The organism is Priestia sp. FW507-14D1A (assembly GCF_058781295.1).
This window is the reverse complement of sequence record NZ_JBYSWQ010000003.1, coordinates 115,344-172,338: the sequence shown is the minus strand read 5'-3', so window position 1 is coordinate 172,338 and position 56,995 is coordinate 115,344. Positions and strand designations below refer to the sequence as shown.

Here is a 56,995-nt window from a genome sequence, read left to right as displayed (position 1 = left end):
TAAAGGATTTATTGGAGCGATTATTACTCTAGCAACCGCAACGTTGTTTACACTATTTGTAACAGCTGGACTTGGCGGAGGAAGCGGGAAGCTAGCCGATTATCCACTTCCACAGGCGCTGTCTTCTGTATACGGAAACGGCATTTCAACCGTTGTTGCTATTATCGGGCTATTCGGCTTGATTGCTAGCTTAAATGGAATCATCATGGGATTTTCAAGACAAACCTATGCGCTTGCACGAGATGGTTACTTTCCTAAATTTCTCGCTAAAACGAATAAAAAAGGAGTTCCTGTCGGCGGTTTATTGATTCCGGGAGCAATCGGCGTGATTTGTGCAGGATCTGCAACGTTTGCCAATGCACTTATTATCTTATCCGTGTTCGGAGCAATGATGATGTACTGCATCAGTTTAGTTTCTCTCTTTATTTTACGCAAAAAAGAACCTAACCTGTCCCGTCCTTTTAAAGTGAACTACCCGGTCGTGCCAAGCATTGCCTTAGTATTAGGGATTCTGTGCTTGTACAGCATCATAAAATACAGTGTTCTTACAACAAATTTAATGCTGTTTGGCGTTTCTCTACCTCTAATTTATGTGATTCTTGGAATTTTCCTTCTTTCAATTATTTACTATGTCTTTTATGGCTCTAGACAGCTCAAAAAAGAAGCAGCCAATTCATATCAAGAAGCATCCATTAAATAGGAAGAAAAACGGCTCGCTGTAAAGGCAAGCCGTTTTTCTTGTGAAATTAAAGGGTTGAGCGTTTTTTTGTAGAATGATATACTAGGTCTGTTTGTTGGAAGAATATACATACATTTATATTAGATAAAGAAGGGGCAATTATGATGAACAAACGTAATACAATCATTATCACGGTTGTTTCATCTATTCTGTTATCAGCCTGTCAGCAAGAAGAAACATTAAAAGACGGAAATACAATGATAGTAGAAAAAGATGCAAAAAAAGTACTAAACGAACCAAAAACACAGGTAGAAAGCATTCAATCGATTGATTTAAATAAAGAAGCAATGAGCGGGAAATTTATTACAGCCTGGATGACTGATTACTTTTCAGCGTTTGGAAAAGCAGTGGATCAAAACTCTTTTGATGATTTAAAAGCTTTTTTGAAAGCGGACAGTTCTTTTTATAAAGAGCAAAGTCTTCTTGTTGAAAATTTCACACGCCAAGGCATCGAGCAGAAGAAGCAAACGTTTCATATTGTCAATTGGTATGAAGAACCTAAACATGTGTTCAAAATACAAACCCACGAAGAAAGCTTATTAAAGCAGCCGGGTAAAGATCCTTATACTAAAATTTGTGACCGCCTTTATACAGCCGTTTATCAAAACGATACGTTAAAGTTATCGAGTGTAGAACCATTTGACTTTTCATCTAAACCAAATGCAAGCACTGAAACTCCCACTACACAAACAACAGATTTACACGACTACGATGGAAAATGGACCACTGGCAATGATAACGGATCTCCTATCATTCAATTTCTTGCTACATCCAACTCGGAAGCAACGATTAAAATAAATTCGTACCAGCCACCTAGCAAAATCCGCGTGTCAACCGTTGAACAAAAAAATATTCGCTTTGAAAATAACCAAGCAGCCATTGAATATGAAAATGATGGACAAGGAAATAAAGGAACCATTGTTATTACGCTCAAAGAAAATTCCATTTCATTACTTGCTAAAACAGATCAAAATAAAAAGGCAAAGTGGGGAATTCCAAGCGGTGATTACGTGCTCGATACGTTTGAGAATTAAAGATCATTTTAAAAACAGACTAAATTCGGCATTGAGGAGGACACCTTATGCATAAAAAATGGACGATTGCATTCGTTCTACTGCTGCTAATGGTTTTGACGGCCTGTGAAGAAAAAGAAACAGTTAAGTTATCCAAACCAACCGAACCTTCCTCAGATGAAGTGATTCCAAAAGATCAAGCTAAGTCATCTCTTCCGCCTGATCTTGTATCAGAAAAAAAAGCAGAAAAAACTGCGGTTGAGACGATGAACAAAATTTCAAGTACCTATAAAGAATTAGGCGAAGAGTACGAATGGGAAAATGAATCTAACCCTGCTGATTATGAAACGCTAAAAAAAGCGTTAACACCATACGCAACTTCATCTTTAATTGCAACAAAGCTAAAAAGTATTTCTACTAATTATTACTGCAAAGAATGCAATATGAGCTTTTTTCCTGATGTAACTCATCTGATTCGATTTGAACTTATTAACAATCATGCTGGGCAATTTTCGATCTCGGCTATTGAGCCAATTAGTAAAGAAGGAAGCGGCGGACTGACCATTTACATGAATTTTAAATACGTTAATAAGAACTGGAAGTTAAATGAGTGGGATGAAGTTACCTATCATCAAAAATACCTCAACATTACGGCCGATGAATATATCGAATACGTAAAGTCAATTAATCCTTCTAGTGATATTTCATACCAAGGTAAAACGACCCGCACAAATGAAAAAGGTGAAAAGGAAGAAATCTTGGTTTTCAAAGAGAATAATAAAACGTATGCCATCAGCAAAAACAGCTCTCAGCGAATCGACGATTTTAAAGAAGATGAAAAAGAAAAAGAAGAGAAGGAAGAAAAAGATTTTAATTTAAAAAACATCCAAAAAGTTGATCAAGAAACAGCGGATATTTTCATTGAACATTATTTACGAGATTTAACAAAGTCCATTAACACGAATAAATTTGAACACGTACAGCCTTATATCCAGCGGGATAGTGTTTTGTGGAATGATCAAAAGCAGCTTGTGAAAATGCTGTACGAAAGAGACATTCGAGAAGAACTCATTGATTATTCAGTATTGGACGTGGAATCTGCGAGTGAAGAAGAGGGCGAAGCGGTCTATACAATTCAAACGAAAGAAGTCATTTCAATTACAACGAACGGTCAAAGTCAGGAAAAAGAGTATTATCGAACCTATACCGTTTCCTACAGCAATAAACAGCTGCACCTGACTAAAATTGAATCACTTTAAAAAACATCACGCTCTGCGTGATGTTTTTTATTTACAGATAAGTTCGCAGGATATCAAGATAATTCTTTCCGATCATCTGCTCTTGGCAGTTTTTCGATCCATCCTTTTTTGATCATTATTCGGCCAAAAGAAGAGATGGTTTTTAAATCCCTTAAAATAGAAGCATCACAATGTCCGGCTACGTCTATTCTCATACTAGTTATCATAGCTGCAGCATAATATGTAGTAGCTAAATGAAACAAAAATCCCGCATGAAATACCATTAGTTTATCAGAAAAAGGGGCTACGTCAGAATTTGTAATTTCAGCATCCATCAAGCGTGGAGACTGCAGGTTTTCTTGTTGAAGCAAGGAAGAAAAAATGTTTATATTCTTACTGGCTGTGTGCAAACATTCTTCCATAAAGCTATGGATATCTTTATCTTTCGTTACCTGTTTGAAGCCAATCACAAGCGCTTTAGCTGCGATACTCTTTTTTAAGTTAAAATAAATATTTCCAGCTTTCATTGAGTTCAACTGTCTTTTGTCTCCGAATAGGTCCATGACATATCCCCATTCTGTAATCGAGTGACCTCTTTCTATTTTAGAAAAGTAGGGAGATCGTTGATAAATACCTTTCGATATAAGAATTTCAATAGATTTATTATAAAGGTCCATCGCATCAATATTGCATTGATAATAATGGTCACGTATATCTTTGCGTGCTGAAACACTAAAAGATATACTATATCCAGCCAACCCGTGCATGGTCATTTCGTGTATATATACTAACCAAAAGGTGTCCGTAAACAAAGGAGGAGCATCTAGATTTACATCTTTATCAGTAAAGCCGATCGGCAAATCTAATTTTTCAGCTTTAAAAATATTTCTAAGTACGTGCAAATGTTTTTCAGCCAGTTCTAAAGTAAATTCAAAAAGAGAATAAACCTCAGAATCTTTAACCTTTGCTAACACATATTTACTAATACAAACAGACATGGTGTCTTGGATGTATTGTGCCCATAAACTTGTAATTTCTGATGACGTCAATCTATTTTTCTGATTATCCAAATTCGGTACCTCCAATTATTACTTAAACTCCTACTAGTGTTCCCAAAACATTGCTGTCTAACACAATTAAAATCCTTTAGTTAACTAACGCAAGATAACTCTTCCTTATCAAGCGTTCGTATGATAAAGTAGATAAATAAGCAGAAAACAGAATTATTTTTACATATAATGGATGTCTTCATTAAAATCTTTTAAAAACGGCTTTTTAAATTGAGTTTTGAGAGGTTTTTAAAAACTTTTAATGGTATTTGTTGCGAATTGATGAAAATTCGTTATATCAAATCCTAGATCATTTTAAAGGGATATCTTTGTTTTTAATCATTAGGAGGGGTAAAATGGAAGAATTTGAATTGTCTCCTGCGAAAAATTCGTTTCGCCAGCTAAAAGAGCAGTGGGAAGAGGCAGAGCTGTTAGATGAAGATAACAACTTAAATTTAAAGCACGTTTCAGATGAAGAATTTATTCAGCTCTTTTTTTCAATGCGTATTATCAAAAAATCACTTTCTCCTCATACAATCAGATCTTACAATCAAGACATGAAAACGATTCTGTCTTTTTTCTATGAACGAGAGATTACATTAAAATCGATTGGATTTATGGAAGTCAAATTATTTAATGAAGAAATGATGAATCAATATGCCAATCGCACCGCTGCAAGAAAACTAGAATTTTTTAGAAGAATGCTAGAGTTTGGACACGCTACTCATTTTTATCCTTCGCTGTATACGACGTGGATTGAAAAACCATCTATTGCAAAAGGACATTACAGCGACAAGGAAAAACAAAATCGCACCGAGTACCGAGAGCTAACCGACCGGGAAGCCCAGGTGATTGTAAATGCGTTAGAATCAGTCGTGCGCATTCGTCAGTATGAAAAGGAATTCAAAGCGCGCAATCGCTTAATGGGAATGCTTTTATATATGAGCGGAATGCGTTCAAGTGAACTGCTGAGTTTAAATTGGGGAAGCTTCCGCGAAGACTGCCGCGGAAATTTGGTTGTAGATGTGATTGGTAAAGGAAAAAAGGAACGAACGATTCCCATGTTTGATGATGTGAAAGAAACGCTTTTCACTTACCGGCAAGCGTTAAATGAAAGCACTGAATTAAGTCCTTTTGACACCGAACCGCTTTTTTATTCCATTAAAGAGTACTATCGTACCGGGGAAAAGAAGCGACTGTCCTATACAACGTTGTATCGAACGATTAAATCAGCTGTTTATAAAGTAAAAGGAAACGCGTCTATTTCTCCTCATTGGTTTCGTCACACCTTTATTACAAACAGTTTAGCTAATGACGTTCCGCTTGCGGTTGTGAAGCAAGTAGTAGGGCATTCTTCTATTGCTACAACGAACGTTTATCTTGAAAAACTTCAAGAAGATACGGTATACGACGCGTTTCGAAAATCGGGTTATCGCTAATTACTTATAATATTTTTATGTAAACTAAAAAACATAGATTTTCATTTTTCCTGCTTATGCGTATGAAATAAGTTGTATAAATGAATAAGTTACTTTTCCTACAATATAATGGTAGAAAGTCGATAAAGGAGGGAGCTACCTATGACGGCTAAACATCCGCTTCACTACCATTTCGGAGAAGTAACGGAGCTTTTTCATTACATATACAAAGTTTGTGAAACAGCAGGTATTTATATTGACTGGAGCGGAACAGCCCAAACCGTTCAGCTATATCGAAGCAAAGAATCTTTTTTGTCCGGAGAGCGCTACATTGGAGCGATTCAGTATGAGGGAAGCAATCAGTTTCAAAAAAGATGGCCTTCTACCGTCAGTTTGAGATTTCGACGTGCGAACTTGTCGTTTATTTTAAAATATTGTTTAGAACAAATTGAAGACTACCGCAAAGACACGAACAAAGAACCCTTCATTAATCCAAATGCAGAATCCATCGCGTTTAAATTCACCTCTTTAACAGATGAAACCAAACAAGTGATTTCAAAAATCAAAGAAGTGCTATGCATCGCCAACTACGTGTAAAACCCCGCAGAATGTTAGCTGTGGGGTTTTGGGTATTTAACGCAGGTCTTCTGCGTCTTGAAGCAATTGTTCGGCGCGGTGTTCAAGTTTTTGTAAGGTTTCGGTATAAATTTTCACCTGCTGCTCGTTTAATTCGGACGTTAATTCGAAAAATACCTGCTCCACAGCAGGCGTTACTTCTGTTTTTAACCGCAGGCCGTCTTCTGTTATTTGAATAAAAAACGAGCGGCGATCTTCTGGATTTCTGATACGCTGAATCCAATTTTGTTTTTCTAGTAAATCTAAAATTTTAGTCAGCGTCGCTTGATCTTTATCCGCTCGTTCAGCTAATTGTTTCTGCGTACTATATTCAGCTTCTGATACGCGTTTTAAAACGGTCCACTGTTCTGGTGTAATCCCAAAAGGGCGCAAGCGTGCGGCAACTACTCTGCTTAAGCGCTTACTTGTACGAACGGTGGGAATGCCGAACATTTCTTCTAACGATTCCATATAAAACCTCCTGCATACATACATGCTGTGATTATATCAGCTGTTTTTATTTCTGTAAATTTGTTTGTAAAGAGGATGCTTAATAAAAATAAATTCACAGAATAAATTTACAGAATAAATCGCAAATACACTAGACTTATTGTGTGTATCCTTGTAATCTAGTGTAAGAATAGTTAAACTTTTTCAAAAACAGTAGGGGGTACACACATCCATGATTAAAGCGGTATTTTTCGACTTAGACGACACGCTACTTTGGGACCAAAAAAGCGTAAAAGAAGCATTCGTTGCAACCTGTACATATGCAAGTGAGAAATATAATTTAAAACCTGAAGAACTAGAAGAAGCGGTGCGTAAGGAAGCAAGAGAATTATATGCTTCGTATGAAACCTATGAGTTTACGCAAATGATTGGCATTAATCCATTTGAAGGATTATGGGGGAATTTTTTAGACGATCATGATGAATTCCTCAAAATGAAAGATATTGTTCCTACTTATCGCAAAGAAGCTTGGACTCGAGGCCTTCGTGCCCTAGGAATTCACGATGATGCTTTTGGAGCAGAGCTAGCTGAGCGTTTTCCGTTAGAGCGCCGCAAAACACCGTTTGTATACGAAGAAACATTTGAAGTGCTTGATCAATTAAAAGGAAAGTACAAGCTGCTGCTGTTAACAAACGGTTCACCTGACTTACAAAATACCAAATTGGATATTACATCAGAACTAGTTCCATATTTTGATGAGATTGTGATTTCAGGTGCATTTGGCCGCGGTAAACCTGATCCATCTATTTTCGACCATGCTTTATCACTTATTGATTTAAAGAAAGATGAAGCGATTATGGTTGGAGATAATTTAATGACAGATATACTGGGTTCTTCTCGCGTAGGAATGAAATCTGTATGGATTAATCGTCACGATAAAGAGCGAAATGAAGTCATTCCTACTTATGAAATTACCCATTTAAGTGAACTGCATTCAATTTTAGATGAACTAAATTCATAATACGAACAAACAAAAAAAGAGGCGGAAATCGTCTCTTTTTTGTTGTGAAAATAAGCACAGCAGTCTTTGCAGGTCCTATATCCGTTCCAAATCTCACTGATCTCATTCACGTTGTACCAATCTTATCCTTGATTACCAGGTAAATACCACGTAGCATAGTATATAGACTAGTCATTGGAGGAATAACATGAAGAAAATAGTTACCAGAAGCCTTGTAGCGGCTGTTTTGTTCACAAGTCTCGCCGCTTGTGAAGACAAACAAGGCGATACTCACGTCACTTACAAAACCCCTCAACCTAAACATGCCCCGGGAGCAGACACCATTTCAGCAACAGATGAAACGATGGCCCCTGTAAGTCGGGTAGCTCAAGAAGATGAAACCGATGATCGATTAGCATTTGGAGAACGATCAAAACACGGTCAATATTATGTGTCCACAACGGATGCGCAATTTCATCCTGTTAAAGGAGCTAAACAAGTAAACACCCAGTACATTGTCGTATCCGTTCAGTTTCAGCGAACACCTAATGAACATTCGGCTGTAGTATTAAACGACACAACGTTTACATTACAAGACACAGCAACTTATCAAACCTACGAACCGTCTGATGGAGGAAATTTATCGACAAAAACCCCGCACACCCTGTGGACAGCTTTTTCATCACCGTCACTATCTGACGATGAACCACTTAACCTCGATGTTGCATTTAAAATTCCAAAAAAGGCCAACCATACGTATAGCCTGTTAATTACACAGCAATCAGAACGAGCAGATGTGTTTAAGTTTGAAGAAGCCAAACAAGATTATTAATTACATACAGAAAAAAACGCCTATCTTTTGTTGTATAGAAAAAGAAGGCGTTTTTTTGTAAAACTATCTTGTTTCTCATAGAAAGAGCAAACGATAGACATAAAACGCGTTAGTGTAGTCAAGTTCAAAAAGAACGTGTATCATTGTAACTGCTGGTACCAAAAGATAGACATAAAATATAAATAAAAAAGTTATGAGAAAGGAAAAGGTGCGTACATCACGTTAAAGACATATGAATCATAAACATACAAAAACAACTACTGAATTTAGTAATAAAAAAATAAACATGCATTTAAATAGAAAGCTATCAGCCGCCATTATAGCTGCGTTTCTTTTTACTTTACTTTTTTGTTTTATGCCAGGTATAAAAGAATCAATTCCTAATTTTTCTATTAAAAAAACCAGTCCGAATTTCATTGATTTATTTCCTTTATACCTTTTATTTTTTACACCCTTCTTTTTAATAATGGGGACGTTAGGCACGGTTATCGTTGATTTATTAGTCAGTGCTTTTGTAAAAGACCGTAGTAAAAAAATTGATTTTATCATGTCATTCATATTTCACGCCATTTTTGGGTTATTAATGTTTGAATTCGGAATGCTGGGCGTCATTCTTATTTTTATTGTGGATCGCCTTCTTTCAATCCGTAAAGAAAACTATTCTTATTTATATCCACTGGGTTGCTTAGTACTGTCGGCCATTATTGGAACTCTCGTCTACTTCATTTTTACTATCGTTTAATAAAAAAATAATAAAAAAGAGACCCAATTGTTAGACTATATCTAACTTTTCAGGGTCTCTTTTTTGTTTTTTCTTGAAAGTTTGATTTATTTACTATGCGAACGTTTGGTAAATCAAAAAGATATTTAAACAAATAACTAATGCTGCTATCACCCAAGCTACAGCTGTTGTAGCTTTATGATTAACCAATCCGCCCATGATTTTTTTGTTGCTTGTAAACATGATAAGAGGAACGAGCGCAAATGCAATTCCGAACGATAAAATAACTTGACTGACAACTAGTGCACTTGTTGGATTTACGCCAAACCCAATAATCAAAAGCGGTGGAATAATTGTAATGAACCGGCGAAGATATAAAGGAATTCTGCGTTTAATAAATCCTTGCATGATGACATCTCCAGACATTGTTCCGACCGAAGAACTTGAAAGTCCTGAAGATAATAATCCAACTCCGAAAGCAATAGCTGCAAAGGGACCAATTAAATGTTCAAATTGTGTAAAAGCCACGTCCAAATCTTGCACGTTTAGTCCGTTTTTAAAGAATAGAGCGGCTGCGACAATCAGCATGCTTGCATTAATTGCACCAGCGATAATCATGGCAATCACAATATCAATAAATTCAAAGCGGAAAATCGCTTTTTTCTCCGATTCTGTAGTTCCTACCACGCGGCGCTGCGTAAGAGCTGAGTGCAAATAAATTGCGTGTGGCATAACTGTAGCACCTAAAATCCCAGAAGCTAACAGCACGCTGTCTGTCCCGTGAAACTGAGGGACAAATAAGCCGTGGACAACACTTGCACCGTCTGGATGCGCAAGAAACATTTGAGTCCCAAAAGCTAATACCACAATAAAAACCATCGCCGCAATCGCTGCTTCTAGCAGTCGAACACCTCGTCTTTGTAACTCTAAAATAGCAAAAGAGCCTACCGCTGCGATAAGTGCAGCTGGGAACAAAGGAATATGAAATAATAAATAAATTCCAAGAGCAGCCCCGATAAATTCTGCTAAATCCGTCGCCATAATGACCAATTCCCCTTGTATCCAAAGCCCAAAAGAAACGAAGGACGGGAAGTGTTCCTGTGCTATCTCGGGTAAATTCAAGCCCGTTGCAATCCCTAATTTAGCTGATAACGATTGAATTAAGACAGCCATTAAGTTAGAAATTAATACAACCCAAAGCAGCATGTATCCGTATTGAGAGCCTGCTGCAATGTTAGTAGCAAAATTACCTGGATCAATATAAGCAACCGCTGCGATAAAAGCAGGCCCTAAGAAAGGTAATAATCGCTTAATTCCTTTTGTTTTACCCGACAATACGTCTTGAGCACTTAGCTGCATAGCTGATAATGCTTTACTGCCGTTTTGATCTTTCATGTCTAGTGCTCCTTTCTTTGATGAACAATAAATAGCCCAAGCTAATTTTTTTATATGAAGTATAAAATGTTTCCTTAATGCAAATTATATGCTAGCAAAGGTTCTTTTGACAATAAAAAAGTTTAGCAAAAAATATAGATCATCTTCAGCTGTTTTTTATCCCGTTTGGCACAATTCTTTAAATGAACAGCCGTGACAGGAGGCAGGCGTATCTGTTTGAGGGAAATGCTCAAGCGGAAGCGGCTGATTTACCTCTGAGTCTTCCAAAAACGTTTTCATATAATCAATGCTTGCATCAACTTGCTGAAGAACAGCTTCAATTTCGTGAAGAGTAAGCTGATACGTACGCGCACTGCCTGAAAGCAAGTATTCGTTCCGGACTTTTATCTGATCCACGGAAATATTATATTCGGCTAGCACATAGAGGGCGTATATCGCCAGTTGAAACAAATCATCTTTTGTTTGTTTACTTGTTTTCCAATCAACAATCGTAAATTCGTCTGTGACTGGATTTTTAAAAAGAGAATGAAAAGGCGCATATACTTTATGATCATACACATTTATAGAACGAAACGACTGATGGGGCTCCACTTCTAAAAAAGGTGAAGATACGATGTCGCCAAACGATTTACTTTGTAAAAAGTGATGTACACAAATGTGTACCCGTTTTTGCATGTCTTTAAGATCTTTTTTAGAAATATAGCCGTTTTCGTAGAATTCTAAAAGCATCTTATACTGAGCGGGCTTATGATACCAAAGCTCTCCATAGTCAGTAGAATCACGCAGTGCGTTATTTAGTAGCTGCTGCGCTTTCTCCGTTAAGCTCTGTTCATCCGGAACAATCTGTGTAGAGGTATAGTCAGAAATGGCCTCTGTAATCACTTGACGAACGGCTTGTCCGGCGTACATAGATAAAGTGGAAACCTTTTTTAGACGATAAGCGCTCTGAGACTGAGCAGAAGCGCTGTCAAGCCATCCGTTATGTGAGACATAATAATGATAGGCATACTTTCGTTTGCACGCTGCGACCATTTTATGTCTGGAGTACGACCATGAAAATTCAGGGAAATCAGTGATTTGAAACAAGCTATTCACATCCTTTTTCAAAAACTGCGCATAGGTTGGTCTATTAGTATATTCGTACATGAGTTAAAATAGACTGAAAATGTAGAGAGTGAATAGCTACGCATGCATATTATTTTGTGGATTCTCGTGAAATATGTATAAATAGAAAAAACTATTTAAAAATTGATTGCTTTTTTCTGTGGCGGATGTTATATTAATAAAGCGATGAGCTAATTTGTGTAAGTCGAAGGACATGCTTTCAAGCTAAACGTGTGAATGTGGTCACACGGTCCCCGCCACAAACGCATCAAAGACGTCCTGCGTGGACGTCTTTTTCATTTTATAAAAAAGAGAGCGCTAGCGCTCTCTTTTTTTTGTGGGATTATTTTCTGAAAGAGTTAAGGACTTTTATTTGAATGCTTTCACTATGTTTTTAATACTTCTTTTTTATTCCACACATCGTTTCCTGCTTGCAACAAGAGTTTTCTTATCCGATTTTCTCGACCAAACGTAAATATATATAAAACTTACTGTATTTGCACATTTGCCGCATATTGCATTGTTCCTCTTGTAGAGTTAATCGCAATATCAACAACGTACAAACCTTGATTTTTAGGAACCTTAAATTCATTATTTTTGACAAACAGCTTGGTTTTTTCACCGTTATCTCTCCATATATGCACACTCACACTACGAATATAAGCACCGTCTAAGTTCGAAAAATGGAGCTTAACTGATTGTTGCTGCTGCAATGGGATACTTTTTTGCTGCGATATGTATGTATATAAATCATATACATTTATTTCTTTTTTTGTTGTTGAACGGCCGTTTGACCAGTTAATAGAACCTTTGTGAAGGTGATAGGTATGTTCGTTGACCGCAAGCGCAGCTTCAGGTTTGTTTTGATCGTATTCTTCCTCTAGAAAGAAAGCACTATTCTTAAGTAAAAGTAAGAAGAACACTATAACAGCTCCTAGACCGCTTAAGACATATACACCACATTTTGCGGGTTGTACTTTCATAATAATTTCCTTTCACAGACCAATAATTAAGGAGGATAGGCACATAAAATTTCCACTTTTTCTATTCTAAACGATTACAAGTGAAATTACATTTATTGCTTTCTTTCTTCACAAAAAACAGGATAATAGTCATGCGTTTTCTATAAAAGGTCTCCTTAGATCAAAATCAAACCTATAGAAAAGGAAGATAAATGGAAATTAAAAGAGGAAATCTAAAGAATTTACAGAAGTTGATAAGTGATTTAAAATTATACAAAGGAAAAAAGCATTTCAAAAAAAGGAGATTAGTAGGTTTTTTGTTCTACCTCCACTTCTTAAAAAGTCGTATTTTTCGTAAGAAACTGTAAAGCTATATTTTATAAAGGTGAACCAATACATATACAAACAAAAGGGACACAGGAAAAGGGGGATCAGCATGGAAATTAGAGAACTAGAATTACATGATGCTGCAAACTTTGTAGATTTGCTTAAACAGATTGAAGAAGAAAGTAAGTTTATGCTGTTTGAAAGCGGAGAGCGAAAGCTGAGTACAGATCAACAGGAGAAAAACATCGAAATCTTTAAGCAGCAGCCAAACTCTACGATTATTGTCGCAGAAGAAAGCGAGATGCTTGTGGGATATATAGCTGCAACAGGGGGTGAAGCTAACCGAAACGCTCACATCGCTTCTTTGACATTAGGCATTCGAAAGACGTTTCAAAATAAAGGGATTGGGACGGCTTTAATCGGTGCACTTGAAGAATGGGCGAGAGAACACCATATTCATCGTCTTGAACTTACAGTCGCTATACAGCATGAAAAGGCTCTTTCTTTATATGACAAAGTAGGATTCGAAATTGAAGGAACAAAAAAACATTCACTGCGAATTGGCGGTTTGTTCATTGATGAGTACTATATGTCTAAATTGCTGAACTAAAAAAGAAACGACGTTTAAAGACGCCGTTTCTTTTTTTTAACTTCCTCTATAAATTTGGTATCCCCACGGTGACACAAGCAAAGGGACGTGATAATGTTCTTGTTCAGAAGACAATCCGACTCGAACAGAAACTTGATTTAAAAAGGGCGGATTTGTTGTTTGGACCTCTTGTTTTTTATAATATTCCCCAATATGAAACAGAAGTTCGTAATCTCCTGATTCAAACTCTTCAGAAGAGAAGAGCGGAGTTACTAACCTCCCGTCTTCATTTGTAGTACCGTGTGAAATTTTTATTCGTTTACTTTCCGACTGAATATGATAAAAATCAACTTTGACAAAAGCAGCCGGACATCCGTGGGTAAGATCTAAAATATGCGTTGTGATTTTAGTCATGCTCGTTTCTTTGCCTCCTTATCTTCGGTGATTTTATCAGTTAAGCGAAAGAAAGCAATTTTATATACTTCTTCTAATGCTGTATCAAACTCCGTTTGCTCGGTATTTAGTAAACGACTTTGCATTGCCTCGTAGATATCTTCTTTTTGTTTACCTCGTACTGCTAAAATAAAAGGAAACGGAAACTTCTCCATATACGTTCCATTAAGAGAAGAAAACTGTTCATACTCATCTTGCGTTAAGTTTTGTAAGCCTGCTTTGGTTTGTTCTTCAGTAGAAGCAGATGTCATGGCAATATTTTCACCTAGATTTGGGTGAGCTTGCAGCAGCTTCAGCTGTTTTTCTACAGACGCTTGCGCTACAATTTCTTTCATCATGGCATGAAGTTGTTCAACGGAAGAGAAAGGGCCTTTAGAATAAGCCTCTTCCGCAACCCAAGGTGAATGTTCAAATATATCACCAACTAGTGAGACAAAATACTGCTTGCTAAGCTGATTTACATACTGCACAGATACGTTATTCATACTACACCACCTTTATTTTATTTCTGAATAATCTGTCTTCTCTAAAGAGACAGAAGGTACTTTTCGTTCAATTGATGCGTTAAAAAAGAGATTTAATAAAATGGCAGCTAAACTTCCCGTAATAACCCCATCACTTACAATCACGCGCAAAGCACTTGGGAGCTGAGTGAATAAATCAGGCACTACCGTTACGCCAAGGCCGAGTGAAACAGAGCATGCGATAATCAGCAAATTTTCTTGTTTGGACAAATCAACAGCACTTAGCATTTTGATGCCTGATGAAATAACTAAACCAAACAACACAACCATTGCTGCTCCTAAAACAGGGGTGGGAATAATGGTGATAAAAGCAGCTATTTTCGGAACAATCCCCAGTAATACGAGAATGAAGCCGGCTACTACCACTACATTTTTTGTTTTTACTTTCGATAATTGAACCAGTCCTACATTCTGAGCGAATGTATTGTAAGGGAAAGCGTTAAATAGCCCTCCAAGGACAATGGCAATTCCTTCTGCACGGTAGCCTTTTGTAAAATCCTTTTCCGTTAATTCCCGATCACACAGCTTTCCTAACGCTAAAAATACGCCTGTAGACTCAATAATAATGACCAAGCATACGAGAATCATTGTTAAAATAGGGCCGATTTCAAAAGTGGGCATCCCAAAATAAAAAGGAGCGGGAACGTGCAGCCAAGAAGCTTCATTAAAATTAGTAAAATCAACTTTTCCCATCAATACAGCGGCTATTGTTCCGGCTACAATTCCAATCAACACAGAAAGAGAACGAAGAAAACCGCTGAAAAATCGATTTAAAATTAAAATAAGCGCTACAACACCAAAAGAAAGAAGAAGATTAGAAAGAGAACCAAAATCTTTGCTTCCCACTCCTCCTGCCATATTTCGGACAGCGGATGGTACAAGCGATAAACCAATCATCGTCACAACTGTTCCGGTGACAACGGGAGGGAAAAATTTAATAATTTTGCCTAAAAAACTTGCTGCCAGGACGATGAAAATACCACCGGCAATAATCGCTCCGTAAACAGCGCTAATTCCATACTGAGTTCCAATTGCAATCATAGGAGTCACCGCTACAAATGAGCTTCCGAGTACAACAGGAAGACCAATCCCAAACCACCTGTTCGTCCATGCCTGCAGCAGCGTAGCTAGTCCGCATGTTAGTAAATCAATAGCTACGAGATAGGCTAAGTCATGTGCATTCAGGTTTAAGGCGCGTCCCACCATCAGCGGAACGAGAATGGCACCCGCATACATAGCAAGTACGTGCTGTAATCCCGATGAAGCTAGTCGAAACGGTCGATTTTGGTTATCCACCTAAAAACCTCCTTTAATTATATCACATGTAATGTTAATAAATATTACATTTTAAATGATACATTAATAGTAAAATGTTTTTTAAGGGATGTCATTAGTTAAATTGACTAAAAACAGAATGGATAATATCTAATTTTATACAATATAGAGAGCAACAGTGAAGATATTGTGTAAAAAGATGTTACATTAGTTTTAGTACCAACTCTTAATAGTAAGTGATATAATTTTGTATATATTTTCAAATAATAGAGAGAAGAGGAAATGTGTATGTATAATCTTGCGGCTCACGTATGTAAATTTTTATTAAAAAGAAGAGGTAAGCTTTACATAAGGAATAAAGAGCATTTACCAACAGACACGGGTTTTGTGATCGCTTGTTCGCATAAGGGATGGGTAGACGTTGTAGCGCTTGGTGCGGCTGTTTTGCCTCACCAAATTCATTTTATGGCAAAAAAGGAGCTTTTTAATCATATACTCACTAGTAATGTATTAAAAAAACTCAACGCATTCCCAGTAGATCGTAACAACCCGGGACCCAGCAGCATTAAAATACCTATTAAATTAGCAAAAGAAGGACATATCGTCGGGATTTTCCCTAGCGGCACGCGAACAGAGGAAGACGTTCCTCTGAAAAGAGGGGCAGTCACTATAGCGAGCATGGCAAAGGTTCCTATTGTACCCGCAGTGTACAAAGGACCTGCAAATGTAAAAGAACTATTTTCGAAGGTTCCTATTGTTATCTCCTTTGGAAAACCTATCTACCTTGGGGAAGATAAACTGACAAAGGATCGCCTTGAGGACGTGTCAAACCATTTAACAGCTTCAATTCGTGCGTTAGAGGAAACAGCAAGATAACTTCATAGCGGAGGTGCACCATGAAGGATTGGGTACAGAGAAAGCTAAACGATGTAATTAGTGATGATGTGCAGGCAAAAATGAAAGAAAAGATGGCTGAAAGTGGGGTAACCGTTCCTATATCCGCTTCTATGCTCATGCGAATTTTTCAAAAGCAAATGACAAAGCAAGATCAAATTCAGCAATTTTCTATTTCATTTCAAGACTCCTATATTCACGTGAATGGAATTATTAAAAAATTTCTGGTGAGAATTCCATTTTCCATTGTGCTAGAACCTCTTGAGGCAAAAGAACGTACGCTTTCATTCAAAATCCATGAAATGAAACCTCTTAATCAAAATTGGATCAACTATCGAATTTTTCATAAGCCGCCTGTTACTACGTATGAAGAAAAACAAATTCATATCAATCTCAATGAAATTGACAAAATAAAGGTCATTCCAGTAGGGAAAATTAAACAATTTTCAATACAAGATGAAAAGCTTCGAGTGAAAATTGGTTTATAAATAATTGTAAATAAAATGTAGAAATAGTTTTTTTAGAAAGAAAACCTTTTCAATTCAGCACTTAATTCGATTAGGTGCTATTTCTTTATAATTTTTATAAAATTTTTAGAATTTTTCGTCTCTAACTATTGTGACACGCTTCCCTAAAGTTGTACAATGTAACTTATATAGAGGTTTAAGCGAAAAACCCGTAAATATAAAGAGCAAGGAGAAACAACTATGACAACTTATTCAATCGATGTAACACTAAGTCAAACAAAAAAAGAAAAGCCGCAATCTGATCAATTGCAATTCGGGAAAATCTTCACGGACCATATGTTCATTATGGATTATACAGAAGGCCAAGGATGGCACGATGCTCGTATTGTACCTTATCAACCTATCACATTAGATCCGGCATCCATGATCTTTCATTACGGGCAGTCTGTTTTTGAAGGACTAAAAGCATATGTAACAAAAAAAGAGCAAGTATTATTATTTAGACCAGATGAGAACTTCAAACGTTTAAATAAATCAAACGATCGTCTTTGTATTCCTCATGTTGATGAAGACTTAGCGCTAGAAGCGTTAAAGCAGCTGATTAAAATTGACCGCGAATGGATTCCTACTGCTGAAGGGACATCACTATACATTCGCCCGTTTGTCATCGCAACAGAGCCTTACTTAGGAGTAGCGCCATCTGACCGCTATCAATTTATCATTATTCTTTCTCCAGTTGGTTCATATTACAAAGAAGGGATTGCTCCTGTAAAAATTGCGGTTGAAAGTGAATTTGTTCGTGCTGTAGCCGGAGGGACAGGAACGGCTAAAACAGGCGGAAACTATGCTTCAAGCTTAAAAGCTCAGCAGCTTTCTGACTCAAAAGGCTATTCACAAGTACTGTGGTTAGACGGAGTTGAACGCAAGTACATTGAAGAAGTAGGAAGCATGAATATTTTCTTCAAAATCGATGGAGAAGTAGTAACGCCATCTGTGAACGGAAGCATTTTGGAAGGAATTACGCGTAAATCTATCATTGAGCTGCTAAAACACTGGGATATGCCTGTAACTGAGCGCCGTATTTCTATGGAAGAAATTAAGCAAGCTTATTCCGAAGGCAAACTAGAAGAGGCATTTGGAACAGGTACAGCTGCAGTTATTTCTCCAATTGGCGAACTATTTTGGAATAACGAGAAAATGGTCATTAACGATGGAAACACGGGAGAAGTATCACAAAAACTGTATGACACTCTAACAGGTATTCAAAATGGTACAGTGGAAGATCCATTCGGCTGGGCAGTGGAAGTAGAATAAATTTCGGTAATCGAATATCTTTTTACGTAAAAGAAGCGGGACAGCTCCCGCTTCTTTTTTTGTTTGTTGCCGAATAGTTCAAAAGAAACAAGTTATTTTTTGAATATTTAGAACTATTTATATACTTTTATTGTAAAATAAAATATAATTATCCTTATATAAGCAATACTTTGTCTTTATTGAAATTCATAGCATTACTTATTCGTTATAAGGGGGAGAACAAAATGCTTTTTTTATCACACGATGAAAAAATTAAACAGCTGGCTTCACACTTAGCTGAACGACTCGAAAGAGAATTAAACCAAGAAACCTCAGATGAACAAATGCACGTGCTCATCGGTTATTTATTTACTTCTCATTTAATCGAGCACCGTCCTACGGGTTATTACGTAAGGTCTCAATACCCTGAGCAGCTAAAAGATTTATATGAAACTTTACACGTCCACCAATAAATTATCTCTTCCTCTTTTGTCCTATATCGTGTAGAATTTTAGAAAATATATGATTTATATGATTTTCTAGTTGATGGCAGAGCTAGGACATAGCGTGGTGTGGCATTTACCTTTAAATGATTAAGTAATGGCTTTAGAGGTGAATAATGTTAGCGCAGATCAAAAAAATGAGTTTAGATAAAAATCGTCGTAATCCACATTACCGCGTATTGTTGCAGTGTCCAGACGGGAGTGAACTATTCATTCACTTTAATTATACATACCGATCAAAAACATATTGGTCAAGAGATGTATATTACAACAATGTTCATAAAAAATCTCAGCTTGCTTGGTATACTCAAAGCGTAGAGGAAATGACTGCTCAGCAGTTTCTTGAAGAGCTAGGAGCTAAAGTAAATGAACATTTCAACTTTACACTGCGACGATAACCTAAAAAAGCGCCCTTTAACAAGGGGGCTTTTTTAGGTTATCTTATATAAACAAGGACAAAATAATACATTTTCTCTTTAATAATAGTCACTGCTTCCTTACTTTTTCTTTATCAAAAGTGGCAAGATACTGCGTTTAAGTTAGCTATCAAGTGATGAAGAGACGGGTTGTGTTTTATCGCTAACTTTTATATAATGAGCGTATAAAACCCTCTATTTATATCGGAAATAGAGGTGTTTTTACTATGAAAAAGATACAAAATGGCAAAATATCTGCGGATGAACATCATTTTTCGCAAAAAAATTAAAATAATGTAAAAGTTTATGTTAAAATGGCAATGTTGCGTGAACGAATTAACTAACTTTACGCAAGAATGCTATTTACATACGTAAGAAGGAGAGAGATTTAAGATGGCAAAGACGTTAATTTTTGGGCATAAAAATCCTGACACAGATACAATCTGTTCTGCAATTGCATACGCTGATTTAAAGAATAAATTAGGTGTAGACGCTGAACCAATTCGATTAGGCGATATTAACGGTGAAACGCAATTTGCTCTTGAAAAGTTCAACGCTGAACTACCACGTTTCGTTGATGAAGTATCTAAAGAAACAAATGAAGTTATTTTGGTGGACCACAACGAACGTCAGCAAAGTGCAAACGATATTGATCAAGTTCGTGTGCTTGAAGTAATTGATCATCACCGTATTGCTAACTTTGAAACAGCAGATCCTTTATACTATCGTGCAGAGCCAGTTGGATGTACGGCAACGATCTTAAACAAGATGTATAAAGAAAACGGCATAGAAATTGAACCTAACATCGCAGGTCTTATGCTATCAGCTATCATTTCTGATTCTTTATTATTCAAATCACCAACTTGCACAGACCAAGACGTTGCAGCTGCTAAAGAATTAGCGGAAATTGCAGGTGTAGATGCAGAAGAGTACGGATTAGCAATGCTGAAAGCTGGAGCTGACTTAGGCGATAAAACAGCTTCACAATTAATTTCATTAGATGCTAAAGAATTCAGCATGGGTACAAGTAAAGTAGAAATTGCACAAGTGAATGCAATTGATGTAAACGATGTTTTAGTGCGCAAAGTTGAATTGGAAGAAGCTATTACTAAAACAATCGAAGAAAAAGGATTACAATTATTCCTTTTAGTTGTTACAGATATTTTAAACAGCAACTCTACTGCATTAGCACTAGGTTCTGCTGCTTCAAAAGTAGAAGAAGCATACAACGTAACGCTTGAAAACAATACAGCTGTCTTAGAAGGCGTTGTATCACGTAAAAAGCAGGTAGTTCCTGTATTAACATCTGTATTTGCTTAATAAAAAAACGGTTCGTGTTTAGACACGAACCGTTTTTTTGTCCATATGCACGTCAAGCCAATTTAGTATATCTTCTATCACTTCATCTTTAATTAATTCATTAAGCAACTCATGACGGCACTGTGTAAAAAAGCGGTAGCTTACGTCCTGCAATCCGGCTTTTTTAAAGTCGTTATACACTTTGAGTACCCCTTTTGTATAGCTGCCTACTGGATCATGTTCTCCAGATATTAAATAAACAGGCAGGTTTGATGGTACTAGCTTTATATTAGCTAAGTTAGAGATTTGTTTGATTCCTGTTAATAAGTCATAGAAAAATCCCGCTGTGAAAACTCCTCCGCAGTAAGGGTCATTTACATATAAATCTACAGCCTCATTATCTTGACTTAACCAATCAAAAGGTGTTCGAGCAGGATGAAAGGATTTGTTATACTGTCCAAAAGAAAGTTTATCAAGCAATGGACTAGCAGATCGTAATCCTTTTCTTTTTTTCTCTATTATCGCAGCTAATATGCCGCCCTTCAGTGAAAGGGAAGGAATGCTGCCAGTACCTGAGAGCATCACACCATGAATGTGCTCTGTATTCAATTGAATATATCTTCTCGTTAGAAAAGAGCCCATGCTGTGACCGAAAAGAAAGATTGGTAAGCCGGAGTGTTCCGTTGAAATGTGCTTAGTCAGAGCAATCATGTCGTAAACTACGGTGTCAAAACCATTTTCTTCAGCAAAAAAACGCTTTTCTTCATCTTTTAAAGCTGTTTGACCGTGACCGCGGTGGTCATTCCCATATACGATGTAGCCATGTTGAGTTAATACATTAGCAAAGTATTCGTAGCGCCCAATATGTTCGGCCATCCCATGGGCTATTTGGACAACGCCTTTTGCAGAATTGTTTTCAAGATCCCATTTTTGTGCAAATATTTCTTTTTCCTGATGACCTCTGTAGTAAAAGGATTGTTTCATGCTCAGCATCCACCTTCTGCTTTCCTGTAAAATAAGGGATATATGTATATATTATACTAATTTATACAGGTGATTTTACTATTTTGAAATAAAAAATGATTATTTTGTCATAAACCTTTACAAACCTTTGTGTGATTTGTTAAATTAGTATTTATATTAAAAATTATTAAACAATTTAAAGAGATTCAATTTTTAATAGGTTAGATGAATACGGAGGGAATTATTGTGGCAGAATTAAGAAGTAACATGATCAAAAAAGGATTCGACAGAGCACCGCACCGCAGCCTACTGCGTGCAGCTGGTGTAAAAGAAGAGGATTTCGGCAAACCGTTTATTGCGGTTGTCAATTCATATATTGATATTGTACCAGGTCATGTTCACTTACAAGAGTTTGGTAAAATCGTAAAAGATGCGATTCGCGAAGCTGGTGGCGTACCTTTTGAAATGAACACTATCGGGGTAGATGACGGTATTGCGATGGGACATATCGGTATGCGCTATTCATTACCAAGTCGTGAAATCATTGCTGACTCAGTTGAAACGGTAGTATCTGCTCACTGGTTTGATGGAATGGTATGTATTCCAAACTGTGATAAAATCACGCCTGGGATGTTAATGGCTTCATTACGTCTGAATATTCCGACAGTTTTTGTTAGCGGCGGACCAATGAAGGCTGGCGTAACGAGCGACGGTCGTAAGATTTCTCTTTCTTCAGTATTTGAAGGCGTAGGAGCTCATCAAGCTGGTAAACTTGATGATAAAGGATTACTTGAATTAGAACAATTCGGCTGTCCGACATGCGGATCTTGTTCAGGGATGTTTACAGCGAACTCAATGAACTGCTTAGCTGAAGCGTTAGGACTTGCTTTACCTGGAAATGGTACAATCTTAGCAGTTGCTCCTGAACGTAGAGAATTCGTTAAGAAATCAGCTAAACAGCTTATGGAATTAATTAAATTAGATTTAAAACCACGTGATATCGTAACAGAAAAAGCAATCGACAACGCGTTTGCTTTGGACATGGCGTTAGGCGGTTCTACAAATACAGTTCTTCATACGCTAGCTCTTGCGAATGAAGCTGAAATTGAGTACCCATTAGAGCGTATTAATGAAGTAGCAGAACGCGTGCCTCACTTGGCAAAACTGGCTCCGGCTTCTGATGTATTTATTGAAGACTTACACGAAGCAGGAGGCGTATCAGCCGCTTTAAACGAGCTATCTAAAAAAGAAGGGGCTCTTCATTTAGATACGATGACAGTTACTGGAAAAACGCTAGGTGAAAACATTGCCGGATGCGATGTAAAAGACTATAACGTTATCCATCCAATCGATAAGCCGTTCACTGAAAAAGGCGGACTTGCTGTATTGTTTGGTAACTTAGCTCCAGACGGCGCAATCATTAAAACAGGCGGTGTTCAAGACGGCATTACTCGCCACGAAGGACCAGCAATTGTATTTGAGTCTCAAGATGAGGCGCTGCACGGTATTGCGAACGGAAAAGTAAAAGAAGGACATGTCGTAGTCATTCGTTATGAAGGACCAAAAGGCGGACCGGGAATGCCTGAAATGCTAGCTCCAACTTCTCAAATTATGGGAATGGGACTAGGTGCAAAAGTAGCACTATTAACAGACGGACGCTTCTCTGGCGCTTCACGTGGATTATCAATCGGCCACGCGTCTCCAGAAGCTGCTGAAGGCGGACCGCTAGCATTTGTCGAAGACGGCGATCACATCGTGATTGACATTGAAGATCGTTCGATGAATGTTCAAGTTTCTCCAGATGTTTGGGCAGAACGAAAAGCAAACTGGAAAGGCTTTGAGCCAAAAGTGAAAAAAGGCTATCTTGCAAGATATTCTAAACTTGTAACTTCTGCAAGCACGGGCGGAATTATGAAAATCTAATAGCAAAAAAAGGCTCTCAGCAGAGAGCCTTTTTCTTTACTAAAGTAACTGTGCAAAGAAGCATTTTTAACACGAAAATTCTTTTTTCATGATAACGTGTGGGATACCGTCTTCCATAAAGACATCTGAAACAGTCTTATATCCTAATTTATGGTAAAAAGGTTCAGCCTGAACTTGACCGTGAAGCTTAGCTTGAGTTAATCCTTCTTTTTTCGCTGCTTCTTCTAAGCTGGCCACCACTTCTTTTCCGAGCCCGTATTTTCTAAATTCCTTTAATACGCATATCCGCTCTATTTTGGCGTAATCGTCTACTATGCGGAATCTACCAGAAGCTGCCGGTTCATTGTTATAGTAAATCAACATATGTTTTGCCGTTTGCTCATGTTCATCAAATTCATCTTTTAATGGCACGCCTTGTTCTTCAACAAAGACTGTTTTACGTATATGAAATACTTCTTCAAGCTGCTCTTTTGTTGTGACTTGCTTAATTTTCATCGAAAATCCTTCCTTTGCTGCGAATTTATGATTCTTTTTTGTATAATAAAGATATCTGATATAAAAGAGTATAAAGGAAAAACAAAATGTTGTAAATGCAACAAAAAAACAACTAATGAACATATTACACAAATTTGTAGTCATTGCTCACTGTTTAAACAACCTGAGCAATAGTAAAATCAACTGAAACATGTTAAAAAAGCAAAGAAAAGGGATTATGAAGCGCCATGGCTCTACATAACTTGTAAAAAGAGAAATATTCACAATAGTAGTAGGATGAAAAAGGGGAATGTATCATGCAAATAACCTTAGTGTATAAAGATGAGCAATCGAATAAATTTTGGAAAGTTGAAAGAAGAGACAGCAAGTTAATCATTCACTTTGGAAAAGTTGATACAGCCGGTCGCATGCAAGTGAAAGAGTTTGCTTCCGCAGAAGCTTGTGAAGCGGAATCTGAAAAGCTGATTCGTGCAAAATTGAAGAAAGGATATAAGCCTTTAACTTGTTCAATGCAAGTAATGAAAAACAGTACGATGTCAGAGGCTCTCTTTTGGGAACTGATAAAAAAGGCGAAGACAAAATTAGATGTCGACGAGCAAATGGAATGGCTCCGCTCAACGCTAGCAAAGCGTTCTGAAAAAGACATTTTCCGCTTTGATCAGCTATTAAATCAGCATTTTGATCAATCCTATAATTCTTCCTTGTGGGCAGCAGCTTATATTGTAATGGGCGGTTGTTCAGATGATTGTTTTGATTATTTTAGAGCCTGGCTTTTATATCAAGGAAAAGACATATATTATAAAGCAATTGAATCTCCTGAGACGATGATTTCTGTTCTTCAACCACTAGAAGCAGAAGGCTATGCTCCTCAATTAGAAGAATTACTTGCTGTAGCGTGCGAAGCTTACGAAGAAAAGACAGGTTTAGATAACGACTATTATTATGATAAATATGACCAGTTTGACCCAATGTGGTACGATGAGCAAGATTTGGATCTTGATTGGGATGAAGATGATGAGGACAGTTTACAGATGCGATTCCCTATGCTTTGGAGTCGCTATTGGAACAATCACCTCGAATACTAAAAAGAAGAGATGAAAATCTGTTTACAGACTTTCATCTCTTCTTTTCTTATTTTGATAGAGTGGGTGACGACGCGGTCTGAGATAGTTTTGTTTTTTTGTTTAACATACTATTTATGATCATTCCGATTACAATTATCGTCATACCAGCTAACGCGATCCCTGTTGGCATACGGCCATTTAATAAAAACACTTCGCCAAGAACGGTAAAAATCATGCTGCCCGATTGAGTTGCTTCGACCGCTCCAAGCAAACCTAAATTTTCTTTTGCCAAGTCTGTTGCGTAAAAGAACGTCATCGTAGCAATTACACCTGAACTCATTGCCAAGATGAAGGCTTGAGAAAATTGAGGAGCACTCGGAATACCTGTAGCAAAGAAGCCGTATATTGCATAAATAATGCTTAGCGGAATGCTTCCTAACGCCATTCCCAATACACGTTGGAACGTATCGAGCTTTCCGCTGCATATTTCCATCATTTTTCGGTTTCCAAGCGGATATAAAAATGCAGCGACAACAACAGGTAGAAACCCTAGAATAAACTGCATAGCCGTAATATTTTCTGCTTCTTTTACCTGCATAAGAATCACGCCTACTAAAATAAACGCTGAAACACTAAGCGTTTTTAGCGGAATTTTCCCTCTTACTTTTTTATATCCTTCTGCAATTTGAACTTTTATAAAAAACAACGGAGAAAGAAGAGCTCCTGCTAGAATGGTCACTTGCCACGTTCCCGCCACTAGCCATGATGGTCCGAAAAGTGAGGAAAAACTTAAGAGAGAATAAAAGCCTACTCCTGCAAGTGTACCCCAGCCAAGCCAAGCCCACGGATGTTTTTTCATTTCCTTCCACAGAGGCGTAAATTTCTTTTGCATCAGCACTAAAATGAGTAAAATAGGAATAGCGAATAAAAAGCGGAGGGATGCCGTCCATGCCCAACTCGTTCCAGATACATTCATTGCTCGGTTGACAATAAACGTAGCGGAAAAGAACATGGAAGATAATAGTCCCCATATTATTGCTTTCATTGTTTACCCTCCTTATTAAATATATTATAATATGTTAATCACCTAAAAAAGTTTATCATAATATACATAAGAAAGGAAGGAAGAAATGCATACAGAAGAGATGATTAAAAAAGTAGGCAGTGAATTACGAAAAATCAGGGTGCAAAATCATTTGACGCTGGATGAACTGGCTGAAAAGACAGGAGTCAGCAAACTCACATTAGGAAAAATTGAAAGAGGAGAGACCAATCCTACTTTAGGGGTGATGTGGAAAATAACCACAGGTTTAAATATTCCTTTAACCAAATTAGTGTCAGTAGAATCCTCAGTATCTCTATCTAAGTGCGGAGAGGGGTTTTCTCTCAAAGGACCAGATGAAGCTTGGAAAATTGAGTTTATGTTTCAAAATCAAATGGATTCGACGATTGAAATGTACCGAGCATTTCTTTCACCTCTTGCTACATACTGTCCTGAACCTCATCATAAAGGATTAATTGAAGTAGCAACGGTAATGGAAGGCAGAATTGAAATGAAAATAGAAGAAGAGCTATACGAACTAAAACAATTTGACTCTATAAAATTTGAAGGAAGTCATGTACACTCATACAAAAATCTTGAAGATCGTCCCGCTGTTCTGTATTTACTGCTAAAATATGAGGAATAAAACGGCAGAGCCGCAGTAAAACGAACCATAAAAAATGATTCGTTTTACTGCGGCTCTAATAGCTGTTTATTCATCAGCTTGTTTTGGTAGCTAATATATTTTTTTACTTTAATGATACTTAATGAATATTCTTCAATTAAACGGTGGATAGATTGAACCATACACTCTGGATAATGATGTTTTTTCTGTAAATATACTTTATACTTTCGAATTTGTCTTTCGAAATATAAAATAACTTGTTCAGGCGTTTTCACCAGTAAAGATTGCATGTATTCATTTACTTGCGTTTCAAGAAACGAATAGCGATTCGTGATAAAAAATGTCTTCATCTTATTTTCCTCCCTATATGTTAGTGGTACAAAAAAGAAACCCTTGTGCTAGGATTTCTTTTTTGCTTTTTATTTGAATCAGCTGTGCGCAACTTTTAGGCACTGATACTTGAAATCGAAGACTCTCTATATTTTTTTATTTTGCATTTTATATATGTAGGCGTTTCGCTGAAAAGATTTGCTACATGTGTAATAGCTCCATAATACGTTTTAGCATCCATCATTTCTTTATTCACAATATAGTCATACAGGGATGATTCAATATCATCAACAAAAGCTAAAATGTGACGCTTTTCGAATAGGAGTTGATAAAGTTCATTAATTAAGTATGGGCTTTGATCAAATTTGTCTTGCAGCTGCTCTACTCGGTACTTTGTCATAGGCACTTCACACAAGATAATGTATCGTAACTCTTCTAAAAATAATTTATTCATCTTTCTCACATCCCTATTCTGTTAATAATTATATAATAGCACTATGCCTTCATATTTGGAAGCGTTTTCAATGTATTAATTTTAATATTTTTTTCTTCTCATTTCCTTCCGTTTTTTCTTTTCTTACGTGAATTATCTGTAGTATAGTTCGTTTTACGTAAAGACTCTAGCTAATTGTTAAACTACCTGACATACTTTTTGAAATTTTTATTATTGATGTCAAAAACTCTTACATACCTAAGCGGAAACACCCTAAAAATAACGTCCTATGAGCCGGAATCGTCTGTAATTGTGATAAAATAAAAAATGGAAAATACATCATATAGGAGAGAGGCTATGGAAAAAGATCATATTTCAGAGCTTAAGATTTTAAAAGACATTGCCGAGATTTTAAATGAAGGCACTAATTTACATACAATGCTTCACGATGCTCTTTTAAAATTGCTGCAAATAACAGATTTACAAACAGGCTGGATCTTTTTTATTGACGAAAATGGAAAACATGAGATGATTGCCGCTCAGCATTTGCCGCCGGCTTTATTAAATAAAACCGCTCAGCCTATGTGTAACGGAAGCTGCTGGTGTGTTGATCGGTATATGGATGGCCGGCTTCAAAAAGCGTCTAATATTATGGAGTGCAAGAGACTTGAAGATTCCGTCATTCATGAGTGGGGAGATACACACGACATTACTCATCACGCAACGGTTCCTTTACAAGCAGGGGATGAGCGCTTTGGATTATTAAATGTAGCTGCCCCTCATAAAATTCATTTTGAACAGCGAGAGCTTGATTTATTAGGATCTGTCGCTCTTCAAATTGGCACGGCTATCAAGCGGATTAAGCTGACTCAATCTCAGCAGGAAGTAAAACTTATTGAAGAAAGAAACAGACTGGCCAAAGATCTTCACGATTCTGTTAATCAGCTGTTATTTTCGATTAATGTCACAGCCAAAGCCGGAAGCAGCTTAGCAACAGATGTGCAGTTAAAAGAGACTTTTTCCTTAATCCAAGAAACCGCTCAGCATGCTCAAGTAGAAATGAAAGCATTAATTTGGCAGCTTCGTCCTCAAGGGTTAGAAAACGGCATTGTCAGTGCGTTAAAAAGCTATGGTCAAATGCTAGGGCTTAACGTAAAAGAACAAATTAAAGGAGTGTCTGTTTTGCCTGCTGTGATTGAAGAAACACTGTGGAGAGTCGGGCAAGAAGCTTTTAATAATTGCCGAAAGCATGCGGGTACGGCAGAGGTACATTTAAACGTAAATATAAGCAAAGAACAAGTAATCATGAAAATTCAAGATAGCGGCAATGGATTTATATATAGCGCTTCAGCAGAATTGCCGACGCTTGGGTTAAAAACCATGCAGGAGCGAATAAACAGATTAAATGGCAATCTATCTGTTACAAGCAGCATAGGAAACGGAACGGTTGTGGAAGTATCTATTCCTCTTTCATAACAGAAAGGAGCGCATATGAAAATAAAGATTCTAATCGCAGATGATCACCACGTTGTCCGAAAAGGACTTGTCTTTTTCTTACAGACACAGCCAGACTTAGAAATTGTAGGAGAAGCTTCTAACGGAGAGGAAGCTTTAAAGTTAGCGACATCCCTAGATCCCCATATTGTTTTAATGGATTTATCGATGCCGGTTCTCGACGGAATCGAAGCAACAAAAGAATTAAAAAAACAAGCACCGCATATACAAGTTATGATTTTAACAAGCTTTTCGGATCAAGACCATGTGATACCGGCACTAGAAGCTGGAGCTTCAGGCTATCAGCTAAAAGAAAGTGACCCAGATGAACTTGTAGCCGCTATTCAAAAGCTAATGAACGGAGAAAATCAGCTTCATCCAAAAGTCACCTCACACTTGCTAACACGGTTAACCAAAAGCAGCGAAAAGAAAGTCAATTTTATTGAGCACTTAACGAAACGAGAAAAAGACGTATTAAAAGAAATTGCAAAAGGTAAAAGCAACAAAGAAATCGGTGCGTCCTTACATATTACAGAAAAAACAGTAAAAACACATGTATCTAATATTTTATCAAAGCTCGGTGTTCAAGACCGCACGCAAGCTGCTCTATATGCTGTGCAGCACGGCTTTTCCTAACCTACGACTTTAGTTGTAGGTTTTTCTCTGTGCTTCTCCGTCTATATTGGTAGCTTTCTTTCTATCAATAGCATGACGAAAAAAAGTTCAATCATTCCTATACTATACATATAACCAAACGACAGAGGAGTAGATAAGCATGAACATACTTATTATCAATGGAAGTCCTAGAGAAACAGGTCGAACAACACAAGTGACGAGAGAGCTTCACAACAGTTATCAAAGTTCTTTTTTAGATTTAAGCCAATTATCACTTCCTATATTCACAGGTGTACCTCATCAGTATGAAACAGAAGAAGTACAAGAGCTGATTGAAAAAATAGAAAAAGCAGATGGTATTTTACTTGCGACACCCGAGTACCACGGAGCTATGAGCGGAGCATTAAAAAACGCGTTGGACTTCTTAAACAGTGCGTATTTTGCGCATAAGCCCGTAGCACTTTTAGCAGTATCAGGAGGAGGAAAAGGAGGCATTAACGCTTTAAATAACCTTAGAACCGTTACACGCGCTTTGTACGCGAATGTTCTATCTAAGCAGCTTGTATTAGACCCTGCAGACATCGTGGAAAAAGGGACTTTACGAAAAAATGCAGCTGACGGAATTCATGAATTAGTTAATGAGCTGACTTTGTATACACAAGTGTCTAAGCAAATTTTAGAAGCTAAGCAAAATGTTTGATGAAGGCGCTCTATAAAGATGGGCACTTTCAAGCCGTAGTAGCTGCTAATGTTTTATCCTCTATCGGCTCCGGTATTACGATGCTTGCCATTCCTTTACTGTTAGTTGCATCTCCAGATGGAAATAGACTATTTGGCGCGATTATGCTGATTATGACGGTGATTAGCTTTGTTGCTACCCCGTATATCGGCGTTCTTATTGATCGAATGTCACGAAAGAAACTGCTGTTAACCATAGAATTGATAGGTTTTATCACGGTCATGTTATTTGTAATCGTCGGTTTTGTTACAGACTATTCAACGATTCACTACGTCATTTTGTACGGAACCGGAAACCTTTACTACACGTTTTTTTATCCAACGATTTTCGCTTTAAATCAAGAAGTTTTTTCAAAAGATGCGTTTCAATCATTAAACAGTATCATGGAAATACAAGGTCAGCTATCGAGTATGCTTGCAGGCGCTGTGGCCAGTTTAGTCATTACTCGTTGGTCGCTTCAATGGATTTTAACAATAGATGCAGCTACGTATATAGCTGCATTCCTTTGTCTGTTGAGTATTCCATATAAACAAAGCAGTGAACGAAGCGACAAGAAACACACTGCTATGAAAGAAGGTTTAACATTTATAAAAGAAAATCGCTCGGTCTCTATTTTTTTACTGCTTTCTTTTATGCCTTTCATCGCTGTGATGATGACGAACTATTTATTTCCTATTTATCTGACTCAAGAATTAAACGCAAGTCCAGCAGCATATGGGATTGAAAGTGCTGTATATGGTTTCGGGGCGTTAACAGCAGGGATATTTATCGTATCTATTATGAAAAGAACAGGCACAGAGCTAGCGATTATGCTTAATATAAGCCTTTTTACATTCGGAATATCTATCATCTTCTTTATGAAGCTTCTGCCGGTTTATTTTTCTATTGTGTTTCTTCTTGCTTTTGCAAATGCAGGTACAAGAGTAGCTCGAAATACGTTTATGATGCAGAAAATACCGAATATCATCGTGGGAAGAGTCGACAGCTTTTTTCGCTTTATCACGTTAGGTATTCGAATTTTACTGATTTTCTTCTTTACGTACGTTACGGCTAACGATCGGATAGGACTGGCTTTTTTAGGACTTAGCCTGCTTTTATTATCATCGGCTGGAGCGGGCTGGATACTTTACAAAAGAAAACATCGAAAACAGTCTGCATTGCTTAAGAGTGTTTTATAATGTCTATTGCATGTTATAATAGAGGAATTGACAAATAATGTTCAACGTTTATGACGTTGAACATTATTTGTTCTGAATAGAAATTAAACAGAAACAGCATTGACTGTTATGCGATTGGAAGATTGTGAAGCGATGATAAATAAAACATTAAACAAAGAACAATTAAAAGATTCGTACTCAAGCAGAACGTACTATAGAGGGCACACGTATTACAAGCAGGGACGTGTGCTTGATTTGGAATACAATGAACAGACCACTACGTGGACAGCATCCGTTCGAGGTGCGGAAATGTATACGGTAATGTTTGAACAAAAAGGAAATTCTTTTTATTCATTCTGCGATTGTCCTGCTTATCACGAGTTTTCAGAATGCAAACACGAAGTAGCTGTTTTATTAACCATTTGCGATGAGCGAGCAAAGCCGCAGCCAATTAAAACGAAGCCTTTTCGCCAAAGCAAAGAATACGAGAATGTAAATCACTTTATCGACTTATTTTCAAGCTATCAGCAAACCATAAGCGACCACAGAAAATATGCCGATAAAGATCCGTTGAAAGTAGAATTTATTTGCAAGTCTTACTCAGAAGAATTTTTACGTTCAGAAGGAATGTACGTAGCGCTTGAAATGAAAGTGGGCGTCGACCGGACGTATGTAGTAAAAAACATTCAAGAATTTTTAACAGACGTTAAAGAATTCCAAACTCACGAATTTACCAAGCGCTTCGAATATGACCCGGCGGAACATTTTTTTATAGAAGAAGATAGAAAAATCATTGAGCTGCTGATGGATATTATGACAAATGAATCATTTTATAAAAATTCTTATTCTATGTATCGTTCGTCTGCAAATAACAGAGAACTAATCATTCCCTCCATCATAGCCAAAGAGTTATTTCAATTGCTCAAAGATCGGAACTTTACATTTATTCATGAAGAGTACTCATATGAAAATATTATCTTTGCTGAAAGCTCAGCTCCTTTTTCGTTTCAGTTAAATAAGCACCCGGCAGCTGGATTTGAACTAGACTTTACGGAGCTTCATCAAGCTTCGTTTTTTGATCGATACGGGTGGCTATTTTTAAACGGGACGTTTTATGAGCTATCTCAAGATCAGCGTATGCTTCTTGAAGGGCTTCGAAAAACGGCGCCTTTGAAGCCAGTCGTACCTATAGCAGAAGAGCAGATGGGCAATTTTTTATCACACGTCGTTCCAGGACTAAAAAAAGTGGGAAAAGTGGATATCGCAAAAGAAGTATCCCACCAGATTATTGCGCCTGAACTAAAAGCAAAAGTATTTATTGACGGGGAAGATGAACAGCTGTTTGTGACGCTTCGGTACCACTACGGAGAGATTTCAATTAATCCATTTTTATCTCAACCTGAAAAGTACGATAAAATCTTAATACGCGATTTAGAAAAAGAAGACCGCGTGATGGATTTAATTGAAACAGCTCCTTTAAACATTTATAAAAACCAGCTGTATTTAAATCAAGATGAATCATCTTTATATGAATTTTTGTTTCATATTGTTCCAAAGCTTGATGAAATAGCGGATGTGTATATTACGGATGAGATGAAAGATTATGCTTATACGGATTTTTCTGCGCCAGTAACAACGGTTGATATCAAAAACAGCAATGGATTATTAGAAATTAATTTTGATTTAGGAGACATTAATCATCAGACCGTTCAAGATGTTTTAAAATCTGTTTTAGAAAAGAAAAGCTATCATCGTCTAGATAACGGTGCGTTTATTCCTCTTGAAAACGAAGGCTTTGAGCATATTCAAAATCTGTTTCGTGAGCTAAACGTAACCGAGAAAGACTTAAAGGATAACTCATTGCAAGTACCTTTATACAGAGGAATGCAAGTAGAAGAGATTATGAGTGCGGGTGATAAATCAGCGGCTAAGTTCGGCTCAGCATTTAAAAGATTACTTACACAGCTTAAATCTCCAGAGGAAATGGATTGGGAAGTACCGGAATCCTTGCAGGCATCACTGCGTGATTATCAGTACAATGGGTTTAAGTGGTTTAAATCTCTGGCTCACTACTCTTTAGGAGGCGTGCTGGCTGATGATATGGGGCTTGGAAAAACGCTTCAAAGCATTGCCTATATCTTATCTGAAAAAGAGCTTGATGAAGACAGCAGTGCTTTTTTAATTGTTGTGCCGGCTTCCTTGATTTATAACTGGCGCAACGAATTGGAGAAATTTGCACCGAATTTAACGGTTCAAACCATTACAGGAACGCCGAGCGAGCGTGAGGAGAAGCTAAAACGCACAGCTGACGTATGGATTACATCTTACCCAACGCTGCGTCAAGATATCGATTTGTATCAGCATCTGCATTTTCATGCTTTAATTCTAGATGAGGCTCAAAGTATTAAAAATCATACAACGAAAACAGCAGTAGCTGTTAGGACTATTTCAGCTAAAAAACGTTTTGCGCTGAGCGGTACACCTATTGAAAACTCACTTGATGAGCTTTGGTCAATTTTTCAGACTATTCTTCCTGGCTTATTTCCAGGGCTTCGCCAGTTTAAAAACATGTCATCGGAGCAGGTCAGTCGAATTGTAAGACCATTTTTACTGCGACGAGTAAAAAAGGATGTGTTAAAAGAACTGCCTGATAAAATTGAAACAACTCATTTATCTGAGCTGACTAAAGAACAAAAAGAATTATATGTAGGGTATTTAGAACAGTTAAAATCATCTTTAGCCGGTGAAGATTTTAATAAAAACCGAATGAAGATCTTGGCAGGATTAACAAGACTTCGCCAGATTTGCTGTCATCCGTCTTTATTCGTTGAAAATTATGAAGGGGATTCAAGCAAATTAGAGCAGCTGCTTGAAATTACAAGAAATGCGGTTGCCAATGGAAAACGTTTGTTAATCTTCTCTCAGTTTACAAGCATGCTTCACATTATTCGAGAAGAGCTCCAAAAAGAAAATCTCTCATACTTTTATTTAGACGGTCAAACGCCATCAAAAGAACGAGTGGAAATGGCGGATCGGTTTAATAATGGAGAACAAGACATTTTCTTAATTTCATTAAAAGCCGGAGGCACAGGCTTAAATTTAACGGGAGCCGATACGGTTATTTTATATGACTTATGGTGGAACCCAGCGATTGAAGAACAAGCGGCAGGCCGTGCACACCGCATTGGACAAAAAAATGTGGTGCAGGTCATCAAACTTATTTCTCAAGGAACCATCGAAGAAAAAATTTACGGCTTGCAGCAAAAGAAAAAAGAACTCATCGAACAGGTTATTCAGCCGGGAGAAACAATGCTTTCTAGTTTGACAGAAGAAGAACTTCGAGAACTGCTTAGTATGTAGCAAAGGGTGTGTGTGGAATGAAAAAATGGGCGTTTGTATCAGATTTTGATGGAACAATTTCAAAAAAAGATTTTTACTGGATTGTGATTGAAAAGTATTTTCCAGAAGGTGAAGACCTTTTCCACCGATGGAAAGCAGGAGAAATGAAAGATATTGATTTTTTATCTACTGTTTTTCAATCCATTCACCAAGAAGAACCGAAAATTTTAGAAGAAGTAGCGAATATTCCAATTGATGAATACGTGCCCGCTTTTATTAAAGCTGTTCAGAAAAACGGCGGGGATTTTTATATTTTAAGCGCTGGAACAACGTACTATATTAAACCGATTTTAGATAAATACGGTGTTGAAAAAGTGGAAGTTTATTCAAATGAAGGATATTTCCATCAAAACAACGTTCACTTGCGTTTAGACCCTGCTCACAAATGGCATTCAGAACGCTACGGCATTGATAAATCGGCTGTTATTCAAGAACTAAAGGAATCCTACGAAACGATTTATTTTGCTGGAGACAGCGAGCCGGATTCGCATCCGGCAAAATATGCAGACGTCACATTTGCAAAAGATTCTTTGCAAGATTTACTGCGCGAACAAAACGTTTCATTTGTTCCAGTCGAGACATTTGAAGATATTGAGCAATATTTAATACAACACAAAGTGATAAGAAAAAGATAAAAACAGCGGTATTATTTGATTACTTCAAATAATACCGCTGTTCCTATTCCGCCTCCGCTTCCTAAAGCCGCTATGACATATCGCACGTCACGGCGCTTGCTTTCATAAAAAAGACGCGTAGCTAAAATAGCTCCCGATGCTCCGTAAGGGTGTCCTAGGGTCAATGCTCCTCCGCGAATATTCACTTTCTCTTCTGATATTCCCAGTTCTTGCATGCAAGCGACAACTTTAACAGCAAATGCTTCATTGATTTCAAATAAGTCAATATCATCTACCGTAAGAGAATTTCGGTTCAAGATATTTTTAATCGCAGAAATGGGTGCAATAGCAGGGTAAAGAGGTGACACTCCTGAAATATCAGCGTCAATAAAACGTAAAACGGGCTGAAAGCCTAAAGCGCGTGCTTTTTGCTCTTCCATCACAAGCGCAATGCAGGCTCCGTCGTTAATTCCACAGCTGTTGGCTGCAGTGACGGTGCCTTCTTTTTTTAAAAAGACGGGGCTGGCTTTTTGCAGCAGCTTTGTTAGGTTTCGTTTTTTCATAAATGCTTCATCGTGCATCACGTTTGGAAGAGGAAGCGTTTCTTCTTCAAACAACCTTTTTTCAAAAGCCTCCCAGCTTCTTTCATGACTTAAAAGAGCATATCTGTCCTGTTGATCTTTAGATATACTGCATCGCTGAGCTACGTTTTCTGCTGCGATCCCCATGTCAGGGTCACCAATTTTATCAGGAGAAAAACGTGCTCTTTTTTTAAAAGGAGAAGTACTTGTACTTTCAACGCCTCCAGCTAAATAACACGTTCCAGCGCCTGCTTTTATCAAATAGCTGGCCATTCGAATGGCCTCTAAGCCAGCTCCGCACTGACGATCAATGGTCATTCCCGGGATAGAAAAAGAGAGGTCTGCTTCTAAAGCGGACAGCCTAGCTACGTTTCCTCCTGGACCTACAACATTCCCTAAAATAACGTCATCAATTTCATGTTCAATTCCAGCGCTAAGATGTTTTAATAAAGGAGCCGTTAGCTCTTGAACATGAAAATCTTTCAGTAGACCGTTTTCTTTTCCAATGACCGTACGCTTCGCTTTTACAATTGCTGCTTGATAGATAAGTCATCACTTCCTTACATAGAAGCCGTGTTAGAACGGCCAGGTACCGCTACTGCTTTTCGAACTTTTGTAATTAGATAAGCCGCGACCACTGCTTTTATACAGTCACCTGGAAGGTAAACGAAGCTTAGCTGAAGAGATTTTAGAAATGGAATGTGAAGCTGTAGTGCCTGTACAGGAATGCCGCATGCATATACCAACCCAATCCCAAATAACACATTTACGGCAAATGCTTTTGCAACCGTTACATTTTTTAATCGTGACAGCGTCCAGCCAATAAAGAAAGCTGCAAACACATAGCCAATGATATACCCAGCACTCGGACTCAAAAATACCCCGATTCCTCCGCGTCCTCCAGCAAGTAAAGGAACGCCAGCTGCTAGCAAACATAAAAAAAGAAATTGACTTAAAGCTCCTAACCTAGCTCCAAGAATTCCTCCCGATAGCATAACACCCATAGGCTGAAGAGTAATTGGAACGGGTGTAAAAGATAAAAAAATAGGAGGGACGAGTCCTAGAGCTCCCATTATAGCCGTGAATAATGCAACGTACGTCATATCTTTTGTTTTCATCGTAAACCTCCGCTATGTATGATAAAACATGACTATCGTATCTTATAAAACTAAAATTAGTCAACTTAATTTTTATATAAGTTTACATTTTTATTTTCTCAAACCCGTATTTACGGTACACTAAAAGTAAAAGAAAAAGGGAGTTTAATCAGTAATGAAACGAATTGAAGAACTAATTTTTTATCAGTGTCAACAAACGCCTGGCAAACTGGCACTATCGGATTCTATTAATAAGCTAAGCTACGGTCAAATGTGGGATCATGTATGCAAAGCCGAAAATCAGCTGAAAGAAAAAGGGATGGAAAAAGGAGAGCTCGTTGCGTTAAGTATGCCAAACAATGCAGATGCTGTTGTGTCATTTTTAGCGATTTTAAAAGCGGGCGGAATTGTGATGCTTTTACATAATGAGCTAACAGAGGCTGAAGTAGATACCTATTTTTCTATTCAATCCCCGAATTGGCTATGGAAAACATCTTCTTTAACTAACATAACAAAAGAAAAACCAATCCTGCCCGTACGGCAAGTGAATGCACTGTCCGATTTATTTTTATTTGGATTTACCTCTGGATCAACAGGGAGACCAAAAGGGTTTGTAAAATCGCATTATTCTTGGTCTTCATCATTTCAAGAGTGGTCGGATATATTTTCTTTAGAGCAACACGACAACGTGCTTGTTCCTTTACATATCTCGTATTCTGCCCAGCTTTACCCAGTTTTGCATGCGCTTTGCAGCGGTATGCACGCTATCATGCTAGAAGCGTTTACACCTTCGGCTGTTTTTAACAAGGAAGCTAGCTGTATGTCTATTACACCTGCATTAATTTCTCCATTGCTTCGTTATGTACAAAGCAGACCAAAAGAAAAACGACTTCTGCCAAAAACCGTGATTTCAGTAGGCAATAAATTATCTCCTTCCGTTCGAAAGAAATTTTCACAAGCATTTCCTAATGCCTATCTGTATGAATATTACGGATCTTCCGAAATGGGATTTGTTACGGTGCTTTCACCACATACAGCTGAAACGATGCCTAATACGGTAGGCTATCCTGTTAACAGTGTAGACGTTTTAATCCTGAATAAACGTGGAAAAGAAGTAGAAAAAGGAGAGAAAGGAACACTATTCGTGAAAACAAATCAAGCATTTGAAGGATTTGTTAAGGACAGCGAAGAAACGAACCGCTCGTTTTTTAATGGATATGTTACGTCGCACGATATTGCGATTCAGCTTCAAGACGGAAGCATTACCATCGTAGGAAGAGACAAAAATGTAATCAAAAGCAGTGGAAGTCTAGTGTATGCCGAAGAAATTGAAGAGCTGCTTTTACAAATACCGGGCGTTAGCGAAGCAGCCGTTTTTAGCGTAGCAGATGCTGAACGTTCAGAAGTAGTAGGTGCAGCAATTGTTTTAGAGAACATTTCTCTTTCTGATGTGAGACAAGCGCTGACACAACGAGTATCCGCTTATAAAATCCCGCGCGTATGGAGAGTTTTAACGTCCTTTCCCCGAATGAAAAATGGTAAAATTGATAAAGCAACGATATACAGCTACTTTACAGAGAAAGAAGGGAAGACATATGATTTCATTTGAACCCGTTACAGCTGACACGATGTATATTGTGTCAGAGATTATCAATTCAAACGAAGCTTATAACGTGTTAGAAAACGGCAAGAAAGAGCGGAGGGAAGAGGAGCTTTTTAAAGAATATATGAATGAAAAAACAGACAGTTATTTTATAAAAGCCGACGATACATACGTAGGGGTTATCGATTACATGAAACAAAACCCTAACGATGACCATCCGTGGATTGGACCTTTTATCATTCATAGTGCCTACCACAATTTCAGTTTCGGAACGCAGGCGTATCTAGCGTTTGAAGACAAGCTAAAAGAAGAAGGAGTTTCCGTTCTTCGCCTTGGCGTTCTGTCTCAAAATCCTAGAGCCAAGCTGTTTTGGGAGGGCCTTGGTTTTACACAGTATGCCACTAAGCCGCTGCATCATAATCAAGTTAACTGTTTGGAAAAAGAGCTGTAAGAAAATCCGTGGGTTTATCCGCGGATTTTTTATTGTACATTAAATGGTCAAAAGAAAGAAAATATAGTAACCACTTTATTATTATCAGAGCCTTATGCTCCTGTTGAAGACAACGTAAGCCTTCTATTCGACGTGGCTTGAAGGATCTTGCAATTGTACTCAATTTTAGCAGAAGAAAAGAAGCTGGTTTTAATATAAAATTAACTATTTAAACTGTTTAGCAGATGCATAAAAAACTGCTTTTTTATGCATTCTTTCTTCATCTATTTCTCTGATAAAGCCTTTCATATCAAGGATGTATAAAAAGCTGCCTACCATATATACTTTTCTGCCTAAGAACCCTTACTCCCAAAAGGGTTCTTTTTTGTGGTATGTTCGAGAAGATGTATTATGTAAACTAGAAATGTATATGATATACATCCTTAAATTCTATTTTGATTGTATGTTACAATGTAATTATAAGGAAAAATAGGTGTATATAAATATGTTAACTGCAGTAGTTTTAACTATTCCAACTTTATCTTTGGCTTGGATTGTAGGACGAAGAGAGCAGCAACGCGAAAAATAATTGATTAGAAGAAAAAGCATTTGAGGTGATTTATATGCAAAGACAACAAGGTATTACTGTACTTTTACTAATGTTAGGAATGGCATCTATTTCTTTAGGGATGGCCCTAAAAAATGTATTTGAGTACTCTCCTGTTGTAGGATGGCTTTTAGGAACTCTAACATTGATAGTTAATTCTATTTATACAGGTAAAAATATAAAAAAGAAAAGCAATACATAATTAAATTTAGAAGTGCTTGGATAACAATTATCCAAGCACTTTTTGTTCCGATAATTTTGATTATGGTAACTAGATATTTATATCACATACAAAGAATTTACTTAGAAAAATGTTAAAATGAAAATTAAAAACCACGGAGAAAAATATATGAACGATGATATTCTACATTCATTTTTAGAAAAACATTTTGAAAGACTGATTTTGAGCCCTGCCTTATTTTATTCTTGGAAGAATAGTATTCGATTTGAAATATCAAATCCTTTAATACCTTATTACAAAAAGGAACATTTAGAGCAAGCATTTTATCGTTCAATTAGATTATTTGAAGCAGTATTTGGAGAAGAAGATGAGATTTTTCTTGTTACAGATGTACACGCTATAAAAAAAGATATCTTCCTTCAAAAAAGGCCTTTAAATGTATACTTAAAATACATAAAAGATAAAGAAAAGCTATACCAATTAAGTCATCAGCTTCTACCAAGTGTATTTGATGAAGCAGATGATCAATCTGTCACTCATCGATTTGCCCTTTCTTGTAAGAAACCAGAACTAAAATATGTACAACTCTTAAAAGCTATTTGTTATGAAGACTTTGCTCATCCATCTAACATACTTAAAAGCAATCCACAAAGTGGTTATGATATTTATTTTATTAATCTTTCCAAAGAAATCATTTTTCATTTGTATGATGATCGAGGTTGTGATGTATTAGCCTCTAATAAAGAATCTATAAAGTTTCTTTATGAAGAATATAATCATTGGATTTTAGAGTATGACCGAGAAGAAATTGACCTTTTATTTAAATAAAAACACTATTAATAAGCTAACGATTATACTTTTTAGAGTACCGATAAAAGGTTTTATGTTAGCAGTTATAAAATCAAAAAGGGGTGCCGTTAGTTCTTTTCCTTTAAGAACTAACGGCACCCCTTTTTTAAGACCAGCATGTAACGTTTATTTTCAGATTCTTTATAAAAGTTATCTTTTCATAAGTATTTCTTAAGAATTGTTAAGGTTTTTCCTCGTATCGTATTAAGATTTTAGCATTAAACTACTGCTTATAACCTATCACCTGAAGAAACGAGGAGAAATAAATGAATGCCATGCATTTCATTCAAGAATATATGAGACACCCGCGTGCAGTTGGAGCTATTATGCCGAGCTCTAAATCATTAGCTAAGAAAATGATGAAGCCTATACCATTTGAGGAAATAACGTGTATCATTGAATATGGTCCAGGAACAGGCGTATTTACAGAAGAAATTGTTCAAAATAAACGGAAACACACCATTTTCTTAGCGATAGAAGCCAATGAAACATTCTATAACATATTAAAGAAGAAATATGGACATATCGAGAATGTGTACATTATTCATGACTCTGCTGAGAATATAAGTGACTATTTAAAACAATATGGCATTGAAAAAGTAGACTATATCGTATCTGGATTGCCTTTCACAAGCTTACCAGGAACTATTTCTACACAGATTTTACATGAGACAGGATCTTTGTTAGGAGCAGAAGGCAAGTTCATTACATTCCAGTATTCGAAAGTAAAACGCTCTTTCTTTGAATCCTTTTTTACTACGATTCAGTATGAAAAAGTGTATAGAAATGTTCCACCAGCTTATGTATTCGTATGTAATAACTAATCCTACTCCTGTTCTCTAGTTTATATTGAATTTAAGAATAGAAAGAGTGAAGAAACATGTCAGAAAGAACCATCCTTATTGTCGACGATGAAGACGAAATCAGAAATCTTATGTCCATTTATTTAAAAAATGAAGGATATCAAGTAGTAGATGTACCGGATGCTGCAACAGCTATGGATATGTTAAAAAAACAAAAAATTGATCTGATTATTCTAGATGTGATGATGCCCGGGATGAATGGGATAGATACTTGCTTAAAAATCAGAGAAGAATATACCATGCCCATTATTTTTTTATCAGCTAAATCAGAAGACATGGATAAAATTCACGGTCTGGCTAGTGGAGCAGAAGACTATGTTACAAAGCCCTTTAACCCATTAGAACTGATGGCGCGTGTGAAATCTCAACTTCGTCGATACTATATGGCCCCTGAAAGAGAGGTTTCTTCCCACTTCTTAGAAAAGGGAGACTTAAAAGTGGACGGAAGAACAACTGAAGTGTTTGTAAGAGATCGAGAGGTGCGTCTAACTCCTAAAGAATTTCAAATTCTCTCTTTATTACTTCAGCATCAAGGACAAGTATTTAGTATTCAACAGATTTATGAAACTGTATGGAAAGAACCCTTTTATAAGTCGGATAATACGATTATGGTCCATATGACAAAAATCAGAGACAAGATAGAAGAAAATCCTAAAAAACCAATCTATATTCAGACAGTATGGGGCGTAGGCTATAAAGCATGAAAACAAAAAATAATGCAGATAAGATTGGACGCCCATCAGTCAATTTGAACACAAAGTTATTCCTTATCTTTATTCTCTCCTTGGTCATATCTATTTTTAGCTTTTTTCTTTTCATCCTTATCAATCCTCAATTTGGGGATATTCGTAACCAACAAATAGAGCAACAAAAAGAGGAAGAGACCATTAGAAAGCTCCTTGCCCAACTCACTCATTCCTTGGAAGAGAAGCACATGAGTTTAGACGATATAGATCACATTGCTTCAACGCTAAATCCTATAGCGGATGCTCATCCTAATTTAGGGTTCTTAGTAGCAAATGGCAAAGGAGACGTTCTTTTTCATTCAAATAACCAAAAGATAAAAAATACCAACATACAATATTTACTTAAACAAAAGCTTGCAGATGAATCCACGGGCAATGAATCATTTAATACACATTATTCTTCTTTTATATCGCTTCTTTCCCTTCAAGGTGATATCGGATACCTCATTATTGAAGGACCTTCTTTTGATCCTATTTTTAGTCCGAATAGATATATTTATCAAGTCTATATGGGACTTGGAGGTAGTGTACTCATCTTTTTTGTCTTGTTTCTATTATGGACAAGGCCTATTACACGGTATATTAAGCAGATTGAAGAGGGAATCAACAGAATTGTGAACAAAGATTGGACGTATTCCATTCCCGTGAAAGGTAAAAATGAACTGTCATTCTTAGCTAAAAACATCAATTGGATGACCGAACAAATGAGGAAAAGGTTTGAAAAAGAACGTAAAGTTGAACAAGCAAAAAATGAATTAATTACGAATCTCTCGCATGATTTACGAACTCCACTGACCTCTATTATTGGATATCTGACACTCGTGAAAGATAAACAGTATAAAAATAGTGAGGAGCTAGAAAAATACATTCAAACTACCTACGGCATTTCATTCAAATTGAAAAATTTATTGGATGAACTATTCGAATATACAAAGTTGTCTTTACCTGACGTAGACATGCAATTTCAAGAAGTTGACTTAGGTGGGGTGTTATATCAGCTTGTAGGAGAGTATACCCCTATGTTTGAAAATCGTGGGCTCTCTGTAAAAGTAGAGATTCCCGATGATGCTGTTTTTATCTCCCTAGATATTGAGAAAATGATTCGCGTTTTCGATAATTTACTCTCGAATGCTGAGAAATACAGCCACGAAAGTGGAGATATTGAGATAGACCTCTATACTAACGACAAGCAAGTTATTACACGTATTTCTAATACTACAGATCAAATTAATTCAGAGGAATTAAGTTATCTGTTTGATAAGTTTTATCGAATGGATAAAGCACGTTCTAGCGAAGTGGCAGGATCGGGCATTGGTCTTTCCATTGCCAAACGAATTGTCGAACTTCATCAAGGAGAAATATGGGCAGAAAGTGAGAAAGAAAAGATAACGATGTATGTTGCGTTGCCTTTTCCTCATGATAAAGAAGAGAAAGAAATTATTTATGAAGATTTATGAACTAATTAGATTAGCAGTAGAAATGATGTTTACACCAATTTCTGATAATGTTCTCATGCTAACTTTTTATGAAAAAACACCTTCGAGTGATTACCTGGTAATCACTCGAAGGTGTTTTTAATTATTTTACTAAAACCGTTGTATTCGCCGGAATCACAAGCTGATTCTTGACTTTTTTAGCACCTTTTTCACTAGCAAAAATCAATTTACCTTTCGCCGCTACAGATACTTTTACAGGTTGATTTGAAATATTATGATACACGCTAATCGAGTTGCCTTTATACGTACGGCTATAAGCAACAACTTCTTTACTGTCTACTGAAATAGATTGAAGCGTTCCTTTTACTAACTCTTCATGCTGCTGACGCACGCGAATCATTTCACGATAATGATTTAACAAAGAATCCTTTTGTTTGGTTTGTGCTTCTACAGATACGCCGTTGCCGCCTTTATTGTATACAGGTGTTTCCCAGCTAGTTTGTCCAAGTCCGTTTCCTTCGTACCAGCGGAACGGTTCACGGATTAATTCATCAGGCTTTTCACCAGTCATGCCGATTTCTTCACCGTAATAAATATAAGGGTTGCCAGGAAGCGTAAGTAAGATAGAAGCAGCTGATTTTGCTTTGTTCACATCGCCGCTCAGCTCACTCATGACGCGGTTTTGGTCATGGTTAGTTAAGAAAATGCCGTCAATTTTATTTGGATTGTAAGATTTAAAAAGCTCATCCGTTGCCGCTGCTGCAGTGGCGATTCCTTGGTCATTTCCTGCTTTTACAGAGCTGACAATTTTTCCTGCTAAATCAAAGTTAAATAGGGAATCAAGCGATTGATAATAAGGAGCTACTACTTCCGGCTGATCCCATACTTCACCCGTTAGATATACGTTAGGGTTTTCTTTTTTCATTGCATCTCTAAACTCATTCCACCACAGGAGATTTTTCTTAGCACCTTCAGGAGTTTGACCTTTAAAGATATGAAGGGCAGCATCTAAGCGGAAGCCATCAACGCCTTGCTTTAGCCAAAACTTTCCGACGTTAATCATTTCTTTTCTTACTTCAGGGTTATCGTAATTTAAGTCAGGCATTCCTTCCCAGAACGTTCCGTAAAAATACTCTCCGTTTGGAGCTTTATGCCATACTTGCTGTCCCCAAGATCCTTTTTCATTTAAATCGGTATTTTTATCAGCCCAAATATAGTAATCTCTGTACTTGCTGTTTTTATCTTTTAGTGCAGCTTGAAACCAAGGGTGTTCACTGCTCGTATGATTCACAACAAGGTCCATAATAACTTTTACGTCTCGTTTATCTGCTTCTTTCATCAGTTTGCGGAAATCTTGCAGACTTCCGTACTGAGGATCAATGTTATAATAGTCCGTTACATCATATTTATGATAGCTAGGAGAAGGGTTTACCGGCATCATCCAAATCCCGTTTACTTGAAGATCATTCTTTGTATGAGAATTGCCGTCATTTAAATAATCCAACTTTTGTGTCAGACCTTTTAAATCACCATGTCCATCTTTATTTGCATCGTAAAAAGAGTTTACATACACCTCATAAAAGACACCGTTTTTATCTGCTGTTGGAGCTTTACCTTTATGTACGGTTTCAGCGTGAACGCCTGTGGATAAGCTAGCAGCCAGCGGCAGTGTTAGAGCTAAAGCTGTCCATTTTTTCCCTTTCATCGTTTCATCCCCTTTTTTGCAATCGTTTGCATAAATTGACTACAATTGAAATATAGCACCTATTTGAAAACGATTACAACGAAAATTTCATTTTGATTATTTTGAACTAGTAATTATTCTGACAACCTAGTTATTTACTGTGTCCAATGACATTGAGCGGCTGCGTTATATTAAGGCTATAGATAGAAAACATCAATAAAATAAGGTAGTATTATCCAAGTGAAAATAATGACTATGTCAAATATTCTGACAATGTTGTTGTTCAATTCATCATCTCGTGCTAAAATCCAAATATAACTGAAAAACGGTACTATGGTTCCGAAAAACGGAACTCAAAGTATTGATGCAGATAATAAAGCTTGAATTTTATTTACTATCTGCAAATGATTACGCTTACATTAAAGGGGTTAAGGGGGAAAAACGCATTGAGTAAAGTAGATTTAAACTGTGATTTAGGGGAAAGTTTTGGTGCTTATCGTATTGGCAATGATGAAGCCATTTTAGAGCACGTGACGTCTGTAAACGTAGCCTGTGGATTTCATGCAGGGGATCCGAGCGTCATGAGAAAAACGGTAAAATTAGCCGCTGAAAAAAAAGTGCAAATTGGGGCTCACCCTGGTCTGCAGGACCTTATTGGTTTTGGACGCAGAAACATAAAGATTTCACCTCAGGAAGCCTACGATATCGTGGTCTATCAAATTGGGGCATTAAACGGTTTTTTGCAAGCAGAAGGGTTATCGATGCAGCATGTAAAACCTCACGGTGCACTATATAACATGGCTGCTAAAAACAAAGCCTTGTCTGAAGCAATAGCAAAAGCTGTTTACAACGTAAATCCTGAGCTGATTTTGTTTGGGTTATCTGGAAGTGAACTGATTCAAGCAGGTAACAGAATTGGTTTAAAGACGGCTAACGAAGTATTTGCAGACCGTACCTATCAGTTAGACGGTTCTCTCACTGCTCGCACAGAACCAAATGCTTTAATTGAAAATGATGATGAAGCTGTGTCCCAAGTTATTACTATGGTGAAAGAAGGGAAGGTAAAATCTCAGCAAGGTAAGGATGTAGAATTGCAGGCAGATACGATTTGCATCCATGGAGACGGAGCTCACGCACTTGAATTTGCCCGTCATGTCAACCGTTCTTTACGAGCATCAGAAGTGGTAGTTAAGGCTATTTCAAAATAAAAAACTACATACAATCAGGAGGAAGATGATATTGGAGTCAATTAAAAAATCAACACCTCAGCAAAAGCTTTCGGCTGCGCCTAAAGTAAACTGGACGTTAATGCTTGGAGCCGCTTTTTTAATGGCCACATCGGCTATTGGACCGGGCTTTTTAACTCAAACTACCGTATTTACACAAAATTTAGCTGCAAGCTTCGGATTCGTTATTTTAATTTCAATTATTCTTGATATCTTTGCTCAAACCAACGTATGGAGAATTATTGCCGTTTCTGAAAAACGAGGACAAGAAATCGCCAACATGGTATTTCCGGGATTAGGGTACGTGCTCGCTATTTTAATTGTTATTGGAGGACTTGCTTTTAACATTGGAAATATTGCCGGTGCCGGGCTTGGATTAAATGCGATTACGGGTATTTCTCCAACAGCCGGAGCTGCAATTAGTGCAGTTATTGCCGTGCTAATCTTCGTTGTAAAAGAAGCGGGAAAAGCAATGGATCGCTTCACGCAAATTGCAGGTTTTATCATGATTGGGCTGATGCTATATGTAGCTGCTACCACTTCACCTCCCGTTGGAGAAGCTGTAGTGAAAACTTTTGCTCCTGACAAAATTGACATTATTGCGATCGTTACGCTTGTTGGAGGAACAGTCGGTGGTTATATCACCTTTGCTGGCGGACATCGTCTTTTAGATGCCGGTGTAAAAGGCATCGATTCTTTACCTCAAGTAACCAAAAGTTCTGTAACAGGAATTCTCATCACTTCTGTTATGCGAATCGCTTTGTTTTTAGCTGTACTTGGCGTTGTGTCTAAAGGTTTACAAATTGATCCAGCCAATCCTCCGGCATCCGTGTTTCAGCTCGCAGCAGGAAACGTCGGTTATAAAATCTTTGGTATTGTTATGTGGTCTGCCGCTATTACATCTGTGGTAGGAGCTGCTTATACATCTGTTTCCTTTATTCAAACGTTTAGTGAAAAACTTAATAAAAACTCAAACTGGATTATTATTGCATTTATTATTATTTCAACTCTGTCTTTTGTCTTAATTGGAAAACCTGTAAAAGTTCTTCTTTTAGTTGGAGCAATCAATGGATTAATTCTGCCGATCGCTCTTGGGACGTTACTGGTTGCTGCATACAAAAAAAGCATCGTTGGCGAGTATAAACATCCTTTATGGCTTACCATTTCGGGTGTGCTTGTCGTTATTGTAATGGCTTTAATGGGTGGCTATACGTTAATGGATCAACTTCCTCAATTATTTAAATAAAACAATGTGCCCGCACGTAAGTTGCGTGCGGGCAATGATGGGAGATGGAAACATGATAACCCTTTCGCAATTAACTCCAGCTGAACTTCGTCAGCAAATCCGTAACAATCAGCTTATTCAACCAACAGCAGGCATGGCAAACGGCTATGCTCAAGCTAATTTAGCTATTTTACCAAAGCAACAAGCTTTTGACTTTCTATTGTTCTGTCAGCGTAACCCTAAATCGTGTCCTCTTTTAGATGTCACAGACGCTGGATCCCCGGTACCAAAATTTGCAGCTCCATCTGGAGATATTCGTACAGACATTCCAAAGTATCGAATCTATGAAAATGGGGAACTAGTAAAAGAAGTAACCGATATCACAGATTACTGGACAGAAGATATGGTTGCTTTTCTTATTGGCTGCAGCTTTACATTTGAGCACGCGCTTTTAAACAACGATATACCTGTTCGTCACATTGAAGAAAATTGTAATGTTCCTATGTATAAAACAAATATTGCATGCGCTGAAGCAGGAATATTTCACGGCTCAACGGTGGTTAGTATGCGTCCAATTCCTCAGCAAGATGTAGTACGGGCAGCCCAAGTAACTTCACGTTTTCCAGCTGTGCACGGAGGACCTATTCACATTGGAAATCCCGCTGCAATAGGGATTCAAGACCTTCACTCTCCGGATTTTGGTGATGCTGTTTCGATTAAGGAAGGGGAAGTGCCCGTATTTTGGGCTTGTGGTGTAACTCCTCAAGCAGTAGCAATGGAAACAAAACCTTCTATTATGATTACACATGCTCCGGGTCATATGTTTATCACAGATGTTCGAGATGAAAAACTAGGTGTTTTATAAAAGAAAGAGGTGTAGATATGAATCAAACTGCAACAAAAGCATCGGCTGTTATTTCTCCGCTTGGCGACTCAGCGCTTGTACTAACATTTGGAGATAGCATTCAATACGACATTCATAAACAAATTAAAACGTGCAAAGATTCGATCGAATTAAATCCTTTTCCTGGGTTTATTGAATGCGTACCGGCATTTACGAATCTTACGATCTTTTATAACCCTCTTGAAGTGGTAGCAGCCGTGAAAAAGAAGGAGAAAAAAGAATTTGTGTCTCCCTTTGAAGTAGTGTCCTCTATCATTCAAAGTAAATTAGAAAACGAACACACAGAAAAAGAGTTAGACCATCGTACGGTTTCTATTCCAGTTTGCTACGGAGGAGAGTATGGACCTGACCTTGAATATGTCGCTCGTCACCATAACTTAACAACTGAAGAGGTAATTAGTATTCATTCTGAAGGCGAATACTTAGCATATATGATTGGATTTGCTCCTGGATTTCCATTTCTCGGAGGGTTATCTGAAAGAATTGCTACGCCTCGCCGCTCGTCTCCTCGCACCTCTATTCCTGCAGGTTCGGTTGGTATTGCAGGAATGCAAACAGGGGTGTATCCTATTTCCACTCCCGGAGGATGGCAATTAATTGGGCAAACGCCGATTAAACTGTTTTTGCCAGAGCAAAATCCGCCAAGTTTGCTTCAAGCAGGAGATATTGTGAAGTTTAAACCCATCTCTAAAGAAGAATATCAAGAAATGCAGGCAAAGGAGGGTGAAAAATGAGTATGCGAGTCAGTAAAGCCGGATTATTAACGAGCATTCAAGATTTAGGAAGAAGAGGATTTCAGCAGCACGGTGTGATTGTAAGCGGAGCAATGGATTCTTATTCCCTCCGAATTGCTAATTTACTAGTTGGTAACGATGAAAAAGAAGCAGGACTTGAAGTTACGCTAATGGGGCCTACCCTTGAAATAGAAAGCGATTGTTTAGTAGCAATTACCGGAGGAGATTTAACTCCTTCGATCAACGGAAAGCCAGTCCCGATGTGGAAACCTTTATTTATTTCAAAAGGAAGCACTTTATCATTTGGCCCTTGCAAAACCGGGTGTCGTTCCTATCTATCTGTAGCAGGAGGATTTGCTATTGATGAAGTGTTAAATAGTAAAAGTACGTATTTAAGAGGTGAAATCGGGGGCTACAAAGGAAGAGCATTACAAGCAGACGATGTTTTACCTTTATCCGTTCCTGCTGCTTCAAAGCCTGCTTTTCTTTCAAATGAAGTGATAAACGGGGTATATACTTCTTCATGGTCCGTAAATTATAAAGAACTTGTTCACTTTACAAAAAAACCAGGTGTCCGTGTTATGAACGGCAGTCAATACGATTTATTTACACCTGAAAGCAAAAGTCATTTTACGAAAGAGCCTTTTAAAGTATCGAATCAATCAGACCGAATGGGCTATCGAATGGACGGACCTTCTCTTCAGCTTCAAGAAAAAAAAGAGTTATTGTCTGAAGCTGTTTCACAAGGTTCTGTTCAAGTCCCGCCGGATGGAAATCCCATCATTCTGTTAGCAGACCGTCAAACCACGGGGGGATACCCTAAAATTGCTCAAGTCATCACAGCAGATTTACCGCTTTTAGCTCAAGTAAAGCCTGGAGAATCCATTTACTTTTCTCACATTTCGCTTCACGAAGCTGAAAGAATCTATTTAGAAAAAGAACAGATGCTTCAAGAATTGAAGATTGCTATTAACCTTGCGTCAACTAAATAACACAAAACGGGAGTGACAAGAAATGATAAACGTACGTGAATTGCAAGAAGTTGTTTCATTAATGAATGAATCTGGTATTCAAAAGCTTCATATTGAACATGAAGGAACAAAAGTTGTTATTGATAAAGCAGGAATTCCTTTAGAGGACACAGCTGTTAAAGAAGTGAAAACAGATGAAGTAAAAGCCGATGCCACTGAGCAAGCGCCTCAAGATTCTATGTCTGTAAACGCAGCAGAAAACAATGAAAAGCAAATTTCATCACCAATGGTCGGAACCTTTTACGCCAAGCCAGAAGCAGACGCCGATCCCTTCGTTCAAGTAGGACAAACAGTTGAACATAAAGATGTTGTGTGTGTGATTGAAGCGATGAAGCTGTTTAACGAAGTCGATGCGGGAATAGAAGGAGAAGTGCTTGAAATTCTTGTGAAAGACGGGGATGTTGTTGAGTTTGGACAGCCATTATTTACCGTAAAATCACGCTAAAGTATACATACTGTCAGGAGGAGTCATTATGTTTAAAAAGATCTTAATCGCAAACCGCGGCGAGATTGCAGTTCGTATCATTCGGGCTTGTAAAGAGATGGGTATTGCAACCGTGGCGGTTTATTCAGAAGCAGACAAAGATGCACTTCACGTGAAGCTAGCAGATGAGTCATTTTGTATTGGCAAAACGTCTTCTAAAGAAAGCTACTTAAACATTCGTAATCTGCTTACCGTAGCGCAAGTAACCAAGGCAGACGCTATTCATCCAGGATACGGATTTTTAGCTGAAAATGCTGATTTTGCTGAGATGTGTGAATCCTATGACGTTACCTTTATTGGTCCAAAAGCAGAAGCTATCCGTAAAATGGGAGCAAAAGCTGTAGCACGAGATACAATGAAACAAGCCGGCGTGCCTATTGTACCTGGAACGGAAGGACTGATTGAAGATAGCAGCACCGCTATGCCAGTAGCAAGAGAAATAGGTTATCCGATCATCGTAAAAGCCACAGCGGGCGGTGGCGGAAAAGGAATGCGGCTGGCTCATAGCGAAGAAGAGCTAGAAAAAGCAATTCGTCAAGCTCAGCATGAAGCAGAAACAGCCTTTGGAAATGGCGGCGTATATCTTGAAAAGTACCTAGAAGAGCCAAAACACATCGAAATTCAAATCATTGCTGATGAAGAAGGGAATGTAGTTCATTTAGGGGAACGAGATTGTTCGATTCAACGCCGTCATCAAAAATTAGTAGAAGAAGCTCCGTCTCCTGCGGTAGACGAAAACCTTCGTGCTAAAATGGGCAAAGCGGCTGTCTCGGCAGCTCAAGCAGTTGATTATACAGGTGTCGGAACAGTTGAGTTTCTGTTAGATAAGCACGGGCATTTTTACTTTATGGAAATGAATACACGAATTCAAGTTGAACACCCTGTTACAGAACTTGTAACAAACATTGACTTAATTAAAGAACAAATTTCAGTAGCAGCAGGCTACCCGCTATCATTTGCTCAGCAGGATATTCAGTTAAAGGGATGGGCAATTGAATGCCGGATCAATGCAGAAAATCCTGCTAAAAACTTTATGCCTTCTCCTGGAAAAGTCGAGATGTATTTACCTCCTGGCGGCTACGGGGTTCGTGTAGACAGCGCCGTTTACCCAGGATATGAAATTTCCCCCTTTTATGATTCAATGGTGGCGAAATTAATTGTAACGGGGAAAGATCGAAATGAAGCGATTCAACGAATGAAACGCGCACTCGAAGAATTTATCATTATCGGTATTCATACAACCATTCCTTTTCATTTAGAATTACTGAACCATCCTTCTTTTAAAGAAGGGGATTTCACAACCAAATTTCTAGAAAGTAACCCTATTTCAATTAAAGAACTAGAAACGGTGTAAGAAAGGAAAGTGCTCTTATAAGGGAGTGCTTTCCTTTTTTTCTTCATGTATAATAAAAAGAACATATGATTAGCTAGTAAGCTATACGTCTATCAAATACATGTATTCGCACAAATAAGGGAGAAGGTTTTATGCAAGCTAACAATAAAACAGTCGTTAAATCCATGCAGGTTCTCACTCTTTTTATCAAGCACCCTAAGCTTACCTTCACAGAAATGATGGAATATTCAGGCGTTCCAAAAACTTCTTTGCACCGGATGGTTGGTTCGCTTGAAGAAATGGGATTTTTAACAAAAGATGAGCAAGGATACTATTCGCTAGGACTTTTATTCTTGCAATTTGGTCAGCTGGTGGCTAATCGCTTAGATATTAGAAATATCGCAAAGCCTGTAATGGAAACGCTCCGGGACGAAGTAGAAGAAGCGGTTAATTTAATTGTACGAGATGGGAATGAAGCTATGTATATTGAAAAAGTAGATACGCTTCATCCAGTGCGTCTTTATACATCAATTGGAAGGCGTTCACCTCTTTATGCAGGAGCTTGTTCACGCATTATCTTGGCGCATTTACCCGAAAAAGAACAAGAGGAATATATTACTCAAACGGAGCTAGCTCCAATAGGAATTGGAACCATTACAGATCAAAAAAAGCTAAGAAATGTATTAAAAGAAGCAAAAGAAAAAGGGTATACCATTAGCACCTCTGAATTAGAAAACTTTACAACATCCGTGAGCGCGCCGATTGTAAATCATCAAAATGAAGTGGTTGCAGGCATTAGCGTAGCGGGAATTGAAGCGAGATTTCAAGGAGACAGACTGCCGTTCATTATTCAAAAAGTAACAGAAGCGGCGAGCCTAATTTCTGAAAAACTCGGTTATCAAGGATCATTAAAGTAGCATACATAGAAAAATGGAGGTAGACCATTGAAACGATTAGAAGGAAAAACAGTCGCACTCGTAGGTCAGCGTAAAGTAGAAGAAATCAGCAAAATTGTTGAAAACCTTGGCGGGACCCCTCTTGTACGACCTGCACAAGGAACAATCTTTTTAGATGACACACATTTAGAAGCAGATATTAAAGAACTGGTAAAAGGAAATTATGATTGGTTTATTTTTACGACAGGCGTCGGGACGGAAATTTTATATAAAACGGCAGATAAGCTGGGCCTGGCGGATGAATTTCTTTCTTCTTTACAAGCAGCTCATATTGCTGCACGCGGGTATAAAACTGTAAATATGTTAAAAAAGCTAGGCATTACTCCAACTGTTCGAGATGATGATGGAAGTACAGCGGGACTAGTCAGGGCGCTTCATTCGTTTTCGTTTGAAGGAAAGCATGTAGCGCTTCAGCTTCACGGAGATCCTGCACCAAAATTGATTGACTTTCTTTCGAATCAAAAAGCCCAATTTAAAGAGATTTTACCGTATCAGCATATTCCGCCAAAAGCAGAAGTCATGGAACAGCTTATAAACGAATTAATAAGCGGAAAAATTGATGCTGTTAATTTCACAAGCGCTCCGCAGGCTCGCTTTTTATTTTCATTTGCAAGAGAACACGGACAAGCTGATCGCATTCGAGAACTCTTTAAAAGCTCTGTAGTAGCTGTATCTGTAGGAAAAGTAACCGCTGCTGCTTTAAAAGAAGAAGGAGTAGATCGTATTGTTATTCCTGATCAAGAAAGAATGGGAAGTGCAATTGTAGCTTTAGAACATTATTATCAGCAACGTGATTAACAAAAGACCTTCTCGCTTCACAGTGAGAAGGTCTTTTGTATGACTTCATCCGAGCGTTGTCGAATATTGTTTGATAATTACCTATCACCCTTTTTTAAACACGTGCAAACAACAGATAAACATAGATTTGTTACTATTTCAGAAAATCATTTTCAAATACTGTAAAAATAGCAGAAAAAGGTAAAAAATAGACGTGGATGTTAAAAAATCATTACGTTCTCTTTAGCAACAACTTATATCCAACCAGCTTAAAAAATCTTGATCGCCTATTTTATCATGTTAAAAACAGTGCTGTATAAAGCCCGGTAGATTATTTATTTTAACAGGGATATAAAGGTATATTTTTGCAGGTGAAAGATGAATGTATACACAAGCTTTAAATGTTACATTACTGAAATACAATTGTAATATTGTTATTCTTTTTTTCAACGTTTATCGTGGTATAATTTTCGTAGATTTTCATTAGCATATTTAGCTATTTATCGACAAATACAGTGAACTTTACATAAATTGTAAGACTTTTATACATATTGATACATAATTAGAAATTACTAGTTTAACAGAGCGAGAAAGCGGAGGAATTCATATTGAAAAAGAAAATGCTCTTACTTAACACAACGGTTTTATTAGGCCTGGGAGGAGTTTTATCAACTCCAGCGTATGCTTCTACCATTCAGGATATGGAATCACAAAAATCTCAAATTCAAAATCAGCGTCAAGATGTGCAATCTAACATCAAAGCAGCTTCTGATGAATTAACAAGCCTTCAAGCAGAACAAGATCAAATGAAAGCACAGCTTGAGCGATTAACAATAGCAGAAGAAGAAAACAATAAAAAAGCCCAACAAACAGAAGCCGATATTAAAGAAACGTCTAAACAAGTAGAGCAGCTTGAAAAAGAAATTAAGCTGCTTCAAGAAAAACTTGAAAAGCGAAACGATATTTTAAAAGATCGTGCACGTTCTCTGCAAGAAAGCGGCGGTAACGTAGAGTATTTACAAGTTTTACTTGGTTCTTCAAGCTTCAGTGATTTTGTAGACCGCGCGCTAGCTGTTTCAACTATTGTAGATGCAGACCGTGGTATTTTAAAAGAAACTAAAAATATGCAAGACGAATTAAAAACAAAACAAGCTGATGTTAAATCTAAGCTAGCTAGCTTAGAAGACATGAAGGCAGAACTAGATGAAATGACTGTCCAGCTAGCAGCTCAAAAGAAACAAAAAGATGCACTGGCAAAAGAACTAAAAGACAAAGAAGCAAAAAATGAAGAACTAAAGGCTTCTCTACAAGCAAAAGACAGCTCTCTTGCAAATGAACAGTCTACGCTTGAACAAAATATTAAAGATCAAAAAGCTGCAGAAGAAGCAGCAAGAAAAGCAGCTGAACAAGCGGCTAAAGAGGCAGCTAAGAAAGCAGCTGAGCAAGCTCAAAAAGCAGCGGCTGCGCCAGCTGAACAAGCCGATTCATCTTCTGCTAAGGCAGAAGCACCAAAAGCAAGCAGCAATGATGTGGCACCTACAAGCGCTCCGGCTCCAAAAGCCAGCAATGTTGTAACAGTAGGAAACCGCTGGATTGGAAACTCTGCTTACGTATTTGGCGGAGGACGCAGCCAGTCTGATATTAGCCGCGGTTTATTTGACTGCTCGTCATTTGTACACTGGGCATATTCTCAAGTAGGCGTTAACCTTGGACCTCTTGGATCTGTAAGTACAGAGACGTTAAAGCATGCGGGAACACAAGTGTCTTCTAGTCAAATGCAGCCTGGCGATCTTGTTTTCTTCGATACATATAAAAAAGACGGTCACGTTGGCATTTATGTAGGAGGCGGCAAGTTCATCGGTGCTCAAAGCTCAACAGGTGTTGCAATTGCAAACATGAGCAGCGGATACTGGAAACAAAAATTCAACGGACGCGTAGTTCGTATTTAATAGGGTATAGTAAAAAGAAAACATCCCATCTGGATGTTTTCTTTTTATATTGTAAGGAGCGTATGACTATGAATTCTATTTTTGATCATATACAACCCAACTTAGATATTTTATTTGTCGGTTTTAATCCAAGCATCCGTTCAGGTGAAACGGGTCATCATTTTGCGAATCCAACCAATCGCTTCTGGACGATTCTTCACAAAGCAGGTTTGACCGATCGTAAATATCATCCGGAGGAAGATCACTCGCTGCTCCAGCTGGGGTACGGTTTAACAAATATTGTAGAGCGTCCTACAAAGGCAGCTGATGAGATTACAAAAGAAGAATATGCAGAAGGCAGAGAAATCTTAAAGGAAAAAATAGCTACATATACGCCTAAAATCGTTTGTTTTGTTGGAAAAGGTGTCTATCAGCAGTACAGCGGACGAAAGCAAGTAAAGTGGGGTAAACAAGAGAAATCGATGGTATCAGGAATAATGGACTTTGTTGCCCCGTCTTCAAGCGGGCTCGTTCGAATGAAAGTAGATGAAGTAGTCGCCATTTATGCAGAGCTTCCGAAGCTGCTGTGTACATTAAAATAGAGAAAGCCCTAGGGCTTTCTCTATTTTGTAAACGAAATATCAATTTGAATAATTTCCGATCGGCTTCCGATTCGAAGCGGAGGACCCCAAAAGCCAAATCCTGAAGAGACAATGGTATGCAGTTGATTAGTTTGCTTGTAGCCCCAATCAATTTCAAATAACCGCTTTGTGATCAAATGATTAGGTGCCATTTGCCCTCTGTGAGTATGGCCGCATAGAAGTAAATCCACTCCTGCTTGTTCCGCTTCT

General features: G+C 37.6%; 59 protein-coding genes (2 of these 59 only partly in view). 42 read left to right on the top strand and 17 right to left on the bottom strand.

Translation table 11 applies throughout. From position 1 onward, the window contains the following. The 3 genes from eat to AC3WJG_RS14415 form a co-directional block, all read left to right on the top strand. Window positions 1–700 carry the 3' portion of an ethanolamine permease gene (gene eat / locus AC3WJG_RS14425; RefSeq protein ID WP_028408364.1) on the top strand. The gene continues 650 nt to the left of window position 1, outside the view, so 700 of the gene's 1,350 nt are visible here — the last part of the coding sequence; the start codon falls outside the window, past its left edge; the stop codon is at window positions 698–700. Window positions 701–840: 140 nt separating this feature from the next. Next, on the top strand, window positions 841–1,773 hold the full coding sequence (locus tag AC3WJG_RS14420; protein WP_060745521.1) for a TcaA NTF2-like domain-containing protein: 933 nt from the start codon (window positions 841–843) through the stop codon (window positions 1,771–1,773). A gap of 47 nt (window positions 1,774–1,820) precedes the next feature. Then, window positions 1,821–3,011, top strand: coding sequence for a TcaA NTF2-like domain-containing protein (locus tag AC3WJG_RS14415; RefSeq protein WP_337134355.1), 1,191 nt, complete (start codon window positions 1,821–1,823; stop codon window positions 3,009–3,011). A gap of 53 nt (window positions 3,012–3,064) precedes the next feature. Here the strand turns inward: AC3WJG_RS14415 and AC3WJG_RS14410 are convergent, their stop codons facing one another. After that, window positions 3,065–4,060 carry a DUF3231 family protein gene (locus tag AC3WJG_RS14410; RefSeq protein ID WP_492588344.1) on the bottom strand — a complete coding sequence of 332 codons (996 nt, stop codon included), beginning with the start codon at window positions 4,058–4,060 and terminating at the stop codon, window positions 3,065–3,067. A gap of 335 nt (window positions 4,061–4,395) precedes the next feature. Here AC3WJG_RS14410 and AC3WJG_RS14405 point away from each other — a divergent pair, with 335 nt between their 5' ends. Both AC3WJG_RS14405 and AC3WJG_RS14400 read left to right on the top strand, forming a co-directional pair. Then, window positions 4,396–5,478, top strand: a complete 1,083-nt coding sequence (locus AC3WJG_RS14405) for a tyrosine-type recombinase/integrase (protein ID WP_492588342.1) — start codon at window positions 4,396–4,398, stop codon at window positions 5,476–5,478. Between the two features lie 141 nt (window positions 5,479–5,619). Then, window positions 5,620–6,054 carry a hypothetical protein gene (locus AC3WJG_RS14400; RefSeq protein ID WP_102812792.1) on the top strand — a complete coding sequence of 145 codons (435 nt, stop codon included), beginning with the start codon at window positions 5,620–5,622 and terminating at the stop codon, window positions 6,052–6,054. 36 nt (window positions 6,055–6,090) lie between these two features. On the opposite strand, the gene AC3WJG_RS14395 is transcribed toward AC3WJG_RS14400, so the two are convergent. After that, the gene (locus AC3WJG_RS14395; protein ID WP_098333091.1) at window positions 6,091–6,543 is read right to left on the bottom strand and encodes a MarR family winged helix-turn-helix transcriptional regulator; all 453 of its coding nucleotides are present in this window, start codon (window positions 6,541–6,543) and stop codon (window positions 6,091–6,093) included. 211 nt (window positions 6,544–6,754) lie between these two features. Here AC3WJG_RS14395 and AC3WJG_RS14390 point away from each other — a divergent pair, with 211 nt between their 5' ends. The 3 genes from AC3WJG_RS14390 to AC3WJG_RS14380 all read left to right on the top strand — a co-directional run bounded on the left by AC3WJG_RS14390 (window position 6,755) and on the right by AC3WJG_RS14380 (window position 9,096). Further along, window positions 6,755–7,543, top strand: a complete 789-nt coding sequence (locus AC3WJG_RS14390) for an HAD family hydrolase (protein WP_492588340.1) — start codon at window positions 6,755–6,757, stop codon at window positions 7,541–7,543. 187 nt (window positions 7,544–7,730) lie between these two features. Then, window positions 7,731–8,354, top strand: a complete 624-nt coding sequence (locus tag AC3WJG_RS14385) for a hypothetical protein (RefSeq protein WP_337134352.1) — start codon at window positions 7,731–7,733, stop codon at window positions 8,352–8,354. Between the two features lie 232 nt (window positions 8,355–8,586). Continuing rightward, window positions 8,587–9,096: a hypothetical protein gene (locus tag AC3WJG_RS14380; RefSeq protein WP_098249613.1), complete on the top strand. Its 510-nt coding sequence runs from the start codon at window positions 8,587–8,589 to the stop codon at window positions 9,094–9,096. Between the two features lie 93 nt (window positions 9,097–9,189). Here AC3WJG_RS14380 and AC3WJG_RS14375 read toward each other — a convergent pair whose 3' ends face one another. The 3 genes from AC3WJG_RS14375 to AC3WJG_RS14365 form a co-directional block, all read right to left on the bottom strand. Next, a complete protein-coding gene (locus AC3WJG_RS14375; RefSeq protein ID WP_043982798.1) occupies window positions 9,190–10,470 on the bottom strand; it encodes an Nramp family divalent metal transporter in 1,281 nt (426 codons plus the stop codon). Window positions 10,471–10,626: 156 nt separating this feature from the next. Next, window positions 10,627–11,565: a PD-(D/E)XK nuclease family protein gene (locus AC3WJG_RS14370; protein WP_258006043.1), complete on the bottom strand. Its 939-nt coding sequence runs from the start codon at window positions 11,563–11,565 to the stop codon at window positions 10,627–10,629. A 497-nt stretch (window positions 11,566–12,062) separates the two neighbouring features. Beyond that, a complete protein-coding gene (locus AC3WJG_RS14365) occupies window positions 12,063–12,557 on the bottom strand; it encodes a hypothetical protein (RefSeq protein ID WP_098331754.1) in 495 nt (164 codons plus the stop codon). 415 nt (window positions 12,558–12,972) lie between these two features. Between AC3WJG_RS14365 and AC3WJG_RS14360 the strand changes: the two genes are divergently transcribed. Next, on the top strand, window positions 12,973–13,473 hold the full coding sequence (locus AC3WJG_RS14360; RefSeq protein ID WP_028408376.1) for a GNAT family N-acetyltransferase: 501 nt from the start codon (window positions 12,973–12,975) through the stop codon (window positions 13,471–13,473). 36 nt (window positions 13,474–13,509) lie between these two features. On the opposite strand, the gene uraH is transcribed toward AC3WJG_RS14360, so the two are convergent. Genes uraH through AC3WJG_RS14345 form a run of 3 tightly spaced genes read right to left on the bottom strand, consistent with a single transcriptional unit; the run spans window position 13,510 to window position 15,725 of the window. Continuing rightward, complete coding sequence (uraH, locus tag AC3WJG_RS14355) at window positions 13,510–13,866, bottom strand: hydroxyisourate hydrolase (RefSeq protein WP_028408377.1); 357 nt, start codon at window positions 13,864–13,866, stop codon at window positions 13,510–13,512. Continuing rightward, complete coding sequence (gene uraD / locus AC3WJG_RS14350) at window positions 13,863–14,390, bottom strand: 2-oxo-4-hydroxy-4-carboxy-5-ureidoimidazoline decarboxylase (protein ID WP_098249616.1); 528 nt, start codon at window positions 14,388–14,390, stop codon at window positions 13,863–13,865. Before uraD ends, uraH begins: the two co-directional genes overlap by 4 nt. Window positions 14,391–14,402: 12 nt before the next feature. Beyond that, window positions 14,403–15,725, bottom strand: coding sequence for a nucleobase:cation symporter-2 family protein (locus AC3WJG_RS14345; RefSeq protein ID WP_492588338.1), 1,323 nt, complete (start codon window positions 15,723–15,725; stop codon window positions 14,403–14,405). A gap of 267 nt (window positions 15,726–15,992) precedes the next feature. Here AC3WJG_RS14345 and AC3WJG_RS14340 point away from each other — a divergent pair, with 267 nt between their 5' ends. The 6 genes from AC3WJG_RS14340 (at window position 15,993) to AC3WJG_RS14315 (ending at window position 20,597) form a co-directional block, all read left to right on the top strand. Next, window positions 15,993–16,580 carry a lysophospholipid acyltransferase family protein gene (locus AC3WJG_RS14340; protein WP_337134350.1) on the top strand — a complete coding sequence of 196 codons (588 nt, stop codon included), beginning with the start codon at window positions 15,993–15,995 and terminating at the stop codon, window positions 16,578–16,580. Window positions 16,581–16,600: 20 nt separating this feature from the next. After that, entirely contained in the window at window positions 16,601–17,086 is a 486-nt protein-coding gene (locus AC3WJG_RS14335) for a hypothetical protein (RefSeq protein WP_102812786.1), read from the top strand. A 219-nt stretch (window positions 17,087–17,305) separates the two neighbouring features. Next, window positions 17,306–18,379 carry a branched-chain amino acid aminotransferase gene (locus AC3WJG_RS14330; protein WP_028408381.1) on the top strand — a complete coding sequence of 358 codons (1,074 nt, stop codon included), beginning with the start codon at window positions 17,306–17,308 and terminating at the stop codon, window positions 18,377–18,379. A gap of 224 nt (window positions 18,380–18,603) precedes the next feature. Next, complete coding sequence (locus AC3WJG_RS14325) at window positions 18,604–18,831, top strand: hypothetical protein (RefSeq protein ID WP_098249620.1); 228 nt, start codon at window positions 18,604–18,606, stop codon at window positions 18,829–18,831. A 167-nt stretch (window positions 18,832–18,998) separates the two neighbouring features. Next, window positions 18,999–19,259: a hypothetical protein gene (locus AC3WJG_RS14320; protein WP_492588336.1), complete on the top strand. Its 261-nt coding sequence runs from the start codon at window positions 18,999–19,001 to the stop codon at window positions 19,257–19,259. 411 nt (window positions 19,260–19,670) lie between these two features. Next, window positions 19,671–20,597: a manganese-dependent inorganic pyrophosphatase gene (locus AC3WJG_RS14315; RefSeq protein ID WP_098249621.1), complete on the top strand. Its 927-nt coding sequence runs from the start codon at window positions 19,671–19,673 to the stop codon at window positions 20,595–20,597. An 18-nt stretch (window positions 20,598–20,615) separates the two neighbouring features. On the opposite strand, the gene AC3WJG_RS14310 is transcribed toward AC3WJG_RS14315, so the two are convergent. Further along, on the bottom strand, window positions 20,616–21,560 hold the full coding sequence (locus AC3WJG_RS14310) for an alpha/beta hydrolase (RefSeq protein ID WP_098249622.1): 945 nt from the start codon (window positions 21,558–21,560) through the stop codon (window positions 20,616–20,618). Window positions 21,561–21,785: 225 nt separating this feature from the next. Between AC3WJG_RS14310 and ilvD the strand changes: the two genes are divergently transcribed. Beyond that, window positions 21,786–23,462 (top strand): dihydroxy-acid dehydratase, encoded by a 1,677-nt coding sequence (gene ilvD, locus AC3WJG_RS14305; RefSeq protein ID WP_028408385.1) that lies wholly within the window; start codon window positions 21,786–21,788, stop codon window positions 23,460–23,462. A gap of 66 nt (window positions 23,463–23,528) precedes the next feature. Here the strand turns inward: ilvD and AC3WJG_RS14300 are convergent, their stop codons facing one another. Continuing rightward, the gene (locus AC3WJG_RS14300) at window positions 23,529–23,957 is read right to left on the bottom strand and encodes a GNAT family N-acetyltransferase (protein WP_028408386.1); all 429 of its coding nucleotides are present in this window, start codon (window positions 23,955–23,957) and stop codon (window positions 23,529–23,531) included. Window positions 23,958–24,253: 296 nt separating this feature from the next. Here AC3WJG_RS14300 and AC3WJG_RS14295 point away from each other — a divergent pair, with 296 nt between their 5' ends. Continuing rightward, entirely contained in the window at window positions 24,254–25,042 is a 789-nt protein-coding gene (locus tag AC3WJG_RS14295; protein WP_337134349.1) for a DUF4240 domain-containing protein, read from the top strand. Window positions 25,043–25,088: 46 nt separating this feature from the next. Here AC3WJG_RS14295 and AC3WJG_RS14290 read toward each other — a convergent pair whose 3' ends face one another. Next, window positions 25,089–26,066, bottom strand: a complete 978-nt coding sequence (locus AC3WJG_RS14290; protein WP_337134348.1) for a DMT family transporter — start codon at window positions 26,064–26,066, stop codon at window positions 25,089–25,091. 85 nt (window positions 26,067–26,151) lie between these two features. Here AC3WJG_RS14290 and AC3WJG_RS14285 point away from each other — a divergent pair, with 85 nt between their 5' ends. Then, window positions 26,152–26,709: a helix-turn-helix domain-containing protein gene (locus AC3WJG_RS14285; RefSeq protein WP_337134347.1), complete on the top strand. Its 558-nt coding sequence runs from the start codon at window positions 26,152–26,154 to the stop codon at window positions 26,707–26,709. Window positions 26,710–26,753: 44 nt separating this feature from the next. Here the strand turns inward: AC3WJG_RS14285 and AC3WJG_RS14280 are convergent, their stop codons facing one another. After that, window positions 26,754–27,038: a hypothetical protein gene (locus tag AC3WJG_RS14280; protein WP_028408390.1), complete on the bottom strand. Its 285-nt coding sequence runs from the start codon at window positions 27,036–27,038 to the stop codon at window positions 26,754–26,756. A gap of 95 nt (window positions 27,039–27,133) precedes the next feature. Continuing rightward, the gene (locus AC3WJG_RS14275; RefSeq protein ID WP_013083324.1) at window positions 27,134–27,472 is read right to left on the bottom strand and encodes a hypothetical protein; all 339 of its coding nucleotides are present in this window, start codon (window positions 27,470–27,472) and stop codon (window positions 27,134–27,136) included. Between the two features lie 336 nt (window positions 27,473–27,808). On the opposite strand from AC3WJG_RS14275, the gene AC3WJG_RS14270 reads away from it, so the two are divergent. The 6 genes from AC3WJG_RS14270 to AC3WJG_RS14245 all read left to right on the top strand — a co-directional run bounded on the left by AC3WJG_RS14270 (window position 27,809) and on the right by AC3WJG_RS14245 (window position 35,490). Further along, window positions 27,809–28,927: a GAF domain-containing sensor histidine kinase gene (locus AC3WJG_RS14270; protein ID WP_028408392.1), complete on the top strand. Its 1,119-nt coding sequence runs from the start codon at window positions 27,809–27,811 to the stop codon at window positions 28,925–28,927. Between the two features lie 15 nt (window positions 28,928–28,942). Next, a complete protein-coding gene (locus AC3WJG_RS14265) occupies window positions 28,943–29,581 on the top strand; it encodes a response regulator (protein WP_098578730.1) in 639 nt (212 codons plus the stop codon). A gap of 139 nt (window positions 29,582–29,720) precedes the next feature. Further along, window positions 29,721–30,260: an NADPH-dependent FMN reductase gene (locus AC3WJG_RS14260; protein ID WP_098249624.1), complete on the top strand. Its 540-nt coding sequence runs from the start codon at window positions 29,721–29,723 to the stop codon at window positions 30,258–30,260. Continuing rightward, window positions 30,260–31,477, top strand: coding sequence for an MFS transporter (locus AC3WJG_RS14255; protein ID WP_337134346.1), 1,218 nt, complete (start codon window positions 30,260–30,262; stop codon window positions 31,475–31,477). The genes AC3WJG_RS14260 and AC3WJG_RS14255 overlap by 1 nt, the downstream gene beginning before the upstream one ends. Window positions 31,478–31,609: 132 nt before the next feature. After that, entirely contained in the window at window positions 31,610–34,816 is a 3,207-nt protein-coding gene (locus AC3WJG_RS14250; RefSeq protein ID WP_492588333.1) for an SNF2 helicase associated domain-containing protein, read from the top strand. 17 nt (window positions 34,817–34,833) lie between these two features. Beyond that, window positions 34,834–35,490, top strand: coding sequence for an MtnX-like HAD-IB family phosphatase (locus AC3WJG_RS14245; protein ID WP_337134345.1), 657 nt, complete (start codon window positions 34,834–34,836; stop codon window positions 35,488–35,490). Between the two features lie 11 nt (window positions 35,491–35,501). Here the strand turns inward: AC3WJG_RS14245 and AC3WJG_RS14240 are convergent, their stop codons facing one another. Together AC3WJG_RS14240 and AC3WJG_RS14235 are read right to left on the bottom strand one after the other, a co-directional pair. Continuing rightward, a complete protein-coding gene (locus AC3WJG_RS14240; RefSeq protein WP_337134413.1) occupies window positions 35,502–36,596 on the bottom strand; it encodes an acetyl-CoA C-acyltransferase in 1,095 nt (364 codons plus the stop codon). 14 nt (window positions 36,597–36,610) lie between these two features. Next, window positions 36,611–37,168, bottom strand: coding sequence for a biotin transporter BioY (locus tag AC3WJG_RS14235; RefSeq protein ID WP_028408399.1), 558 nt, complete (start codon window positions 37,166–37,168; stop codon window positions 36,611–36,613). 154 nt (window positions 37,169–37,322) lie between these two features. Between AC3WJG_RS14235 and AC3WJG_RS14230 the strand changes: the two genes are divergently transcribed. The 7 genes from AC3WJG_RS14230 (at window position 37,323) to AC3WJG_RS14200 (ending at window position 43,883) form a co-directional block, all read left to right on the top strand. Continuing rightward, entirely contained in the window at window positions 37,323–38,756 is a 1,434-nt protein-coding gene (locus AC3WJG_RS14230; RefSeq protein ID WP_337134344.1) for a class I adenylate-forming enzyme family protein, read from the top strand. Further along, on the top strand, window positions 38,743–39,201 hold the full coding sequence (locus AC3WJG_RS14225; RefSeq protein ID WP_492588331.1) for a GNAT family N-acetyltransferase: 459 nt from the start codon (window positions 38,743–38,745) through the stop codon (window positions 39,199–39,201). The genes AC3WJG_RS14230 and AC3WJG_RS14225 overlap by 14 nt, the downstream gene beginning before the upstream one ends. A gap of 602 nt (window positions 39,202–39,803) precedes the next feature. Next, window positions 39,804–39,989, top strand: a complete 186-nt coding sequence (locus AC3WJG_RS14220) for a hypothetical protein (protein ID WP_098967603.1) — start codon at window positions 39,804–39,806, stop codon at window positions 39,987–39,989. A gap of 147 nt (window positions 39,990–40,136) precedes the next feature. Further along, the gene (locus AC3WJG_RS14215; RefSeq protein WP_337134342.1) at window positions 40,137–40,796 is read left to right on the top strand and encodes a DUF3885 domain-containing protein; all 660 of its coding nucleotides are present in this window, start codon (window positions 40,137–40,139) and stop codon (window positions 40,794–40,796) included. A gap of 287 nt (window positions 40,797–41,083) precedes the next feature. Continuing rightward, window positions 41,084–41,641 carry a class I SAM-dependent methyltransferase gene (locus AC3WJG_RS14210; protein ID WP_098432893.1) on the top strand — a complete coding sequence of 186 codons (558 nt, stop codon included), beginning with the start codon at window positions 41,084–41,086 and terminating at the stop codon, window positions 41,639–41,641. Window positions 41,642–41,697: 56 nt separating this feature from the next. After that, window positions 41,698–42,384, top strand: a complete 687-nt coding sequence (locus AC3WJG_RS14205; RefSeq protein ID WP_098432892.1) for a response regulator transcription factor — start codon at window positions 41,698–41,700, stop codon at window positions 42,382–42,384. Then, complete coding sequence (locus AC3WJG_RS14200) at window positions 42,381–43,883, top strand: sensor histidine kinase (RefSeq protein WP_337134341.1); 1,503 nt, start codon at window positions 42,381–42,383, stop codon at window positions 43,881–43,883. Before AC3WJG_RS14205 ends, AC3WJG_RS14200 begins: the two co-directional genes overlap by 4 nt. Window positions 43,884–44,004: 121 nt before the next feature. On the opposite strand, the gene AC3WJG_RS14195 is transcribed toward AC3WJG_RS14200, so the two are convergent. Then, on the bottom strand, window positions 44,005–45,567 hold the full coding sequence (locus AC3WJG_RS14195; protein WP_136789231.1) for an alpha-amylase family glycosyl hydrolase: 1,563 nt from the start codon (window positions 45,565–45,567) through the stop codon (window positions 44,005–44,007). Window positions 45,568–45,992: 425 nt separating this feature from the next. On the opposite strand from AC3WJG_RS14195, the gene pxpA reads away from it, so the two are divergent. The 11 genes from pxpA (at window position 45,993) to mug (ending at window position 56,746) form a co-directional block, all read left to right on the top strand. Continuing rightward, window positions 45,993–46,754, top strand: a complete 762-nt coding sequence (gene pxpA, locus AC3WJG_RS14190) for a 5-oxoprolinase subunit PxpA (RefSeq protein WP_098333122.1) — start codon at window positions 45,993–45,995, stop codon at window positions 46,752–46,754. A gap of 100 nt (window positions 46,755–46,854) precedes the next feature. Further along, the gene (locus AC3WJG_RS14185) at window positions 46,855–48,018 is read left to right on the top strand and encodes an NRAMP family divalent metal transporter (RefSeq protein WP_252124562.1); all 1,164 of its coding nucleotides are present in this window, start codon (window positions 46,855–46,857) and stop codon (window positions 48,016–48,018) included. A gap of 52 nt (window positions 48,019–48,070) precedes the next feature. Then, window positions 48,071–48,862, top strand: a complete 792-nt coding sequence (locus AC3WJG_RS14180) for a putative hydro-lyase (RefSeq protein ID WP_102812772.1) — start codon at window positions 48,071–48,073, stop codon at window positions 48,860–48,862. Between the two features lie 17 nt (window positions 48,863–48,879). After that, window positions 48,880–49,635 carry a 5-oxoprolinase subunit PxpB gene (pxpB, locus tag AC3WJG_RS14175; protein WP_337134340.1) on the top strand — a complete coding sequence of 252 codons (756 nt, stop codon included), beginning with the start codon at window positions 48,880–48,882 and terminating at the stop codon, window positions 49,633–49,635. Further along, window positions 49,632–50,627 (top strand): 5-oxoprolinase subunit C family protein, encoded by a 996-nt coding sequence (locus AC3WJG_RS14170; RefSeq protein ID WP_028408422.1) that lies wholly within the window; start codon window positions 49,632–49,634, stop codon window positions 50,625–50,627. The genes pxpB and AC3WJG_RS14170 overlap by 4 nt, the downstream gene beginning before the upstream one ends. Before the next feature lie 22 nt (window positions 50,628–50,649). Next, complete coding sequence (gene accB, locus AC3WJG_RS14165; protein ID WP_102812770.1) at window positions 50,650–51,111, top strand: acetyl-CoA carboxylase biotin carboxyl carrier protein; 462 nt, start codon at window positions 50,650–50,652, stop codon at window positions 51,109–51,111. A 28-nt stretch (window positions 51,112–51,139) separates the two neighbouring features. After that, window positions 51,140–52,504: an acetyl-CoA carboxylase biotin carboxylase subunit gene (accC, locus tag AC3WJG_RS14160; RefSeq protein WP_102812769.1), complete on the top strand. Its 1,365-nt coding sequence runs from the start codon at window positions 51,140–51,142 to the stop codon at window positions 52,502–52,504. A gap of 131 nt (window positions 52,505–52,635) precedes the next feature. Further along, on the top strand, window positions 52,636–53,400 hold the full coding sequence (locus AC3WJG_RS14155) for an IclR family transcriptional regulator (protein ID WP_028408425.1): 765 nt from the start codon (window positions 52,636–52,638) through the stop codon (window positions 53,398–53,400). Window positions 53,401–53,427: 27 nt separating this feature from the next. Beyond that, entirely contained in the window at window positions 53,428–54,237 is an 810-nt protein-coding gene (locus AC3WJG_RS14150) for a uroporphyrinogen-III synthase (RefSeq protein ID WP_028408426.1), read from the top strand. 587 nt (window positions 54,238–54,824) lie between these two features. Then, window positions 54,825–56,165, top strand: a complete 1,341-nt coding sequence (locus tag AC3WJG_RS14145) for a coiled-coil domain-containing protein (protein WP_098658361.1) — start codon at window positions 54,825–54,827, stop codon at window positions 56,163–56,165. Window positions 56,166–56,233: 68 nt separating this feature from the next. Further along, entirely contained in the window at window positions 56,234–56,746 is a 513-nt protein-coding gene (gene mug, locus AC3WJG_RS14140) for a G/U mismatch-specific DNA glycosylase (RefSeq protein WP_028408428.1), read from the top strand. 20 nt (window positions 56,747–56,766) lie between these two features. Here mug and AC3WJG_RS14135 read toward each other — a convergent pair whose 3' ends face one another. After that, window positions 56,767–56,995: the 3' portion of a metallophosphoesterase gene (locus tag AC3WJG_RS14135; protein ID WP_060745556.1), read on the bottom strand. It continues 881 nt past the right edge of the window; 229 of the gene's 1,110 nt are visible here — the last part of the coding sequence; its start codon lies beyond the right edge, outside the window; it ends in the stop codon at window positions 56,767–56,769.

Excerpts from the sequence above, each read along its gene's own strand:
- AC3WJG_RS14225 (WP_492588331.1), top strand. The coding sequence starts at position 38,743 with ATGATTTCATTTGAACCCGTTACAGCTGACACGATGTATATTGTGTCA.
- AC3WJG_RS14185 (WP_252124562.1), top strand. The coding sequence starts at position 46,855 with ATGCTTGGAGCCGCTTTTTTAATGGCCACATCGGCTATTGGACCGGGC.
- AC3WJG_RS14200 (WP_337134341.1), top strand. The coding sequence starts at position 42,381 with ATGAAAACAAAAAATAATGCAGATAAGATTGGACGCCCATCAGTCAAT.
- AC3WJG_RS14260 (WP_098249624.1), top strand. The coding sequence starts at position 29,721 with ATGAACATACTTATTATCAATGGAAGTCCTAGAGAAACAGGTCGAACA.
- AC3WJG_RS14325 (WP_098249620.1), top strand. The coding sequence starts at position 18,604 with ATGCTTTTTTTATCACACGATGAAAAAATTAAACAGCTGGCTTCACAC.
- AC3WJG_RS14180 (WP_102812772.1), top strand. The coding sequence starts at position 48,071 with ATGATAACCCTTTCGCAATTAACTCCAGCTGAACTTCGTCAGCAAATC.
- AC3WJG_RS14215 (WP_337134342.1), top strand. The coding sequence starts at position 40,137 with ATGAACGATGATATTCTACATTCATTTTTAGAAAAACATTTTGAAAGA.
- AC3WJG_RS14285 (WP_337134347.1), top strand. The coding sequence starts at position 26,152 with ATGCATACAGAAGAGATGATTAAAAAAGTAGGCAGTGAATTACGAAAA.
- AC3WJG_RS14210 (WP_098432893.1), top strand. The coding sequence starts at position 41,084 with ATGAATGCCATGCATTTCATTCAAGAATATATGAGACACCCGCGTGCA.
- AC3WJG_RS14405 (WP_492588342.1), top strand. The coding sequence starts at position 4,396 with ATGGAAGAATTTGAATTGTCTCCTGCGAAAAATTCGTTTCGCCAGCTA.
- AC3WJG_RS14315 (WP_098249621.1), top strand. The coding sequence starts at position 19,671 with ATGGCAAAGACGTTAATTTTTGGGCATAAAAATCCTGACACAGATACA.
- AC3WJG_RS14265 (WP_098578730.1), top strand. The coding sequence starts at position 28,943 with ATGAAAATAAAGATTCTAATCGCAGATGATCACCACGTTGTCCGAAAA.
- AC3WJG_RS14400 (WP_102812792.1), top strand. The coding sequence starts at position 5,620 with ATGACGGCTAAACATCCGCTTCACTACCATTTCGGAGAAGTAACGGAG.
- AC3WJG_RS14340 (WP_337134350.1), top strand. The coding sequence starts at position 15,993 with ATGTATAATCTTGCGGCTCACGTATGTAAATTTTTATTAAAAAGAAGA.
- AC3WJG_RS14155 (WP_028408425.1), top strand. The coding sequence starts at position 52,636 with ATGCAAGCTAACAATAAAACAGTCGTTAAATCCATGCAGGTTCTCACT.
- accB (WP_102812770.1), top strand. The coding sequence starts at position 50,650 with ATGATAAACGTACGTGAATTGCAAGAAGTTGTTTCATTAATGAATGAA.
- AC3WJG_RS14230 (WP_337134344.1), top strand. The coding sequence starts at position 37,323 with ATGAAACGAATTGAAGAACTAATTTTTTATCAGTGTCAACAAACGCCT.
- AC3WJG_RS14235 (WP_028408399.1), bottom strand. The coding sequence starts at position 37,168 with ATGAAAACAAAAGATATGACGTACGTTGCATTATTCACGGCTATAATG.
- mug (WP_028408428.1), top strand. The coding sequence starts at position 56,234 with ATGAATTCTATTTTTGATCATATACAACCCAACTTAGATATTTTATTT.
- AC3WJG_RS14310 (WP_098249622.1), bottom strand. The coding sequence starts at position 21,560 with ATGAAACAATCCTTTTACTACAGAGGTCATCAGGAAAAAGAAATATTT.
- AC3WJG_RS14380 (WP_098249613.1), top strand. The coding sequence starts at position 8,587 with ATGAATCATAAACATACAAAAACAACTACTGAATTTAGTAATAAAAAA.
- AC3WJG_RS14280 (WP_028408390.1), bottom strand. The coding sequence starts at position 27,038 with ATGAAGACATTTTTTATCACGAATCGCTATTCGTTTCTTGAAACGCAA.
- AC3WJG_RS14255 (WP_337134346.1), top strand. The coding sequence starts at position 30,260 with ATGAAGGCGCTCTATAAAGATGGGCACTTTCAAGCCGTAGTAGCTGCT.
- AC3WJG_RS14275 (WP_013083324.1), bottom strand. The coding sequence starts at position 27,472 with ATGAATAAATTATTTTTAGAAGAGTTACGATACATTATCTTGTGTGAA.
- AC3WJG_RS14360 (WP_028408376.1), top strand. The coding sequence starts at position 12,973 with ATGGAAATTAGAGAACTAGAATTACATGATGCTGCAAACTTTGTAGAT.
- AC3WJG_RS14245 (WP_337134345.1), top strand. The coding sequence starts at position 34,834 with ATGAAAAAATGGGCGTTTGTATCAGATTTTGATGGAACAATTTCAAAA.
- AC3WJG_RS14375 (WP_043982798.1), bottom strand. The coding sequence starts at position 10,470 with ATGAAAGATCAAAACGGCAGTAAAGCATTATCAGCTATGCAGCTAAGT.
- AC3WJG_RS14330 (WP_028408381.1), top strand. The coding sequence starts at position 17,306 with ATGACAACTTATTCAATCGATGTAACACTAAGTCAAACAAAAAAAGAA.
- AC3WJG_RS14195 (WP_136789231.1), bottom strand. The coding sequence starts at position 45,567 with ATGAAAGGGAAAAAATGGACAGCTTTAGCTCTAACACTGCCGCTGGCT.
- uraH (WP_028408377.1), bottom strand. The coding sequence starts at position 13,866 with ATGACTAAAATCACAACGCATATTTTAGATCTTACCCACGGATGTCCG.
- AC3WJG_RS14290 (WP_337134348.1), bottom strand. The coding sequence starts at position 26,066 with ATGAAAGCAATAATATGGGGACTATTATCTTCCATGTTCTTTTCCGCT.
- AC3WJG_RS14395 (WP_098333091.1), bottom strand. The coding sequence starts at position 6,543 with ATGGAATCGTTAGAAGAAATGTTCGGCATTCCCACCGTTCGTACAAGT.
- AC3WJG_RS14320 (WP_492588336.1), top strand. The coding sequence starts at position 18,999 with ATGAGTTTAGATAAAAATCGTCGTAATCCACATTACCGCGTATTGTTG.
- AC3WJG_RS14365 (WP_098331754.1), bottom strand. The coding sequence starts at position 12,557 with ATGAAAGTACAACCCGCAAAATGTGGTGTATATGTCTTAAGCGGTCTA.
- AC3WJG_RS14300 (WP_028408386.1), bottom strand. The coding sequence starts at position 23,957 with ATGAAAATTAAGCAAGTCACAACAAAAGAGCAGCTTGAAGAAGTATTT.
- AC3WJG_RS14250 (WP_492588333.1), top strand. The coding sequence starts at position 31,610 with ATGATAAATAAAACATTAAACAAAGAACAATTAAAAGATTCGTACTCA.
- AC3WJG_RS14295 (WP_337134349.1), top strand. The coding sequence starts at position 24,254 with ATGCAAATAACCTTAGTGTATAAAGATGAGCAATCGAATAAATTTTGG.
- AC3WJG_RS14420 (WP_060745521.1), top strand. The coding sequence starts at position 841 with ATGATGAACAAACGTAATACAATCATTATCACGGTTGTTTCATCTATT.
- AC3WJG_RS14335 (WP_102812786.1), top strand. The coding sequence starts at position 16,601 with ATGAAGGATTGGGTACAGAGAAAGCTAAACGATGTAATTAGTGATGAT.
- uraD (WP_098249616.1), bottom strand. The coding sequence starts at position 14,390 with ATGAATAACGTATCTGTGCAGTATGTAAATCAGCTTAGCAAGCAGTAT.
- AC3WJG_RS14390 (WP_492588340.1), top strand. The coding sequence starts at position 6,755 with ATGATTAAAGCGGTATTTTTCGACTTAGACGACACGCTACTTTGGGAC.
- AC3WJG_RS14415 (WP_337134355.1), top strand. The coding sequence starts at position 1,821 with ATGCATAAAAAATGGACGATTGCATTCGTTCTACTGCTGCTAATGGTT.
- accC (WP_102812769.1), top strand. The coding sequence starts at position 51,140 with ATGTTTAAAAAGATCTTAATCGCAAACCGCGGCGAGATTGCAGTTCGT.
- AC3WJG_RS14385 (WP_337134352.1), top strand. The coding sequence starts at position 7,731 with ATGAAGAAAATAGTTACCAGAAGCCTTGTAGCGGCTGTTTTGTTCACA.
- AC3WJG_RS14205 (WP_098432892.1), top strand. The coding sequence starts at position 41,698 with ATGTCAGAAAGAACCATCCTTATTGTCGACGATGAAGACGAAATCAGA.
- pxpB (WP_337134340.1), top strand. The coding sequence starts at position 48,880 with ATGAATCAAACTGCAACAAAAGCATCGGCTGTTATTTCTCCGCTTGGC.
- AC3WJG_RS14270 (WP_028408392.1), top strand. The coding sequence starts at position 27,809 with ATGGAAAAAGATCATATTTCAGAGCTTAAGATTTTAAAAGACATTGCC.
- AC3WJG_RS14220 (WP_098967603.1), top strand. The coding sequence starts at position 39,804 with ATGCAAAGACAACAAGGTATTACTGTACTTTTACTAATGTTAGGAATG.
- AC3WJG_RS14170 (WP_028408422.1), top strand. The coding sequence starts at position 49,632 with ATGAGTATGCGAGTCAGTAAAGCCGGATTATTAACGAGCATTCAAGAT.